General features: G+C 68.0%; 56 protein-coding genes (2 of these 56 cut by a window edge). 22 read left to right on the top strand and 34 right to left on the bottom strand.

The annotated features are described in order from the left end of the window. Positions 1 to 466, top strand: the 3' portion of a protein-coding gene (locus LSI54_RS01035; RefSeq protein WP_241463759.1) for an HD domain-containing protein. It extends 173 nt beyond the left edge of the window; 466 of the gene's 639 nt are visible here — the last part of the coding sequence; its start codon lies off the left edge, out of view; it ends in the stop codon at positions 464 to 466. A gap of 133 nt (positions 467 to 599) precedes the next feature. Here LSI54_RS01035 and LSI54_RS01030 read toward each other — a convergent pair whose 3' ends face one another. The 4 genes from LSI54_RS01030 to LSI54_RS01015 form a co-directional block, all read right to left on the bottom strand. After that, positions 600 to 1,391 (bottom strand): ABC transporter ATP-binding protein, encoded by a 792-nt coding sequence (locus tag LSI54_RS01030; protein ID WP_241463758.1) that lies wholly within the window; start codon positions 1,389 to 1,391, stop codon positions 600 to 602. A gap of 1 nt (position 1,392) precedes the next feature. Further along, positions 1,393 to 2,343, bottom strand: a complete 951-nt coding sequence (locus tag LSI54_RS01025; RefSeq protein WP_241463757.1) for an ABC transporter permease — start codon at positions 2,341 to 2,343, stop codon at positions 1,393 to 1,395. Positions 2,344 to 2,520: 177 nt separating this feature from the next. Further along, a complete protein-coding gene (locus LSI54_RS01020; protein ID WP_241463756.1) occupies positions 2,521 to 3,615 on the bottom strand; it encodes an ABC transporter substrate-binding protein in 1,095 nt (364 codons plus the stop codon). A gap of 159 nt (positions 3,616 to 3,774) precedes the next feature. Beyond that, the gene (locus LSI54_RS01015) at positions 3,775 to 5,139 is read right to left on the bottom strand and encodes an MFS transporter (RefSeq protein ID WP_241463754.1); all 1,365 of its coding nucleotides are present in this window, start codon (positions 5,137 to 5,139) and stop codon (positions 3,775 to 3,777) included. Positions 5,140 to 5,410: 271 nt separating this feature from the next. On the opposite strand from LSI54_RS01015, the gene LSI54_RS01010 reads away from it, so the two are divergent. From LSI54_RS01010 to LSI54_RS00965, 10 genes are all read left to right on the top strand, one after another. Continuing rightward, positions 5,411 to 6,454 (top strand): acyltransferase family protein, encoded by a 1,044-nt coding sequence (locus tag LSI54_RS01010; protein WP_241477555.1) that lies wholly within the window; start codon positions 5,411 to 5,413, stop codon positions 6,452 to 6,454. A 22-nt stretch (positions 6,455 to 6,476) separates the two neighbouring features. Beyond that, positions 6,477 to 9,257, top strand: coding sequence for a DNA polymerase III subunit gamma and tau (locus LSI54_RS01005; protein WP_241477554.1), 2,781 nt, complete (start codon positions 6,477 to 6,479; stop codon positions 9,255 to 9,257). Between the two features lie 48 nt (positions 9,258 to 9,305). Continuing rightward, the gene (gene recR, locus LSI54_RS01000) at positions 9,306 to 9,902 is read left to right on the top strand and encodes a recombination mediator RecR (RefSeq protein WP_241470215.1); all 597 of its coding nucleotides are present in this window, start codon (positions 9,306 to 9,308) and stop codon (positions 9,900 to 9,902) included. 333 nt (positions 9,903 to 10,235) lie between these two features. Next, positions 10,236 to 11,138 carry a transporter substrate-binding domain-containing protein gene (locus LSI54_RS00995; RefSeq protein WP_241477553.1) on the top strand — a complete coding sequence of 301 codons (903 nt, stop codon included), beginning with the start codon at positions 10,236 to 10,238 and terminating at the stop codon, positions 11,136 to 11,138. 112 nt (positions 11,139 to 11,250) lie between these two features. Further along, complete coding sequence (locus tag LSI54_RS00990) at positions 11,251 to 12,009, top strand: amino acid ABC transporter permease (RefSeq protein WP_241463749.1); 759 nt, start codon at positions 11,251 to 11,253, stop codon at positions 12,007 to 12,009. Between the two features lie 8 nt (positions 12,010 to 12,017). Next, a complete protein-coding gene (gene ehuD, locus LSI54_RS00985) occupies positions 12,018 to 12,710 on the top strand; it encodes an ectoine/hydroxyectoine ABC transporter permease subunit EhuD (RefSeq protein WP_241470217.1) in 693 nt (230 codons plus the stop codon). Next, the gene (locus LSI54_RS00980; protein WP_241463747.1) at positions 12,694 to 13,488 is read left to right on the top strand and encodes an amino acid ABC transporter ATP-binding protein; all 795 of its coding nucleotides are present in this window, start codon (positions 12,694 to 12,696) and stop codon (positions 13,486 to 13,488) included. Before ehuD ends, LSI54_RS00980 begins: the two co-directional genes overlap by 17 nt. 56 nt (positions 13,489 to 13,544) lie before the next feature. Then, on the top strand, positions 13,545 to 14,828 hold the full coding sequence (locus LSI54_RS00975; RefSeq protein WP_241470218.1) for an aspartate kinase: 1,284 nt from the start codon (positions 13,545 to 13,547) through the stop codon (positions 14,826 to 14,828). 8 nt (positions 14,829 to 14,836) lie between these two features. Further along, complete coding sequence (locus LSI54_RS00970; protein ID WP_241477552.1) at positions 14,837 to 15,403, top strand: GNAT family N-acetyltransferase; 567 nt, start codon at positions 14,837 to 14,839, stop codon at positions 15,401 to 15,403. A 150-nt stretch (positions 15,404 to 15,553) separates the two neighbouring features. Then, entirely contained in the window at positions 15,554 to 16,417 is an 864-nt protein-coding gene (locus LSI54_RS00965) for a 3-methyladenine DNA glycosylase (RefSeq protein ID WP_241475743.1), read from the top strand. An 80-nt stretch (positions 16,418 to 16,497) separates the two neighbouring features. Here LSI54_RS00965 and LSI54_RS00960 read toward each other — a convergent pair whose 3' ends face one another. The 3 genes from LSI54_RS00960 to LSI54_RS00950 all read right to left on the bottom strand — a co-directional run bounded on the left by LSI54_RS00960 (position 16,498) and on the right by LSI54_RS00950 (position 18,618). Then, positions 16,498 to 17,154, bottom strand: coding sequence for an NADPH-dependent F420 reductase (locus tag LSI54_RS00960; protein ID WP_241463742.1), 657 nt, complete (start codon positions 17,152 to 17,154; stop codon positions 16,498 to 16,500). Positions 17,155 to 17,296: 142 nt separating this feature from the next. After that, entirely contained in the window at positions 17,297 to 18,046 is a 750-nt protein-coding gene (locus LSI54_RS00955) for an SDR family oxidoreductase (RefSeq protein WP_241477551.1), read from the bottom strand. Positions 18,047 to 18,120: 74 nt separating this feature from the next. Then, positions 18,121 to 18,618 carry a YchJ family protein gene (locus LSI54_RS00950; RefSeq protein WP_241477550.1) on the bottom strand — a complete coding sequence of 166 codons (498 nt, stop codon included), beginning with the start codon at positions 18,616 to 18,618 and terminating at the stop codon, positions 18,121 to 18,123. Positions 18,619 to 18,806: 188 nt separating this feature from the next. Between LSI54_RS00950 and purS the strand changes: the two genes are divergently transcribed. From purS to purL, 3 genes are read left to right on the top strand one after another with little or no spacing between them, the layout of a single operon-like run. After that, on the top strand, positions 18,807 to 19,067 hold the full coding sequence (purS, locus tag LSI54_RS00945) for a phosphoribosylformylglycinamidine synthase subunit PurS (RefSeq protein ID WP_241477549.1): 261 nt from the start codon (positions 18,807 to 18,809) through the stop codon (positions 19,065 to 19,067). Further along, positions 19,064 to 19,843: a phosphoribosylformylglycinamidine synthase subunit PurQ gene (purQ, locus tag LSI54_RS00940; RefSeq protein ID WP_241470223.1), complete on the top strand. Its 780-nt coding sequence runs from the start codon at positions 19,064 to 19,066 to the stop codon at positions 19,841 to 19,843. Before purS ends, purQ begins: the two co-directional genes overlap by 4 nt. 11 nt (positions 19,844 to 19,854) lie before the next feature. Further along, positions 19,855 to 22,215 (top strand): phosphoribosylformylglycinamidine synthase subunit PurL, encoded by a 2,361-nt coding sequence (gene purL, locus LSI54_RS00935; protein ID WP_241477548.1) that lies wholly within the window; start codon positions 19,855 to 19,857, stop codon positions 22,213 to 22,215. Between the two features lie 83 nt (positions 22,216 to 22,298). Here the strand turns inward: purL and LSI54_RS00930 are convergent, their stop codons facing one another. From LSI54_RS00930 to LSI54_RS00915, 4 genes are all read right to left on the bottom strand, one after another. After that, on the bottom strand, positions 22,299 to 23,252 hold the full coding sequence (locus LSI54_RS00930; RefSeq protein WP_241470225.1) for an L-lactate dehydrogenase: 954 nt from the start codon (positions 23,250 to 23,252) through the stop codon (positions 22,299 to 22,301). A 272-nt stretch (positions 23,253 to 23,524) separates the two neighbouring features. Beyond that, positions 23,525 to 24,304: an amino acid ABC transporter ATP-binding protein gene (locus LSI54_RS00925; protein WP_274617463.1), complete on the bottom strand. Its 780-nt coding sequence runs from the start codon at positions 24,302 to 24,304 to the stop codon at positions 23,525 to 23,527. Next, complete coding sequence (locus LSI54_RS00920) at positions 24,291 to 24,956, bottom strand: amino acid ABC transporter permease (RefSeq protein ID WP_241464419.1); 666 nt, start codon at positions 24,954 to 24,956, stop codon at positions 24,291 to 24,293. The genes LSI54_RS00925 and LSI54_RS00920 overlap by 14 nt, the downstream gene beginning before the upstream one ends. Positions 24,957 to 25,002: 46 nt before the next feature. Then, positions 25,003 to 25,830, bottom strand: coding sequence for an amino acid ABC transporter substrate-binding protein (locus LSI54_RS00915; protein WP_241470226.1), 828 nt, complete (start codon positions 25,828 to 25,830; stop codon positions 25,003 to 25,005). A 145-nt stretch (positions 25,831 to 25,975) separates the two neighbouring features. Between LSI54_RS00915 and LSI54_RS00910 the strand changes: the two genes are divergently transcribed. Next, positions 25,976 to 26,446: a pyrimidine dimer DNA glycosylase/endonuclease V gene (locus LSI54_RS00910; protein ID WP_241470227.1), complete on the top strand. Its 471-nt coding sequence runs from the start codon at positions 25,976 to 25,978 to the stop codon at positions 26,444 to 26,446. 40 nt (positions 26,447 to 26,486) lie between these two features. Here the strand turns inward: LSI54_RS00910 and LSI54_RS00905 are convergent, their stop codons facing one another. The 12 genes from LSI54_RS00905 to rpmB form a co-directional block, all read right to left on the bottom strand. Further along, complete coding sequence (locus tag LSI54_RS00905; RefSeq protein WP_241477547.1) at positions 26,487 to 27,326, bottom strand: MetQ/NlpA family ABC transporter substrate-binding protein; 840 nt, start codon at positions 27,324 to 27,326, stop codon at positions 26,487 to 26,489. 143 nt (positions 27,327 to 27,469) lie between these two features. Further along, complete coding sequence (locus tag LSI54_RS00900) at positions 27,470 to 28,147, bottom strand: methionine ABC transporter permease (RefSeq protein ID WP_241470229.1); 678 nt, start codon at positions 28,145 to 28,147, stop codon at positions 27,470 to 27,472. Continuing rightward, complete coding sequence (locus LSI54_RS00895) at positions 28,144 to 28,953, bottom strand: methionine ABC transporter ATP-binding protein (protein ID WP_241470230.1); 810 nt, start codon at positions 28,951 to 28,953, stop codon at positions 28,144 to 28,146. The genes LSI54_RS00900 and LSI54_RS00895 overlap by 4 nt, the downstream gene beginning before the upstream one ends. A 26-nt stretch (positions 28,954 to 28,979) precedes the next feature. Further along, entirely contained in the window at positions 28,980 to 29,456 is a 477-nt protein-coding gene (locus LSI54_RS00890; protein ID WP_241470231.1) for a flavodoxin domain-containing protein, read from the bottom strand. A 94-nt stretch (positions 29,457 to 29,550) separates the two neighbouring features. Beyond that, complete coding sequence (locus LSI54_RS00885) at positions 29,551 to 31,566, bottom strand: NHL domain-containing thioredoxin family protein (protein WP_241477546.1); 2,016 nt, start codon at positions 31,564 to 31,566, stop codon at positions 29,551 to 29,553. A 27-nt stretch (positions 31,567 to 31,593) separates the two neighbouring features. Continuing rightward, positions 31,594 to 32,511, bottom strand: a complete 918-nt coding sequence (locus tag LSI54_RS00880) for a hypothetical protein (RefSeq protein WP_241477545.1) — start codon at positions 32,509 to 32,511, stop codon at positions 31,594 to 31,596. After that, entirely contained in the window at positions 32,508 to 34,649 is a 2,142-nt protein-coding gene (locus LSI54_RS00875; RefSeq protein ID WP_241475751.1) for a cytochrome c oxidase assembly protein, read from the bottom strand. The genes LSI54_RS00880 and LSI54_RS00875 overlap by 4 nt, the downstream gene beginning before the upstream one ends. After that, positions 34,646 to 34,903, bottom strand: a complete 258-nt coding sequence (locus LSI54_RS00870; protein WP_241463725.1) for a hypothetical protein — start codon at positions 34,901 to 34,903, stop codon at positions 34,646 to 34,648. The genes LSI54_RS00875 and LSI54_RS00870 overlap by 4 nt, the downstream gene beginning before the upstream one ends. A gap of 190 nt (positions 34,904 to 35,093) precedes the next feature. Then, complete coding sequence (locus tag LSI54_RS00865; RefSeq protein WP_241463724.1) at positions 35,094 to 35,378, bottom strand: HU family DNA-binding protein; 285 nt, start codon at positions 35,376 to 35,378, stop codon at positions 35,094 to 35,096. Between the two features lie 465 nt (positions 35,379 to 35,843). Further along, positions 35,844 to 36,149, bottom strand: a complete 306-nt coding sequence (gene rpsN, locus LSI54_RS00860) for a 30S ribosomal protein S14 (protein ID WP_036474463.1) — start codon at positions 36,147 to 36,149, stop codon at positions 35,844 to 35,846. A 2-nt stretch (positions 36,150 to 36,151) separates the two neighbouring features. Next, a complete protein-coding gene (gene rpmG, locus LSI54_RS00855) occupies positions 36,152 to 36,319 on the bottom strand; it encodes a 50S ribosomal protein L33 (RefSeq protein ID WP_022872124.1) in 168 nt (55 codons plus the stop codon). Beyond that, a complete protein-coding gene (rpmB, locus tag LSI54_RS00850) occupies positions 36,319 to 36,555 on the bottom strand; it encodes a 50S ribosomal protein L28 (RefSeq protein ID WP_036474464.1) in 237 nt (78 codons plus the stop codon). Before rpmB ends, rpmG begins: the two co-directional genes overlap by 1 nt. A gap of 363 nt (positions 36,556 to 36,918) precedes the next feature. Between rpmB and LSI54_RS00845 the strand changes: the two genes are divergently transcribed. Next, positions 36,919 to 37,851, top strand: a complete 933-nt coding sequence (locus tag LSI54_RS00845) for a DMT family transporter (RefSeq protein WP_241470234.1) — start codon at positions 36,919 to 36,921, stop codon at positions 37,849 to 37,851. Here the strand turns inward: LSI54_RS00845 and LSI54_RS00840 are convergent. Both LSI54_RS00840 and LSI54_RS00835 read right to left on the bottom strand, forming a co-directional pair. Beyond that, positions 37,784 to 39,247 (bottom strand): amidase, encoded by a 1,464-nt coding sequence (locus LSI54_RS00840; RefSeq protein WP_241463722.1) that lies wholly within the window; start codon positions 39,245 to 39,247, stop codon positions 37,784 to 37,786. The two genes, LSI54_RS00845 and LSI54_RS00840, sit on opposite strands and share 68 nt — an antisense overlap. 85 nt (positions 39,248 to 39,332) lie before the next feature. Continuing rightward, the gene (locus LSI54_RS00835; protein WP_241477544.1) at positions 39,333 to 40,373 is read right to left on the bottom strand and encodes a D-2-hydroxyacid dehydrogenase; all 1,041 of its coding nucleotides are present in this window, start codon (positions 40,371 to 40,373) and stop codon (positions 39,333 to 39,335) included. 127 nt (positions 40,374 to 40,500) lie between these two features. Between LSI54_RS00835 and LSI54_RS00830 the strand changes: the two genes are divergently transcribed. From LSI54_RS00830 to LSI54_RS00820, 3 genes are all read left to right on the top strand, one after another. After that, positions 40,501 to 41,169, top strand: coding sequence for a GntR family transcriptional regulator (locus LSI54_RS00830; protein ID WP_241477543.1), 669 nt, complete (start codon positions 40,501 to 40,503; stop codon positions 41,167 to 41,169). A gap of 52 nt (positions 41,170 to 41,221) precedes the next feature. After that, the gene (locus tag LSI54_RS00825) at positions 41,222 to 42,223 is read left to right on the top strand and encodes an aldo/keto reductase family protein (RefSeq protein ID WP_241477542.1); all 1,002 of its coding nucleotides are present in this window, start codon (positions 41,222 to 41,224) and stop codon (positions 42,221 to 42,223) included. 157 nt (positions 42,224 to 42,380) lie between these two features. Beyond that, complete coding sequence (locus LSI54_RS00820; RefSeq protein WP_241477541.1) at positions 42,381 to 43,658, top strand: hypothetical protein; 1,278 nt, start codon at positions 42,381 to 42,383, stop codon at positions 43,656 to 43,658. 6 nt (positions 43,659 to 43,664) lie between these two features. Here the strand turns inward: LSI54_RS00820 and LSI54_RS00815 are convergent, their stop codons facing one another. Together LSI54_RS00815 and LSI54_RS00810 are read right to left on the bottom strand one after the other, a co-directional pair. Next, positions 43,665 to 44,219 (bottom strand): acyl-CoA thioesterase, encoded by a 555-nt coding sequence (locus tag LSI54_RS00815; RefSeq protein ID WP_241477540.1) that lies wholly within the window; start codon positions 44,217 to 44,219, stop codon positions 43,665 to 43,667. A 56-nt stretch (positions 44,220 to 44,275) separates the two neighbouring features. After that, positions 44,276 to 45,088 (bottom strand): winged helix-turn-helix transcriptional regulator, encoded by an 813-nt coding sequence (locus LSI54_RS00810; RefSeq protein WP_241477539.1) that lies wholly within the window; start codon positions 45,086 to 45,088, stop codon positions 44,276 to 44,278. A gap of 245 nt (positions 45,089 to 45,333) precedes the next feature. On the opposite strand from LSI54_RS00810, the gene ald reads away from it, so the two are divergent. After that, entirely contained in the window at positions 45,334 to 46,446 is a 1,113-nt protein-coding gene (gene ald, locus LSI54_RS00805; protein WP_241470239.1) for an alanine dehydrogenase, read from the top strand. Positions 46,447 to 46,510: 64 nt separating this feature from the next. Here the strand turns inward: ald and LSI54_RS00800 are convergent, their stop codons facing one another. Both LSI54_RS00800 and LSI54_RS00795 read right to left on the bottom strand, forming a co-directional pair. Further along, positions 46,511 to 47,626 carry an enoyl-CoA hydratase/isomerase family protein gene (locus LSI54_RS00800; protein WP_241477538.1) on the bottom strand — a complete coding sequence of 372 codons (1,116 nt, stop codon included), beginning with the start codon at positions 47,624 to 47,626 and terminating at the stop codon, positions 46,511 to 46,513. 109 nt (positions 47,627 to 47,735) lie between these two features. Then, on the bottom strand, positions 47,736 to 48,581 hold the full coding sequence (locus LSI54_RS00795) for an HpcH/HpaI aldolase/citrate lyase family protein (protein WP_241463714.1): 846 nt from the start codon (positions 48,579 to 48,581) through the stop codon (positions 47,736 to 47,738). A gap of 430 nt (positions 48,582 to 49,011) precedes the next feature. Here LSI54_RS00795 and LSI54_RS00790 point away from each other — a divergent pair, with 430 nt between their 5' ends. Next, complete coding sequence (locus LSI54_RS00790) at positions 49,012 to 49,722, top strand: GerMN domain-containing protein (RefSeq protein WP_241477537.1); 711 nt, start codon at positions 49,012 to 49,014, stop codon at positions 49,720 to 49,722. A 56-nt stretch (positions 49,723 to 49,778) separates the two neighbouring features. Here the strand turns inward: LSI54_RS00790 and LSI54_RS00785 are convergent, their stop codons facing one another. The 4 genes from LSI54_RS00785 to hisC all read right to left on the bottom strand — a co-directional run bounded on the left by LSI54_RS00785 (position 49,779) and on the right by hisC (position 54,630). Beyond that, positions 49,779 to 51,314 carry a dihydrolipoamide acetyltransferase family protein gene (locus LSI54_RS00785; RefSeq protein ID WP_241477536.1) on the bottom strand — a complete coding sequence of 512 codons (1,536 nt, stop codon included), beginning with the start codon at positions 51,312 to 51,314 and terminating at the stop codon, positions 49,779 to 49,781. A 2-nt stretch (positions 51,315 to 51,316) separates the two neighbouring features. Next, entirely contained in the window at positions 51,317 to 52,303 is a 987-nt protein-coding gene (locus LSI54_RS00780; protein WP_241464418.1) for an alpha-ketoacid dehydrogenase subunit beta, read from the bottom strand. 5 nt (positions 52,304 to 52,308) lie between these two features. Further along, positions 52,309 to 53,445: a thiamine pyrophosphate-dependent dehydrogenase E1 component subunit alpha gene (locus tag LSI54_RS00775; RefSeq protein WP_241470243.1), complete on the bottom strand. Its 1,137-nt coding sequence runs from the start codon at positions 53,443 to 53,445 to the stop codon at positions 52,309 to 52,311. 78 nt (positions 53,446 to 53,523) lie between these two features. Continuing rightward, complete coding sequence (gene hisC / locus LSI54_RS00770) at positions 53,524 to 54,630, bottom strand: histidinol-phosphate transaminase (RefSeq protein ID WP_241477535.1); 1,107 nt, start codon at positions 54,628 to 54,630, stop codon at positions 53,524 to 53,526. A 1-nt stretch (position 54,631) separates the two neighbouring features. Between hisC and LSI54_RS00765 the strand changes: the two genes are divergently transcribed. After that, entirely contained in the window at positions 54,632 to 55,021 is a 390-nt protein-coding gene (locus LSI54_RS00765; RefSeq protein WP_241463709.1) for a phage holin family protein, read from the top strand. On the opposite strand, the gene LSI54_RS00760 is transcribed toward LSI54_RS00765, so the two are convergent. Then, positions 54,977 to 55,217, bottom strand: partial view of a hypothetical protein gene (locus tag LSI54_RS00760; protein WP_241477534.1) — the 3' end only. 1,259 nt of this gene lie beyond the right edge of the window; 241 of the gene's 1,500 nt are visible here — the last part of the coding sequence; its start codon lies beyond the right edge, outside the window; it ends in the stop codon at positions 54,977 to 54,979. The genes LSI54_RS00765 and LSI54_RS00760 overlap by 45 nt on opposite strands.

Raw genomic sequence — 55,217 nt, 5'->3', positions numbered from 1 at the left:
CTACATCGGCGCGATGTTCCACGATCTGGGGCTCACCGAGACCTACCGGCGGACCGACCAGCGATTCGAGATCGACGCCGCCGATGAGGCCCGCCGCTTCCTGCTCAGCCATGGCATCGCCGCGGAGGACGCGCAGAAGGTGTGGAACGGCATCGCGCTGCACACCACCCCGGAGATCCCGCTTCACATGGATCCGGAGGTCGCGCTGGTGACCCGTGGGGTCGAGCTCGACGTGCTGGGCCTGGGCTATGACGCGATCACCGATGAGCAGCGGGCCGCCGTCGTCGAGGCCCATCCCCGGCCGGACTTCAAGAATCAGATCCTCGCGGCGTTCACCGAGGGGCTCAAGGACCGCCCGGAGACCACCTTCGGCAACGTGAAGGCCGATGTGCTCGCCCATTTCATGCCCGGCTTCGAGCGCGGGGACTTCGTCGAGGTCATCCGCAGCTCGCCCTGGGCCGAGTGAGCGCCGGCTGATCCCAAGAAGGGGCCCGGAACGAGCACCGGGCTGAGGCTGAGCATCATCTGCCCGGCCTCAGCCCAGTGTCAGTCCCTGGTCGACCCAGTGTGCGCCTGGTCGATCCGGTGTGCGCGCCGCCCTACTGCAGCAGCGTCTTGTCGTCGACCACAGCACCCTTGAGCTTGCCGAACTCGGCGAGGAGGTCCTGCGGGGTCATCTGGGCCTTCTGCTCGGCGCCGACGTCGAGGATGATCCGGCCTTCGTGCATCATGATCAGCCGGTTGCCGACCTCGAGCGCCTGCACCATGTTGTGCGTGACCATCAGCGTGGTCAGACCTTTGTCCTCCACCACACTCCTGGTCAGCCGGGTGACGAGCTCCGCGCGCTGCGGGTCCAGGGCCGCGGTGTGCTCATCGAGCAGCAGCACGCGAGGGTCGGAGTACGTGGCCATGAGCAGGCTCAGCGCCTGGCGCTGTCCGCCGGAGAGCAGCCCGACCTTGGTCTTCAGCCGTCCTTCCAGGCCCAGCTCGAGCTGCTTCAGCGCCTCGGCGAAGCGATCGCGCTTCGACTTGGTCACCCCGCGGGAGAGCCCGCGCGGACGCCCGCGGCGGTCCGCCAGGGAGAGGTTCTCCTCGATGCTGAGGTTAGGGGCGGTGCCTGCCATCGGGTCCTGGAAGACCCGGCCGACCTGCGCGGCCCGCTGGTGCTCCTTGAGCCTGCTGACGTCGGTGCCGTCGAGGGAGACCACGCCGGTGTCCTGGTGGATGCGTCCGGCCACGGTGTTGAGCAGGGTGGACTTGCCCGCGCCGTTGGAGCCGATGACGGTGACGAAGTCACCCTCCTTGAGCTCCAGGTTCACGTCCACCAGCGCGCGGCGCTCGTTGACGGTGTTGGGGAAGAACGTCTTGGAGACTGAGGCGATGTTCAACATGTCAGGCTCCCTTCTCTGCCGAAGTCTTGGACAGGTGCGCATCTGAGGTGGTCAGCGGGGCGGCGGCGTCGGCCAGCGGCGAGGGGCCCTTGCGGCGCAGGCTCAGCTTCGAGAAGCCCTTCCACTGGGGCAGCAGCAGGGCCGCGACGACGAGCACCGCGGACATCAGCTTCATGTCGTTGGGGTTGAGTCCGACGTTGAGCGCGAGCTGGATCGCCAGGCGGTAGACCACGGCGCCGAGGATCACGGCGAGGGTGGCCTGGATGACGCTGCGGCTGCCGAAGATGGCCTGGCCGACGATCACCGAGGCCAGTCCGACCAGGATCAGACCGATGCCCATGCCGATGTCGGCGAATCCCTGGTGCTGGGCGACGACGGCGCCGGCGATGCCGACCAGCCCGTTGGAGAGCATGAGTCCGATGATCTTCTGCCGGTCGGTGCTGACCGCGAAGGAGCTGATCATCTGCTCGTTGTCACCGGTGGCGCGCAGGGCCAGCCCGTTGTCCGTCTGCAGGTACCAGTCCATGATCAGCTTGAAGATCAGCGCGACGGCGGCGAGCACGGCCACCGAGGTCCAGCCCACGCCGGTGAATCCGCGCATCATGGAGATGACGGTGTCCTGGCCCAGCAGGGGCACGTTCGCCCCGTCCATGATGCGCAGGTTGATCGAGTACAGCCCGATCATCGTGAGGATGCCTGCCAGCAGCCCGTTGATGTTGCCCTTGGTGTGCAGCAGGCCGGTGATCATCCCGGCGAGGCTGCCGACCACGAAGGCCGCGGCGGTGGCCAGGAACGGGTCCACCTCGTTGGTGATCAGGATCGCCGCCGTCGCCGCACCGGAGGTGAAGGACCCGTCGACGGTCAGGTCGGGGAAGTTAAGAATCCTGAAGGTCAGGTACACGCCCAGGGCCATGATCGCGTAGATCAGCCCGAGCTCGAATGCTGTGATCATGTGTCCTCATTTGTCGTCGCAGCCGGATCAACGGCCGTCGGCGGGTCCACGTCCACTCAGGCGACGGGCGCCGGTGCAGCCTGGTGCGGCTGTTCCGGCGCCCGGCCTGGTGGTCATCTGTCAGTCATAGCCGCCTGAGGCGGCCGTAGGGGGTCGAGTCGAGTCACCCGTGCGGGTCTACTCGTCCTCTTCCTCTTCTGTGTCCTCGTCTTCTGCGTCCTCGTCACCCTCGGCCTCGTCGGCCTCAGCGGGGTCCTCGGCTTCGACGTCCTCGCCGACGACGACGTCGGCGCGGTCAAGCAGCTCCTGGTCCAGCTCGACGCCCATGGCCTCGGCTGCCTCAGGGTTGACGATGAGCTCCAGAGTCTCCTGAGTCTCCACCGCCATGGTTGCCGGGTCCTCACCGTCTTCGAGGATCCGCAGCGCCATCTCGCCGGCCTGGCGGCCGAGGGCGGCGTAGTTGATGCCGTAGGTGGCCACCGAGCCGCGGATGACCGAGTCACCCTCGGAGGCGATCACCGGGATGCTGTTCTGCTGTCCGTACTGCAGCACGGACTCCAGCGCCGAGACGACAGCGTTGTCGGTCGGGACCCAGATCGCGTCGACGTTGAGCGACTCCACACCCTGCTGGACCTCGGAGGAGTTCGAGACGGTCGCCTCCTGGATCTCCAGGCCGAGCTCGTCGGCGGCCTCCTGGGCGAGCTCCACCTGCACGGCGGAGTTCGTCTCGCCGGAGGAGTAGACGATCCCCACGGTCTCGACGTCGGGTGCGATCTCCTGGAGCAGCTCGAACTGCTCCATCACCGGGTTCAGGTCTGAGGCGCCGGTGATGTTGCCGCCGGGCTCTTCCCAGGAATCCACCAGGCCGGCTTCTTCGGGGTCGGTGACCGCGGAGAACACGATCGGCTTGTCGGTGATCGCCTGGGCCGCGGCCTGAGAGGTCGGGGTGGCGATCGCATGGATCAGGTCCATGTCCGAAGTGGCGAAGGTGCCGGCGATGTTGCTGGCGGTGGCCTGCTCGCCCTGGGCGTTCTGCTCATCCCATTCCACCTCGGCGCCGGCGTCCTCGAAGGCCGCCTTGAAGCCGTCGCGCGCCTCGTCGAGGGACGGGTGGGCGACGATCTGGGTGATGCCGATCGAGTAGCTGCCGGCTTCTTCGCCGGCCTCGCCCTCGGTGTCTTCGCCCTCGGTGTCCCCGCCGCAGGCGGTGAGCATCAGTGCCGTGGCGGCAACCGCCGCGGAGAGCCTCATGGTTGTGCTGCGTGATCGCATAGTTGCTCCTCATCTTGGTGCGTCATTCACCGGTGGGGTTCACCGGTGTGATGCTGTGCGTGATTCAGGTGCTGCTGGTGCTGCTGGTGCTGCGAGTGATCACCGCGTCTCCGCGGTGTGGAACAGAGATTATCCGCTCCAGGTTGATAAGTCAGCAGGTCAGCGCGATCCCGGCATGACCGAGAATTCCTCGCGCTCGCTGTCGTCGTTGAGATTGATCCCCTGGAGCTTCTTCGGAACCATCGAGACGGCGATGAAGGAGATGATCGCCAGGATCGCGATGTAGAGGCCGATCAGCCAGGACTGTCCGGTGGTGTTCAGGATCGTCTGCGCGATGGTGGCCGCGAAGGCGCCGCCGATGATCGAGCCCAGGGCGTAGCCGATCGACACCCCGGAGAAGCGGATGTTGACCGGGAACATCTCGGCGTAGAGCGCCGACTGCGGGCCGTAGGACGGGCCGAGACCGATGGTCAGGATGAAGATCGCCAGGGCGAAGAGCGGCAGCGATGCGGTGTCGAGCAGGAACCACATCGGGATCGCCCAGACGATGATGATGCCGTAGCCGATCTGGAAGGTCTTGACGCGTCCGATGCGGTCGGAGATCCAACCGCCGAAGAGCGTGAAGATGAACCAGCCGACGCCGCCGATCAGCGAGGCGATCAGGGTGTCGTTGCGATCCATGCCCAGCGTGTTCACGCCGTACGCGGCGAAGAAGGCGATCACCAGATAGCCCGCGGCGTTGTTCGCGGCGAAGATCAGCGCGGCAAGGAAGGTGTACTTCTTGTGCGTGGTCACCAGCTCCTTGAGCGGGGCCGAGGATTCCTTCTTGCGCTCCTTCATCTCAAGGAAGACCGGGGACTCGTCGACCTTCAGCCGGATGAGGAAGCCCACGATGATCAGCACGAAGGAGAAGAGGAACGGCACGCGCCAGCCCCACTCGAGGAACTGCTCCTCGGTGGTCATGGCGTTGAGCGCGAACATGAATCCGGTGGCCAGCAGCATGCCCAGCGGGACGCCGATCTGCGGGTATGCGCCGAAGAGTCCGCGCTTGTGCCGGGGGGCGTGTTCGACGGCGAGCAGTGCCGCGCCGCCCCATTCGCCGCCGGCCGAGAGGCCCTGCAGCACGCGAAGCACGATGAGCAGGACCGGCGCCAGGATGCCCCAGCTCGCATAGGTGGGCAGCAGGCCGATGAGCACGGTGGCTCCACCCATGCCCATCAACGTGATGACCAGGACCACCTTGCGGCCGTACCGATCACCGACCATGCCGGCAAGGATCGCGCCGAGCGGGCGGAAGAGGAAGGAGATGCCGACCGAGGCCCAGGCGACGATCTGCGCCAGCGCGGCGTTGTCCTCGCCGAGCGGCTCGAAGTACAGCACCGCCAGCACGAAGCCAGCGGCCTGCGCATAGATGAAGAAGTCGTACCACTCGATGGTGGTGCCGACGAGGGTTCCCGCAAGGACCTTCTTCTCTTCACGAGTCAGGTCATGCCCCTCGCTGCTGAGATAGGTGGTCTGGCTCATATCTGCTCCAAAGGCTGAACACGTCAGGTGACGCACGAGTGATTCCTGGGTTATGCCTGTGACTCAGGTCACTGGCATGAGCGCTAATGTACCAGAATTAATGACCGAACGGTTGGTCAGTGGGGTGATCAGTGCGAACGTCGTCCGTTACAGTGAAATCACCGTCTCCTCGCGCCAGGGTGCGGCGATGCAGCACCCGGCCCCTCACGAGAGATCCGTTCCCAGGACCATGTCCCAGCCACTGACTGACACCTCCCCTCGCATGCGGTGGATGGATCTGCTGCGCGGCGTCGCCGTGCTGCTGGTGGTGGTGCTCCACGGATCCGACATTCCTCGGGCCAACGGGCTCGGCGTGGATCAGTGGATCCAGCTGAACCTCTACCTCGAGCCGTTCCGGATGCCGCTGCTGATGTTCCTCTCTGGAACCCTGCTGCCGCGCTCGCTGACAAAATCCTCAGCCGCCTACCTCTGGGGGAAGTTCGCCGGCATCATCTGGCCGCTGATGATCTGGCTGGTCGGATTCGGCGTGCTGATCTACCGCGGCGGGCCCGGCAGGCTGCAGTACTGGCTGACGGGTGACTATCTCTGGTTCCTGATGGCGCTGACGCTCTGCTACATCTTCGGGATGCTGCTCAAGCCGCTGGTGTCCCGGCCGCAGCTGCTGAGTGGACTGGCCGTCGTCGTGTTCGTGGTCATGGTCGTCACCCGGCATTTCACCGAGGTGGACAACTCGCTGGTCACCCGCACGCTCTATTACGGGGCCTTCTTCTTCCTCGGTGCGGCCTGCGCGCGGATCCTGCAGCGCTGGGCCACCGCACCATGGCTGCTGATCGCGGCGCTCGGCGTGGTGATGGCCCTGCTGGCCCATCACGGGCTGGAGAGCCGGGAGTTCCGGGCGGGCAGCCTCTATGCGGCCCCCACCGCCGTGATCGGCATCGCGGTCATCCTATGGGTGGCGCCGCGAATACCCGCCGGCACGGTCAACAGCTTTCTGCAATGGGTCGGACGCAACTCCATCGTGGTCTACGTCTGTCACTTCCCGATCATCATCCTGATCCACCGCGGACTCAGCGAGGTCGGCGTGGATCCGGTGCTCCATGTCGCGATCAGCACGGTGGGCGGGCTGCTGCTGAGCCTGGTCGTGGTGTGGCTGCGGCCATGGACCAGCTGGCTCTACATCGTCCCGGGCAATCAGCGAGTGACCGCCCGCCTCGCCGCTCGGAAGCGCGATCCCGACGCTGGCGCGGGGCGCGCTGGGGGCGGCGTGCCGGACCTCGGCTCAGATCAGGACTCCGACCGCATGCGCATGTCCTAGCAAGCAGATAAGGTTTCACACTGTGAGCACCGCCCTGTATCGCCGCTATCGTCCCGACTCCTTCGCCGAGGTGATCGGGCAGGAGCACGTCACCGAACCATTGATGACGGCCCTGGGCAAGGACGCGGTCTCCCACGCCTACCTCTTCTCCGGTCCGCGCGGCTGTGGCAAGACCACCTCCGCCCGCATCCTGGCCCGCTGCCTGAACTGTGCACAGGGCCCGACCGGGACCCCCTGCGGGACCTGCGACTCCTGTCTGGACCTCGCCACGGGCGGCTCTGGCTCCCTGGACGTCATCGAGATCGACGCCGCCAGCCATGGCGGCGTCGATGACGCCCGTGATCTGCGCGAACGCGCGACCTTCGCACCGGTGCGCGACCGCTACAAGATCTTCATCATCGATGAGGCCCATATGGTCACCGCCGCGGGCTTCAATGCGCTGCTGAAGATCGTCGAAGAGCCCCCGGAGCACATCAAGTTCATCTTCGCGACCACCGAGCCGGACAAGGTCATCGGGACCATCCGCTCGCGCACCCACCACTACCCGTTCCGACTGGTCCCGCCCGAGCCGCTGATGGAGTACCTGCACCGGCTCTGCGACCAGGAAGGTGTCACCGTCGCCCCCGGCGTGCTGCCCCTGGTGATCCGCGCCGGCGGCGGCTCGGTGCGCGACACCCTCTCCGTGCTGGACCAGCTGATCGCCGGTTCCGCCGAGCGCACCCTGGACTATGACCGGGCGACGGCGCTGCTGGGCTTCACCCACGCCACCATGCTCGACGAGGTCGTGCAGTCCGTGGCGGCGCTCGACGGTGCCACCGCCTTCTCGGTGGTGGATCGAGTCGTCCAGTCCGGACAGGACCCCCGACGATTCGTCGAGGACCTGCTGGAACGGCTGCGCGATCTGATCGTGGTGAAGTCGGTGCCGGAGAACCCCGGCGCGATCCTGCGCGGGGTCCCCGAGGACCAGATCCGTTCGATGCAGACCCAGGCCGGCCAGCTCGGCTCCGCGGAACTCTCCCGGGCGGCCGACATCAGCGCCCAGGCGCTCACCGACATGGTCGGCGCCACCTCCCCGCGGCTGCACCTCGAACTGCTGATGGCTCGACTGCTGCTGCCCCATGCCGAGCAGGGCCACGCCTCGGTAGCCGCACGGCTCGAACGCGTCGAACGTCGGCTCGACTTCGCCGCCGGAGCCGGCGTGACGCCCGACGCCGAGGTGGACACAGCCGGTGACGACGCCGGCGACGCCCCGCGTCAGAGCGGCAGCGCCAGCTCGACCGCAGCCAGCTCGACGCCGGACGCAAGCTCAGCGCCGGAAGCCGGCTCAAGGTCGAAAGATCGTGCTGAGCCCCAGGCCCCGGCCGATCCGAAGTGGACCGCCCCCGCGCAGAGCGCAGCGGCCTCCGATCCTCGCCCCGCAGCCGCACCCCCCGGGCGGCAGGCGGGCCCGCCTGCCGGAGACACGCGTCAGTCGGACACGCCTCAGCCGGAAGTGCCTCGGCCAGAAGCATCTCAGCCGCATGATCGCCAGCCTGCGGCCTCGCCGGCCGCGACACCGACCCCCTCGGGTGCTGGCGAACCTGCTGCGGCGTCGCCGCCCGCATCAGCTGCGGGAGGGTCCACGGACGAGATGATGCGCCGGGCGTGGCCCGACATCGTGGATTCGCTGAAGTCCCAGTCGCGCATGCTGTGGATGCTGGTCAAGGGCAATGTGAGCGTCGGCGGCTTCGACGGGCAGGCCCTGAGCCTCGATTTCGCCAATGAGGGCGCACGGACCACGTTCGCCAACCGCAACGGCGAGCAGGCGATGAACGCCGCGATCGAAGACGTGCTGGGCATGAAGGTCCGCTTCAAGCTCGTCACCGGAGGCACATCCTCGGCAGGCGGTGGTGGGGGCCCAAAAGCTGACCGCCGGCTGAGCCCGGCGGCCGCTCCACAAGAGGCCCAGCCTGGGGATGACACCCCTGCCTGGGTCCAGGAGGAGCCGCCCGAGCCCTACGACCCCGGGTTCGCCGAGGCCCCGCCGGAACAGCCGGCAGACCAGCCCTCTGAGCACCCCGCCGAATCCAACGCCTCCGCCGATCTCAACACAGCCGCCGGGTCCAGCGACCCCGATGCGGCCGATCTTGACCCGACCGACCCCGATTCCAACGATCCCGAGGAATCGGCCGCGGCCGACTCCCGCGCAGCTGCGTCTTCCGCGGTCTCCCCCGAAGCGGCTGCGCACCTGAGCAGCGACGCGTCGGCGCTGAAGCCCGACGCCGGAGACGCCTATCGGCCCCTCGCCGAGAAGTCACCGGTCCCGGCCTTCGCCCGCCGCGCGGGAACCGGCCCACGCTGGAGCGCCCCGGCTGACGTGCTCGCAGCGGGGGACGCCTCCCCTGGCACAGTCTCTTCGCGCGCCGATCCGCAGGACAGCGCAGCAGCACAGGACAGCGCGCCAGCGCAGCACACCGCCGCAGGGAGCACCGCCGGCCCGCCCGGCGGGGGTGCGCCCAGTCGCGCGGCGGAGATCCGCCGTCGGCTGGCCCAGCGCGGCGGGGGCGGATCACCGTCGGCTCCGCCGTCCGAACCCCCTGCTGACCACCCCTCACAGCCGGCTCCACCCCCGGACCCGGCCTGGGACTCAGGCCCGCCGAGCGACTACGACCAGAGCGCGCCGCCGTCGTGGGCTCAGGCTGAGCCGGAGGATGTGGCCAGTGAGGATGATGTCCCGCTGGAGCACTCCGGCGTCTTCGGACGCAAGGCCTTCGAGAAGCACCTGGGAGCCACCCTGTTGGAGGAACGCCGACTCAACGAGTGAGCCCGGTTAGACTGAATCTCCACCCCTGAAGGAAGGCTCGTCCACACCGTGTATGAAGGCGCAGTCCAAGATCTGATCGACGAACTCGGGCGACTTCCCGGCATCGGTCCGAAGTCGGCGCAACGCGTGGCCTTCCACATCCTCGAGGCCGACGGCGAGGACATGAAGCGCCTGGCCGATGCGATCACCACGGTCAAGGAGAAGGTCAAGTTCTGCGCGATCTGCTTCAACGTCTCCGAGGAGACCACCTGCCGGATCTGCCAGGACAGCCGACGCGATCCCAGCCTGCTCTGCGTGGTCGAAGAGTCCAAGGACGTCATGGCGATCGAACGCACCCGGTCCTTCCGCGGGAAGTATCACGTGCTGGGCGGCTCCATCAATCCGATCGCCGGGATCGGCCCCGACCAGCTGCACATCCGCGAGCTGCTCAGCAGGCTCTCCGACGACACCATCACCGAGGTCATCGTGGCCACCGACCCGAACCTCGAAGGCGAGGCGACCGCCACGTATCTCTACCGGATGCTCGGCTCCATCGGCATCAAGCTCACCCGTCTGGCCTCGGGGCTTCCGGTTGGCGGAGACCTGGAATACGCCGATGACGTCACCCTCGGGCGGGCCTTCGAAGGCCGCACCGTGATGTCCTGACCTGGGTCCGACACCCCGTATCCAGATAGTTATGCAAGCGTGATCAGGTAATACCCAGGTTTCTTCGCCGTCGTATTTCCGTTCGTTTTCGTCTGCCCTGTTGTCCTAGTCACGTCTGGGAAGCGCGGGTCATCAGCGGATCACCGTGAGGGATTCTTCCGACCATTCCACGGTCCGCTGGAAGCCGCCGAGCGTTGTCGTCTGGCAAGAAATCAGTTTCCAAATCCTCTTTACCGGTCTAGCGTATTGGGACAGGGCGGTTCTGTGCTGTTTTGCAGCATGGTGCCGGACTGACTCGCACCAGACGCACACCAGAGGATGAGGTAAGCACTGATGAGGAACAAGACTTCCATGGCAGTCCGCGCAGGCGCCGTGAGCGCCGCCGCACTGCTGGTTCTGACCGCCTGTGGGGGCGGCGATGATGAGGCCGAGAACGGCGAAGCCGAAGGCGGCGGCGAGGACGTCATCACCGTCGCCATCGCCGGCGAAGAGCCCTATTCGTATCTCAATGACGACGCGGAGCCCGAAGGCGCGACGATCGCCCTGGCCGAGGAGATCTTCGGCGAGATGGGCTACACGATCGAGGCCGAGGTCACCGACTGGGACAGCCTCATACCGGGCCTCAACGCGGATCGCTACGAGGCCGTCTCCGCGGGCATGTCCATTCTTCCCGAGCGTTGTGAAGAGGCTGCCTTCGCCGAGCCCGAGATCATGTACACCACCGCACTGCTGGTGGAAGAGGGCAACCCCTACGGCGTGGAAGATCTCAACGACGTCGCCGAGGCGATTGAATCCGGCGAGGACATCACGCTGGCCACCCTGTCCTCCGGCGTCGAAGCCGGCTACGTCGACGCCCTGGGCATCGACGCTGAAGGCGTGGGCACCGCGGACGACGGCGTGGACATGGTCACCGGTGGTCGCGCGGACGTGTTCGCCCTGACCGCGATCTCGCTGAGCGAGATGGCCGGTGAGATGGACGGCGTCGAGGTCACCGAGGGCTTCGTCCACGACATGGACGGCGTCATGCAGTACGGCGCCGGCTCCACCGTCTTCCCACAGGGCTCGGAGCTTCTCGAGGAATACAACGAGCACCTCGCAGAGCTCAAGGAGAGCGGCGAGCTGCTGGAGATCATCGGCGAATACGGCTTCACCGAGGCAGAGATCCCGCCCGCCGACCTGACCGCCGAGGCACTCTGCGAAGGCGACCTGGAAGCACTCCAGGACATCGAAGACTGAGCTGAGAGTCTCATACACCCCACGGTGGTCGGCCCGGCCACAGGGCCGACCACCGCTTCGGTGACACCACTTCGGTGACACGACCTCCAGCAGAGAGGAACCACCTCCTACCGTGGACTGGTTAGAACAACAGCAGCAGAACTTCGAGTCGCTGCAGAACTTCGGGCCCCGACTCTGGGATGGATTCCTGCTCACCGTGCAGCTCACCCTTCTCGGTGCAGCCCTTGCCTTCGTCATCGCCGTGATCCTCGGCCTGATGGGCGGCAGCCCCAAATGGTGGCTGCGCACCCCCGCCCGCATCATCATCGAGTTCTTCCGCGGCACCTCGCTGCTGGTGCAGCTGTTCTGGGTGTACTACGTGCTGCCCCTCTTCGGGCTGACCCTGGAGAGCCCCTTCACCGTCGGTGTGATCGCGCTCGGCGTGAACTACGGCGCCTACGGCGCCGAAGCGGTCCGCGCCTCGATGACCTCCGTGGCGAGCGGGCAGTGGGAGGCCACCGTGGCGCTCTCCATGTCCTGGACCCATAAGATCCGCCGGGTCATCTTCCCGCAGGCCTGGGCGCTGATGATCCCTTCACTGGCCAACCTGCTGGTGCACCTGCTGAAAGGTTCGGCCATCGTCTACATCGTCGGCCTCAATGACTTCAACTTCGAGCTGGATCAGCTGCGCCGCGTGACCAGCGCCTGGTTCTCCTACGCCTTCGTCGGTCTCATCGGATACTTCGCCTTCGCACTGGCGCTCACCCAGGGGATGCGGCTGCTTGAGATTCGCGCCAAGCATCGACTCGGCCAGGGGCTCAGCATGCGGGAGATCCTCTCTCCCGCACCCAAGGTGCCCACCTCCGGCATCCAGCCGGGAGGTGCCTCATGATCCCCGTCATGCCATTCACCGCAGACCCGGCCCCCGCCACAGGGGCCACCGGCAACGTCTGGAACTGGGACTTCGCCATCGAGATCTTTCCGGCGATCCTGCGCGCATTCATCGAGGTCACCCTCCTGGTGACCGTGGTGGGCACGGTGATCGCGGCGCTTCTGGGCCTGGTCATCGCCATCCTGCTGCGCGTGCTCCCCCGCCCGCTCGCCTTCGTCCTGCGCTGGGCGGCCAACTTCATCCGGATGACCCCGCTGGTGGTCCAGCTGCTGGTCCTCTACTACGGCTTCACCTGGATGGATCCGCTGACCATAGGCTTCATCGTGTTCGGCATCCACTACGCGACCTACATGTCGGAGGTCTACCGGGCCGGCATCGATTCGGTGCCGAAGGGTCAGTGGGAGGCCACCAAGGCGCTCTCGATGAGCGCCGGGCGGACATGGCGCCGCGTGGTCATCCCGCAGGCGCTGCGCTCCACCATCCCCTCGCTGGGCAACTACGCGATCTCGATGTTCAAGGACACTCCGTTCCTCTTCGTGATCTCGGTGGCCGAGATGGTCCGGGTCGCGCAGACCATCGGCGCCCAGACCTTCCGCTACACCGAGGCGATCACCATCGCCGGCCTGATCTTCCTCGCCGCCAGCTACCCCACTGCACTGCTGATCAACCGTCTGGAGAAGCGACTTGCCTACGCCAACTGACCCCGAGGTCCCGGTCATCGAGTTCGTCGATGTTCAGAAGAGCTTCGGGGACAACATCGTGCTCAAAGACCTGAACTTCTCGGTCCGGCGCGGAGAACGGGTGACCCTGATCGGTCCCTCCGGTTCGGGAAAGACCACCATCCTGCGCCTGGTGATGACACTCGAGGAGCTCACGGGCGGGTACATCTTCGTCGACGGCGAGCCGCTGACCCACCGGGAGAAGGACGGCAAGCGCGTCGCCGTCTCCTCCAAGGAGCAGAAGAAGCTGCGCACCCGGATCGGGATGGTGTTCCAGCAGTTCAACCTGTTCCCCAACATGACCGTGCTGGAGAACATCATCGAGGCGCCCATCTACGTGCTGGGCCAGTCCAAGGCCGAGGCCACCGCGAAGGCACATTCGCTGCTGGAACAGGTCGGCCTGCCCGACAAGGCCGACCAGCACCCGCTGAGCCTCTCGGGTGGACAGCAGCAGCGCGTCGCCATCGCCCGGGCGCTGGCCATGGACCCGGAGATCCTGCTGCTCGACGAGGTCACCTCCGCACTGGACCCCGAGGTCGTCGGGGACGTGCTCAACATCCTGCGCAACGTCGCGGACACCACCAATGTGACCATGCTGATCGTGACGCATGAGATGAGCTTCGCCCGCGACGTCTCCCATAAGGTGATGATGTTCGACGGCGGCCGCGTCATCGAAGAGGGGGCGCCGGAGAAGATCTTCTCGGACCCCAGCCACCAGCGCACCCAGCAGTTCCTCAGCGCTGTGCTCGGCGACGCCTGATCAGATTTAGAATTGACCTACCTTCCCAAACATCCCCAGGAGTGAGACAACCTGTCATGAGCCTGATCGTTCAGAAGTACGGCGGATCATCCGTTGCAGACGCCGAAAGCATCAAACGAGTGGCGAAGCGGATCGTCGAGACCAAGCGCGCCGGGCACCAGGTCGTGGTGGTCGTGTCCGCGATGGGTGACACCACCGATGACCTGCTCGACCTCGCAGGCCAGCTCACCTCGTCACCGCCGTCCCGCGAGATGGACATCCTGCTCTCCTCCGGTGAGCGCATGTCCATGGCGCTGCTGGCGATGGCGATCCACGAGCTGGGCGAGTCCGCCCAGTCCTTCACCGGCTCCCAGGCCGGCATGATCACCGACGCCATCCACGGCAAGGCCCGCATCATCGAGGTCTCCCCGCTGCGCGTGCAGGAATCCCTCGACGCCGGCCACGTCGGCATCGTCGCAGGGTTCCAGGGGATGAGCCGGGAGTCCCGAGACATCACCACGATGGGACGCGGCGGCTCCGACACCACCGCCGTCGCCCTGGCGGCCGCGCTGAAGGCCGACGCCTGCGAGATCTACACCGACGTCGACGGGGTCTTCACCGCAGATCCGCGCGTGGTCAAGACCGCCCGGAAGATCGATGAGATCTCCAGCGACGAGATGCTGGAGATGGCGGCCGCCGGCACCAAGGTGCTGCATCTGCGCTCGGTGGAGTACGCCCGCCGGTTCGGCGTGAAGCTCCACGTCCGCTCCTCGTTCAGCCAGCTCGAAGGCACCTGGGTCATCCCCGACCCCAAAGACACCGTCAAGATTCAGGAAGGCGAACCCTTGGAACAGCCGATCATCTCCGGCGTCTCTCACGACGCATCCGAAGGAAAACTCACCATCACCGGCGTCCCGGACGTCCCGGGCAAGGCGGCGGAGATCTTCAACCTCATCGCCGAGGGCGCGATCAACATCGACATGATCGTCCAGGACGTCTCCATGGCGACCAAGACCACCAACATCTCCTTCACCCTCCCCGGTGAGGACGGCGAGCGCGCCCAGGAGATGCTCAACGCGCACAAGGCCATCATCGGCTTCGAGTCCCTGGACTTCGTGCCCCAGGTCGGCAAGGTCTCGCTGATCGGCGGCGGGATGCGCAACCACCCCGGCGTCTCGGCCCGGTTCTTCACCGCCCTGCGCGACGCCGGGATCAACATCGGCCTGATCTCCACCTCCGAGATCCGCGTCTCGGTGATCACCGACGTCGAGCTGCTGGACCGTGCGGTGGCGGCGATCCACACCGCCTTCGGCCTGGACTCCGACGAAGAGGCGACGGTCTACGCCGGCACCGGCCGCTGAGCCCGACCATGGGCACCGTGGTGCGCCCCGCCGTCGGGCGCTTCGATGACTTCGGTGAGGTCGTCGGGGTGAGGAAGCCCGGCGGTCTGGGGTGCTGGTGCATGTCCTACCGGGACTCCCGGATCTCGGGTCCGGACCGGCCGGCCTTCATGGAGGAGCTCTGCCGCACCGAGCCCGGCCCGGGAGTCATCGCGTTCGTGGATGACACCCCGGCCGGATGGTGCTCGGTGGCGCCGCGCAGCACCTACCGGCGGCTGATGAACTCGCGGACGATCCCGTTCCTCGACGACCGAGACCCCTGGTCGGTGGTCTGCTTCGTGGTCCGCGCCGGATTCCGACGGCGCGGGCTGATGCATAATCTCCTCGACGGTGCCGTGGGGCACGCCGCCGCTCACGGGGCTGCAGTTCTCGAGGGGTATCCGATGGAGCTCGAAGAGGGCACGCGGGTCGATGTGATCAGCGGCTATGTCGGCACCACGGAGCTCTTCCAGGCCCACGGGTTCGAGGTCGCCGGGCCCACCACCGCACACAGCGGACACCGGCCGCGCTGGATCATGCGCCGAGAGCTGGGCTGAGCGGGGTCTGCCCCCGATATCGGCGCCACCAGCACACAGGCGGCAGGTGTACCCTTTACGGGTTCCCTGCCGCCTGCGCACTTGGTACGAGTGATATACCCGATGGTAACCGAAACACCAGCTCCGCTCGGGGCAACACACGGTCTGACCGTGATTCCTGAACAGGAGCACCGCCAGCGAGCTGCCGCCCACCAGGCCGTGGTCAACCGCCTCACCGAGGACTTCCTGGCACGCCGTCATGCCGGCACCAAGCACCCGGTGGAGGACTTCCTCTTCACCTACTACTCCCACTCCCCCGGCAAGCTCTCCCGCTGGCACCCGGGTGCGGGATTCGCGCTCGAGGACTCGCCGGAGACTGAGCGGACCGAATGGAAGCACTACCGCAGCACTCCCGCCGGGGTGACCCTCGACGTCGAGGGCTTCCGCACAGATCGGGCCTCCATGATCGGTTTCGCGCGGCGCCTGTTGAGCACGACGGCGGCCGCGCCGGCCCAGCTGGGATGCTTCGGGCTGCACGAGTGGGCCATGGTGTATAGGTCGGTGGAACATGGCCAGCGCCACGACCAGGTCCCGCTGCGGCTCGGCGCCGCCGGCACCGACGAGGTGGTGGAGGCCGCGAACATCCGGTGCACCCATTTCGACGCCTACCGCTTCTACACGCCCTCGGCGCGGCCGCTCAATGCGCTCGAGCCGACCCGGGAATCGCAGACCCGGATGGAGCAGCCGGGCTGCCTGCACGCCAATATGGACCTCTATAAATGGGCCTATAAGCTCATTCCCGCGGTCAGCAGCGACCTGCTCCTCGAGTGCTTCGATCTGGCCTCACGGATCCGCCGGCTGGATATGCGCGCCTCCCCCTACGACTTGAGCGACTGGGGCTACGAGCCGGTGCCGATCGAGACTCCCGCGGGGCGATCGGCCTACGCCCGGGCGCAGAAGGGCTTCGCGGAGGAGTCCCAGGTGCTGCGTGGGAAGCTGCTCGCGGTGCTGGAGGAGATTGAGCCGCCTGGCTGACCCTGTGGATCCGGTCTGACCTGTTCCGGTCTGATCAGGCGGATGCAATAACGCCTGATCAGACCGCTGAGCAGCCTGCCTCAGGCGTTGGCGAGCACCCGGCTGCATTCGCTGAGCAGCTCCTGCATCCGCGCGGCGTCGTGGCGGCCGTTGAAGATCTCGGTGCCGTTCTCGAAGGCCCTGCCGGCCGCGAGCGGTCCCGCGTCCACGGCGTCGTAGCCGAGGGAGTCCACGAAGTCCTGGACCAGGGCCTTGGCTGCGGTGTCATCGGCGGCGACGGCGAGCGCCCGGCGCTGCGGGTCCCCGGCCGGGTAGGAATCGATCTCCAGATCGCCGTAGCCGATGTGGTTCAGCGTCTTGACGACCCGCGCACCGCCGAGGAACTCCGCGACGACCTCGCTGGTGCTGGTGCCGTTCTCGAACTCGTCCATGAAGCCGTCCACCGGCGCCCAGTAGTTCATGGTGTCGATCACCACCTGGTCTCGCAGCACCGAGGTGTCGATGCTGCGGTACTTGTGCAGCGGCACGGCCAGCACGATGATGTCGGCGCCGCTCAGCTGCTCGCGGTCCACGGCGGCGGCGCCGGGGACGATCACCTCGGTGAGCAGCGCGATGTCTGCAGCGGGCTTGGCGGTCGCGATCTTCACGGCATGACCGGCCCGCACGGCCTGACGGGCGACGGCGGTGCCGACCCGGCCAGCACCGAGCACTCCGATGGTCAGTGGCGTCTGCGTCATGGTGATCCCGTCCCTCGGCCAGCGGTGGACCGATTCTTCAAAAACTGTAAGATTTCGCCTGGCATAACGTGAGCGGCTGCGGTTTTGTTCCACCCGCCGGGTGACTGGCTCCCCACCGCTGAGCCCCCGGCGGCAGGACGGCTCACCTCTGCGAGAGCCACTGCTCGGCCGTCGTGGTGGTGATGACCGTGGGTGAGGGCGGGATCAGCGCCCCGCTGCCCAGCGCGGTCCCTCCCAGCGGGATCCGCACCACCCGGCGGGCCACATGATCCTGCTCGTTGATCGCCCTGGCCAGCTCCGCCATGTCGACCTGCTCTGGACCGCAGACCTCGGTGACCTCGGCAGGCTGCTGGGTCAGGGCCTGCTCCACCAGCTGTTCCGCGGCCTCTGCGACCGCGATCGGACGCGAGAGCAGGCCGGGGACGAACGCCGTGCCCGCCAGCCGCGTCTGTCTCAGGAGCTGTTCGGCCAGTTCGAACCACTGGGTCGTGCCCACGATGCTCAGCGGAAGCCCGCTTCCGCGGTAGACCCTCTCCTGGGCTGCCTTGCCGCGGTAATACCCGAGCCAGCGGTTGACGCGAGGGTCGCCCGCATTGACGATCGAGAGGCAGACGACGCGGGCCCGCGTCCCCTCCAGGGCGGCCACCACGTTCCGCGCAGCGGGCTCGAAGAACCCTGCCGCGGCCCGCGCCGTGAAGCTCTGGTGATTCAGACAGTCCACGACGACCTCAGCCCCCACCAGCGCGCGCCGCAGCGCTGCAAGATCGCCGATGTCTACACCGAGATGCCGGCTGACGCCCACGGTCTCCACCCCACGGCTCGGCAGACGCCGCATCACCAGCGATCCGGCCAGCCCTGAGGCTCCCAGCACTGCCACTCGTGTCGCTGCCATGCCACGGTCCTCTGCCCGCTGGATCTCTTGACGTTCGCCCACTGTAGACGCTCCCGCGGATGCACGTCAGGGGTTCAGCTCACGTCACCGTCGACGTAGAGCCACTGGCCGGACTCGCGGCGGAACCGGCTCAGCTCGCGCAGCCTCCCCCCGGCGCCCTGATGATCGTGGTCCAGGTAGGTGGCCACGAACTCCACCGTCCCGGTGTCGTGGAACGGGCCGCCCGCCGTCGTGCCCAGGATGCTCAACCGGGTCCAGTCCGGGCCTGGCGCGGTGAGGTCGCTCAGCGCGGGCCGGGTCTCGGCGGCCCAGGTGCGGTGCAGATAGCCGCCGAAGCGTCCTGGATCGCGGTGAAGCAGCGCGTTCGCGCTGAAGCGGGACCGCATCAATGCTTCCGCCGTCGGAGCCGGTGCGCCCAGGTGGAAGCGCTCGCAGCAGGCGGTGTAGGCGTCGCCGGATCCGCAGGGACAGCGCGGGTCGCCATGCCGCTGCTCGGTGTCCGACGGGCCGGCGCCGGGCTGGTCGGTGTCCGGCTGCTCGGCGCCGGGCTGGGCGGATGCGTTCTCGGTCATCGCTCCAGCATCTCATCAGGCTCACCCGTCATCCCTGGCGCGGGCACCCGGTAGACTGATCCGGCAAGCTCGCGGAGCGTGCCGCCGTCGTCCCCAGCCGTGCTGATCTGGACCCGCGCGGTGCGTGAGACGGCACCTCGTAGCGGTCCCGCGGGCTCATCCACTCGCACCATCGCACAGGAGACCCTATGCCGCGCATCATCGTCGAGGTCATGCCCAAGCCAGAGATTCTCGATCCCCAGGGCAAGGTCATCGCCTCCGCGCTGCCGCACCTGGGATTCACCGACTTCTCCGGCGTACGCCAGGGCAAGCGCTTCGAGCTCACCTTCGAGGGTGTTGTCACCGAGCAGGTCTTGGAGAGCGCCCGAACCGCCGCGGCAGAGATGCTCTCGAACCCCGTGATCGAAGACGTCATCAGCGTGCGCGTCGATGATGAGGGCGCTGCATGAGCACGGAGACTCCTCTGATCGGGGACTTCCATGCGGCCCCCGCCGCGAACCCGCTGAGCGGGGCGCGCATCGGCGTCGTCACCTTCCCCGGCACCCTCGATGACCGCGACGCCGCGCGCGCCGTCCGCCTCGGCGGCGGCACCGCCGTCCCGCTCTGGCACGCCGATGAGTCGCTGCAGAATGTGGACGCCATCGTGCTCCCCGGCGGCTTCTCCTACGGGGACTACCTGCGCGCCGGCGCCATCGCCCGCTTCGCCCCGATGATGAACAAGATCATCGAGGCAGCCACCGCCAGCTCAGGCTCCCGACTCCCGGTGCTGGGCATCTGCAACGGATTCCAGATGCTCACCGAATCCCACCTGCTGCCGGGTTCGATGGTGAAGAACGATCACCTGAAGTTCCTCTGCCGTGACCAGGTGCTGCGTGTGGAGAACACCTCCACCCCGTGGACCTCACAGTTCACCCCCGAGGAGCTCATCGCGATCCCGCTGAAGAACCAGGACGGCCAGTACCTCGCCGACCCGGCCACCCTGGAGGCGCTCGAGGCCGAGGGCCGCGTGGTCTTCCGCTACGTGGGCGAGAACCCCAACGGTTCACGCAACCGCATCGCCGGCGTGACCAACGAGACTCACAACGTGGTGGGCCTGATGCCGCACCCCGAGCACGCCGTGGAAGCCGGCTACGGTCCCGATGACGCCACCGGGATGCGCAGCGGCACCGACGGACTGACCATCTTCACCTCCGTGATCGCATCTCTTGCCGGAGGTGCCCAGTGAGCGAGCCGACTGTGACAGACAAAGAATTCAACATCGACACCGTGGAGCACGCCTCCACCACCCCCGACACCGACCTGCCCTGGGCCGAGCTCGGCCTGAAGTCCGACGAGTATGACCGGATCGTCGAGATCCTGGGGCGGCGGCCGACGGCGGCCGAGCTGGCCATGTACTCGGTGATGTGGTCCGAGCACTGCTCGTACAAGTCCTCCAAGGTCCACCTGCGCCAGTTCGGCGAAAAGGTCACCGAGGAGATGAAGAAGGACCTGATGGTCGGCATCGGCGAGAACGCCGGCGTCACCGACCTCGGCGACGGCTGGGCCGTCACCTTCAAGATCGAGTCGCACAACCACCCCAGCTTCGTGGAGCCCTACCAGGGCGCTGCCACCGGTGTGGGCGGAATCGTGCGCGACATCATCTCCATGGGCGCCCGCCCGGTGGCGGTGATGGATCCGCTGCGCTTCGGCGACATCGATCACCCTGACACCTTGCGGGTGCTGCCCGGCGTGGTCTCCGGCATCGGCGGCTACGGCAACTCCCTGGGCCTGCCCAACATCGGCGGCGAAGTCGTCTTCGACTCCGTCTACCAGGACAACCCGCTGGTCAACGCGCTGGCCGTGGGCGTGATGCGCCATGAGGACCTCCGCCTGGCCAACGCCTCGGGCGTGGGCAACAGGGTGGTCCTCTTCGGTGCCCGCACCGGCGGCGACGGGATCGGCGGAGCCTCGGTGCTGGCCTCGGAGTCCTTCGACGACTCCAAGCCCTCCAAGCGTCCCGCGGTGCAGGTCGGTGACCCCTTCGCCGAGAAGGTGCTCATCGAGTGCTGCCTCGAGCTCTTCCACGCCGAACTGGTCGAGGGCATCCAGGACCTCGGTGCCGCCGGCATCTCCTGCGCCACCTCCGAGCTCGCCTCCAACGGCGAGGGCGGCATGCACGTGGAGCTCACCGACGTGCTGCTGCGCGATCCCTCGCTGACCCCGGGAGAGATCCTGATGTCAGAGTCCCAGGAACGCATGATGGCAGTGGTCACCCCGGCCAACGCAGCCGAGTTCGAGCGCGTCATGGCCAAGTGGGAGGTCGAATACTCCTGGCTGGGCGAGGTCACCGACACCGGCCGGCTGATCATCGAATGGGACGGCGAGACCATCGTCGACGTCGACCCGCGCACCGTCGCCCATGACGGCCCGGTCTACGAGCGGCCCTACCACCGACCGGACTGGCAGGACGCCCTGCAGGCCGACACCTTCCGCTCATCAGCCGCAGGCGAGAACCTGCCGCAGACCGCGCAGGAGCTCGGCGGCGCCGTCGTGGACCTGATGACCAGCCCGAACATGGCGGACGTCTCCTGGATCACCGATCAGTACGACCGCTTCGTCGGCGGCAACACCGCGCTCTCCCAGCCCGATGACTCCGGTGTGATCCGGGTGGACGAGGAGACCGGGCTCGGCGTCGCCCTCTCCACGGACGCCAACGCGCGCTACACCTATCTGGACCCCTACACCGGGGCGCAGCTGGCGCTGGCCGAGTCCTACCGCAACGTGGCCACCACCGGGGCCATCCCGATGGCGGTCTCGGACTGCCTGAACTTCGGCTCCCCGGAGGACCCGGAGGTCATGTGGCAGTTCGCCGAGGCCGTGCGCGGCCTCGCCGACGGCTGCCAGGAGCTCGGCGTGCCGGTCACCGGGGGAAACGTCTCGCTGTATAACCAGACCGCCGGCCGGGCCATCCACCCCACCCCGGTGGTGGGCGTGCTGGGCAAGTTCGACGACGTCAGCCGGCGCACCCCCTCGGGCTTCGAGCGCTGGGCCGACGGCCAGGCGATCTACCTGCTCGGGACCACCCACGATGAGCTCGACGGCTCCGAGTTCGCCCGCGGACGCGACCACCTGGGCGGGCTGCCGCCGAAGGTGGACCTTGGCGCGGAGAAGATGCTCGGCGAGATCCTGATCAACGCTTCCCGCGACGGCATGATCGACGCCGCCCACGACCTCTCCGAGGGCGGGCTCGCCGCCGGACTGGCCGAGATGGGCCTGCGCTTCGGCGTGGGCGCCCGGGTGGCCGTGGACGGGATCTGCGAGCGCGACGGCGTGGACCCGTTCACCGCGCTCTTCAGCGAGTCCCAGGCCCGCGCCCTGGTCGCGCTGCCCCGGTCGGAGGAGCTGCGCTTCACCGATATGACCACGGCGCGGGGCTTCGCGGCGCTGCGCATCGGCGTGGTGGATGCGAGCTCCGGGGACCTCGAGGTCGCCGGACCCTATGCGGGCGACAGCTTCACGCTGGGCCTGGAGGAGCTGCGCGAGGCATGGAGCGCGGTCATCCCCTCGCGCTTCGCCACCCTGGGTGAGGCCACCGAAGCGGTCCGCCAGGAGAAGTAGAGCACGGCCGCTGGAGCAGACCAGCGCCGGCCGAGACGAAGAGACCACCCTGGCGGATGCCAGGGTGGTCTCTTCGTCTCGGGTCAGATCCCCAGCGAGGCCTGCACCTGGGCCAGCGCCTGCGCGGAGTCACGCAGCGCCTGGGCCTCGTTCGCCGCGAAGGGGGTGGTCGTCACCGGCTGCACACCGCTGGCGGAGACCACGGTCGGGATGGACAGCGCCACCCCGCTGATGTCGAGGAATCCGTCGAGGACGCTGCTGACCGGAAGGATCGCGTTCTCATCGTTGAGCACCGCCTCCACGATCCGTGCCGCGGAGAGCCCGATCGCGTAGTTCGTGGCGCCCTTGCCGGCGATCACCTTGTAGGCGGCGTTGCGCACCTCATCGGAGAGGGTCTCGAGCTCCTCGGTGTCGAAGACCCGCAGCCCGTCACGCTCCCAGTCCAGCAGCGGGGTCACCCCGATGCTGGCCGCGGACCAGAGCGGGAACTCGGTGTCGCCGTGCTCCCCCACGATGTGGGCGTGCACGCTGGACTGCGCGACACCGGCGCGCTGGGCCAGCTTCCAGCGCAGTCGCGCGGTGTCCAGCACGGTCCCGGAGGAGAACACCCGACTGCTGGGCAGCCCGGTGATCTGCTGGGCGGCCACGGTCAGCACGTCGCAGGGATTGGTGACCAGCAGATACACCGCATCCGGAGCGCGCTCCAGCAGCTTCGGGAGCATGCTGCGCAGGATGTCCACATTGGTGCCGGCCAGGTCGAGTCTGGTCTGTCCGGGGTGCTGTTTGGCCCCGGCCGTGATGACGACGACGTCGGCGCCCTCCACGTGCCTGAGGTCCGCGCCGCCGTCGATGTCCGTGGCGCCGGTGAACTGGCTGCCGTGGGCAAGGTCGAGGACCTCTGCTTCGACCCGGGCGGCGTCGATGTCATAGAGGCGCACATGCCGTGCGGAGCCGCGGATCATGGCCGCATAGGCGGTGGATGTGCCGACGCTTCCCGCTCCGACGATGGCCAGGGTGGAGTTCTCGATGACGCTCATGGGCTCAGCCTGTCACAGCAGCGGACGCTCGAACAGAGGCTGTTCCCGGGACCGCGGATTCAGCTGAGCGTCAGTGCCGGCAGAGACAGCACGGGTGTCCTGCGGGGTCGGCGTAGACGTTGAAGCGCTGCGCGCCGTTGGCCATCCGCAGCGCCTCGGCCCACAGCGCGACGACCTCGGTCAGCGCCCGGGCCTGATGACCGGTCAGGGGCGGCTCGGGGCAGGGGCGGCTCGGACCAGGCCAGGGCGGCCCAGCTCCGTTCCCGCGCGGCTCAGAACGGGTTGAGCAGCCGGTGCACGAACCGCCGGGTGCGCTCCTGCGTCGGCGCGCGCAGCACGTCCTCGGCGGGGCCCTGCTCGACGACGACTCCGCCGTCCATGAAGACGACCGTGTCGGCCACCTCGCGGGCGAAGGCGAGCTCGTGGGTCACCAGGACCATGGTCCAGCCCTCCTCGGCGAGCTCCTTGATCACGGTGAGCACGTCGCCCACAAGTTCGGGATCCAGCGCAGAGGTGGGCTCGTCGAAGAGCAGCAGCGCGGGCTGCTGGGCCAGTGCCCGGACGATGCCCACCCGCTGCTGCTGTCCACCGGAGAGCTGGTGCGGATAGTCATCGCGCTTCTCGGCGAGACCGACCCGGGCCAGCAGCCGCTCGGCCTCCGCGATGGCCTCGGCCTTGGGGCGCTTCTGGACCTGGATCGGGCCCTCGGTGACGTTCTGCAGCACGGTCCTGTGCGGGAAGAGGTTGTAGCCCTGGAAGACCATCGCCGAGCGGGTCCGCAGCGACTCCTTCTCTCGGCGGGTGGTCTTCGCGGTGAAGGTCACCGCCGGGCCGCCGGAGAATTCCACGGTGCCGGCGTCGGGCTTCTCCAGGCCGTTGAGGCAGCGCAGCACGGTGGTCTTGCCGGAGCCGGAGGGCCCGACGAGGGCGAGCACCTGACCGGGCTGCACCTGCAGGTCGATGGAGCGCAGCACCTCGTTCTCACCGAAGGACTTGTTCAGTCCGGAGACGCGGAGCAGCGGGTCCCTCTGTGCGGGGTCAGTGGGCGACATAGCGATCCAATCTGCGCTCCAGGCGGTCCTGCACGGTGGAGAGCACGAGGCAGAAGACCCAGTAGATCATTGCGGCCTCCACGTAGAGCAGCATGAACTCCTGGCTGAAGGCGGCCACCTGCTGGGCCTGCCGGAACATCTCGGTGACCAGGATCAGCGAGGCCAGTGAGGTGTCCTTGACCAGGGAGATGAAGGTGTTCGAGAGCGGCGGCACCGAGACCCGGGCCGCCTGCGGCAGGATCAGCCGGCGCAGCGCCTGGTTGCGGGACATCCCGATCGTGTACCCGGCCTCCCACTGACCCTTGGGCACCGAGAGGATCGCCGCGCGGATGACCTCGGCGGCGTATCCGCCGACGTTCATCGAGAACGCGATCACCGCGCTGGGCCAGGGGTCGATGGTGACCCCGATCGAGGGCAGGCCGAAGAAGATCACGAACAGCTGCACCAGCAGCGGGGTGCCGCGGATCACCGAGATGTAGGCCCTCGCGATCCCCGAAAGCAGCCGATTCCCACTGATCCGCATCAGCGCGAGCACCAGGGCGAGCGCGAGCCCGACGGTGAAGCTGGCAAGGGTCAGCGGGATGGTCCCGGTCAGGCCCCCGCGCAGCAGCGGCCAGAACGAGTCGATCGCCAATTCCCAGTTGATGTCCATCAGTTCCATCAGTTCCGAGCCGCCCACGGGCGCAGCGCGTCACCGATCATTCGGTGACGTCGGCGCCGAAGTACTTCTCGGAGATCTCGGTGAGCGTGCCGTCCTCGGCCAAGGCTGCCAGCGCCTCGTCCACTGCCTCGACCAGGGATTCGCTGCCCTGCCGGAAGGTCAGTGCCGCCTGCGACTGATCCTCGGTCTCGGCGGCGATCTTGATGTTCTCGTTGCCCTCGGTCTCCTGGTAGTCCAGGTAGGTGAGCTTGTCGTTGATGGTCGCGTCGACGCGTCCCTGCTCGAGCAGGGTCACCGACTGTGCCCAGCCCTCCACGGCCTCGACGTTCGCGCCGGATTCGGTGGCCAGGTCGTTCCAGTTGGAGGTCAGCGACTGCGCAGTCGTGGCGCCGTCGAGATCCTCGAAGCTGGAGATCTCCTCGTTCTCCGCCAGGGTGACGATCACGCCGTTGGACACGGTGTAGGGCGCGGAGAACAGGTAGCTCTCCTCGCGCTCCTCGGTGATCGAGACCTGGTTGGCGATCACGTCGAAGCGCTCGGACTCCAAGCCGGCGAACATCGCGTCCCACTGGGTCTCCTCGAAGTCCGCCTCCACGCCGAGCTCCTCGGCGACGGCGGTGACGATCTCGACGTCGTAGCCGGTCAGCTCTCCGGCGCCGCCCTCATGGAAGCTGAAAGGACGGTAGGTCCCCTCGGTGCCCACGGTGAGCACCCCGGTCTCCTGCACCTCTTCGAGGGTGAGTCCCGCGGCCGACTCCTCGGCCGGTGCACCGTCCTCCTGCGCCTCGTCGCCTCCGCCGCAGGAGGCCAGCGTCAGGGCCGCAGCGGCAGAGATGGCGAGGGTGGAGAGCAGGCGTGTGGTCATAGGTGGTGCCCCTAGGGTGAAGCGTCGGAGAGTGCCGGCGCGCAATGGTCCGGTCATGGACAGGCACAGAACGGTAGCATCCGCGATGCCCGGGTCAGCGTGCTCTGTTACGCCAGACGTCGCGCAACCCGGTTAGCCTGGAGGGATGCGTATCTGGAGCCTGGACCCCGGCTATCTGGACCGGCAGGGGCTCGTCGCCTGCTGGCGGGAGACGCTGCTCGCCCAGGCGGTGCTGCAGGGCCGGACGAAGGGGTACATGAGTCACCCGCAGCTGGTGCGCTTTCGCGCGCAGGCTGACCCGCTGATCGCGATCGGCGCGTATCTGCAGGGCGTGCTGAGCGAGGCGAGCGCGCGCGGCTACCGCTTCGACGCGACCAAGATCAGCAGCACCGGTGAGCAGGAGCTGATGCCGGTGACGACGGGCCAGCTGCTGCTGGAATGGGATCACCTGGGCGCGAAGCTGCGAACCCGTTCCCCGCAGAAGGCGCAGCAGAACCTGCAGGCGCTGCGTGCCCTGCGTGCCTCGACCGGGGAGACGGCCGTCCCCGCCGCGCACCCGATGATGCGGGTCATCCCGGGCGGGATCGAGCCCTGGGAGCGCGCGGAGCCGGGCTGAGCCCCGAGCCTGAGCCCGGGGCCCGCCCGGCGGATCAGCCTCAGAAGGCCGGCATCAGCGTCTCGTCGTGCTCCTCGATGAGGAACTCGCGGACCTCGTCGCTGGTCATGGCGCGCTCGAGGGCCTCGATCTTCTCGGAGTCGAGGTCTCCCTCGCGGGCCACCAGCGAGATCGCGAAGCGCTCGTCGATGTTCTCCTCCACCGCGATGGCGTCCTGAGGGGTCAGCCCGAGGCTGGCGATGTAGGTCGGGTAGTTGAAGACCGCGGCGATGCCGTCCTCCTCATAGGCCGAGGTCAGGTTCAACAGGTCCACCTGGACCCACTCGAGGTCCTTCGGGTTCTCCTCGATGTCGTCGAGCGTGCCTTCGAAGCCGACGCCCTCGGCCAGGGTGATCAGCCCCTGGTCGGCGAGGATCGCCAGCGCGCGGCCCTCGTTGGACTCATCGTTGGGCAGCGCGACCTGGGCGCCGTCGGGGATCTCCTCCATGGAGTCGTAGTCCCGGGAGTAGAAGCCCACGCGGGCGTTGTAGATCGGCTGGACGACGGCGAGCTCGGCGTCGTGCTCAGCGTTGTAGGCCTCCATATACGGCTGGTGCTGCGCGAAGTTCGCGTCGACCTCGCCGTCGGCGAGCAGCCGGTTGTACTGGACGTTGTCGCTGACCTCGACGAGCTCGATGGTGTAGCCATCCTCCTCGGCGACCTCGGCGGCGGCTTCGACCACGTCGGTCATCGGCGTGGTGTGCGAGGCGACCTGGATCAGCGTGTCATCACCTTCCGCGTCGCCCGGCTCCGAGGAGCAGGCCGCGGTGGCGAAGAGTGCAAGGACGACGGCGGCCCCGCTGAGTGCGCGGACGGGACGGTTCTGCAGTTGGGCAGTCAAGATGCTCCTCGTTCGGATGGGCGGACCCGTGCCGGGCCCGATGGTTTCAACGACGCCTGCGCGCCGGTTATGCCAGGCACGCCGGTGCGGCGGAGTCAGTGGTGCGGCGGAATCAATGGTGCGGCGGAATCAAGCGTGCGGCGTCAGCGTGACCGGTGGTCCAGCGCCATGGAGAGTCTGGTGCCGAAGGTCTGGATCAGCATCACCAGCACCACGATCACCGCGATGGTCACGTACATGATGTCGTACTCATACCGCTGGTAGCCGTAGCGGATGGCGAAGTCACCGACGCCGCCGCCGCCCACGACGCCCATGATCGTGGAGTAGGAGATCATCGAGATGGTGACCGTGGTCATCGAGAGCACGAGCCCGGAGCGTGCCTCCGGGTAGAGGAACCGGGTGACCAGCTGAAGCGTGTCGGCGCCGAGGGAGTCGGCGAGCTCCACGGTGTCGCGGGGGATGTCCACCAGGGTCTGCTCCACCCAGCGGGCGTAGAGCGCGACGGCGACGAAGGAGAGCGGGACCGCCGCGGCGGTGGTCCCGAAGGAGGTGCCCACCGCCCAGCGGGTGAACGGGATCAGCGCGACCACGAAGAGCAGGAACGGCACCGAGCGGACCACGTTGACGAAGCCGTTGAGCCCGGTGTAGACCCAGCCCCGCTCCTTGGGCCCGCCACGGCGGGCCAGATACATCCCGGTGCCCATGGGCAGCCCGACCAGCACCGCGGCGAGCAGCGACCAGCCCAGCATCGCGCCGGTCTCCACGATCGAGGTGATGATCTCGCCCCGGTATTCGCTCAGGCGTCGCGCCAGCTCGTTCACTCCTGCTCCCCCTGGAGGTATCGGCGGGCGCGCTCGGAATAGCTGTCGAACTTCTCGCGTGCCTGCAGGTGGGCGATCTCGGCGATGCCGGTCAGCCGGCCGGACTCCAGGATCGCGGCGCGGTCGCAGGCGCCGCGGATGACTTCGAGCTCATGGCTGACCAGCAGGATGGAGGTCCCCATCTCGGCGCGCACGCGCAGCAGGGTGGCCATGACCTCGTCGGTGTGCTGGCTGTCCAGCGAGGAGGTGGGCTCGTCGCAGAGCAGGATGTCGGGCTCGTTGACCAGCGCGCGCGCGATCGCCACCCGCTGCTTCTCTCCGCCGCTGAGCTGGGCGGGATGTTTCAGGGAGTGGGCTCCCATGTTCACGAAGTCGAGCATCTCGCGGGCCCGGTCCTCGGATCGGGAGACTTCGGAGCCGGATCTCGCTGATCCTGGTCCGCGCCTTCCGAGGCCGCCGCGGCGCCGGTGCAGGTTCAGCGGCAGCGCCACATTGGCCACGACGGTCTTGTTCGCGAGCAGGTTGAACTGCTGGAAGACCATGCCGATCCGGCGGCGCTGGGCGCGTCGCTCGCGTGGGCGCAGCGCGGCGAGGTTGACCCCGTTGACGGTGACGTCTCCCGAGCTGGGCATCTCCAGCGCGTTGACCATCCGCAGCAGGGTGGACTTGCCCGAGCCTGACTCGCCCACCACGCCGAAGATCTCGGACTCTCCGACGCTGAGGCTGACCTCGTGCAGCGCGTGGATCGTCTCGCCTCGGCGAACGGGTCGGGTGTAGCTCTTGGTGACCCGATCGAATTCGATCATCGGTGAAGCAGGATCAAGGGCTTGGATCAGCTCAGACCGTAGGCGATGAGTGAGCCGGCCCAGTCCTCGATCCCGGGCCAGTCGCGGAAGTCCGCGTTCTCGGGTGCCTTGACCACCTTGAGCTGAAGCTTCTCGAAGAAGCTGAGCTTCTCGGCGTCGATGGCGCCGCGGAAGTAGGTGGCCTCGCGGTGCGGGTAGCTGCGCAGCGTCTCGGCCAGCTCGGGCTTGAGGCTGGGTCCGCCGCCGGAGGCGAAGAGGAACAGCGGCTTGCCGCCGAGCTCGGTCCGGTGAGCGTCGAGGAACATCATCGCCGGGCCCCACAGCTTCTCCCGGTAGACGGGGATGCCCAGGACCACGTTGTCGGTCTCGAAGAGCCACCGGCCAGCCTCGGAGACGTCCTTGACGTGGGCAGAGACGCCCCGGTTCTTCAGCGTGGAGGCGATGTGCTCGCCGATCTCCGCGGTGGACCCGTGCTTGCTCGCGACAACGACCATCGTGGTCATAGTTCATCCGCCCTCTCGCAGAAACTTATGTTCTTGGCTGAGCCTATCAACGCAGGTCCCGCTGCGGGAGCGCCGGGATCACCGAGATGCGCGATCACCGGACTCCGCGCAGGTCCAGGGTCAGCTCGCTCTGCGCGCCGACTTCAAGCGTGACCGGGATGCCCCAGTCCTGCTGGTAGAGGTGGCAGGCGGCGTGCATCGGGATCTCTTCTCCGGGTGCGCCGTCGCAGGCGGCGGCCCGGGCGGTGATGTGCAGGACTCCCTCGCTGACCTCTGGGTTCAGCTGCAGCGTCCGGCGCAGCCCCTCGGAGTTCCCGGCGCCGGTGAGCAGCAGGTTCTCCGGGGATGAAGAGACCTTCAGCTGGGTCGGATCGCCCCAGCGGTCATCGAGCTTCTGACCCGTGGGGGCCGTGAAGCCGATGGCGAGGGAGAACTCTCCCGGTGCCACCGCGGTGGATGGGCGCTGGCTCTGTGTGGCGCCCTCGTCCACGGTGAGGTATTCCTTGGGCACCGCGATGCGGACCAGCTCGTGCGCGTTGGTCTCCACCACGAGCAGGCTCGTGCCATCGGCGTCGAGCAGCACGTCGGAGGGTTCCTTCAGCCCGCGCGCCACGGTCGAGACGCTGGCCGCCACGGTGGTGCCGTCGGCGGCGAGGTGCTCACCGCGGTAGCGGCGGATCGCACCGTTATAGGTGTCAGCCATCAGCACCGAGCCGTCCGGAAGCGCGGTCACCCCCAGCGGGTGCTGCAGCCTGGCCTGCCCGGGTGCTCCGTCGCGGAACCCGAAGTCGAAGAGGCCCTCGCCGATGAGCGTCTCCACCACCGGGGACGGCGCTTCCGTGCCGCCTGCTCCGGCCGCCGTGGCGTCCTCGGCGCTGGCGGCACCGGTGCGGATCACGCGCAGCGCGGAGGTCTCGGAGTCAGCGATCCAGATGTCGCCTGCGGCGTCCTCGGTGAGTCCCGAGGTCTGCGCGAACCAGGCGGTCTCGGCGGAGCCGTCGAGGAGACCTTCGAGGCCGGTGCCGGCGAAGATCGACAGCTCCCCGGTGGCGGGGTCGAAGGTGAAGATCTGGTGGGTGCCGGCCATGGCGATGACCACCAGGTCCAGGGTGTTGGACCAGAGCACGTCCCAGGGGGAGGACAGCGAGACGTTCAGCGGATCGGTGCCCAGGCTGCCGGACTCCACCGCGCCGGCCCGGGCGCGCTCGGCGTCGAGGAGGCGCTGTACGCCGTTGCCGGCCACGGTGGTGACCTCTCCGGTCTCGGCGTTGATGCCGCGGAGCCGGTGGTTGACCGTGTCGGCGACCACGATGTCGTAGCCGACCTGCTGCGCCAGCTCGGCCGGGAGCACGGTCAGGCCCTGGGGCTCGTTGAACCGGGCGGCTGCGGGGTCGCCGTCGTGGTGGCCCTTCTGAAGGTCCTCTCCCCCGCCCCAGGAACGGACCACGGTAGCCAAGTCCGCGTCGAGCTCCACGATCCGGTGGTGGCCGGTGTCAGAGACCATGAAGTGACCCTGTGCGGCGTCGGATCCGCCGAGCTCGCGGCCGACCGGGACGGCTTTGCCGGGGAAGCGCAGCGTGCGCGAGACCGGCTCGGGTGGGACATAGGGGCCGTCGCCGCGGTGCAGCGTGCCCTTGGCCTCATGCTCGGTGACGAGCTCCTCGACCAGCGAGGTCAGTCCGGCCACGTGGCCCTCGCCGGCGAGGTTCGCGGCGATGTAGCCCTGCGGGTCGATGACCACCAGGGTCGGCCAGGCGCGGGCCGAGTAGGCCTGCCAGGTCACCAGGTTCGGGTCGTCCAGGACCGGGTGGGCGATCTCGTAGCGCTCGACGGCGGCGGCGAGCGCGTCGGGGTCAGCCTCGTGCTCGAACTTCGGGGAGTGCACGCCGACGGTGACCAGGACGTCGCTGAAGCGCTGCTCCAGCGGGCGCAGCTCGTCGAGCACATGCAGGCAGTTGATGCAGCAGAAGGTCCAGAAGTCCAGGATGACGATCTTCCCGCGCAGGTCCTCCAGTGAGACGTCCTTGCCCCCGGTGTTCAGCCAGCCTCGTCCGAGAAGCTCGGATGCGCGCACCCGCTCGGTGCGGCGAATCGTCTCAGTCTCAGTCATGCGGGATCTCCCTTGAGTCGTGCCTGGCTATTCTGCGGTCTCCAGCGCGGCGGATGCTTCGGCGGCGATGGCCTCGGCGATGGAGGTGAACTCCGCCGAGCCTGCCGCCTCACCGCCGGTGAAGGAGACCATGATGATGTCATCGTCCACCTGCGTGAACAGGATCTGCGCGAAAGTTGTTCCTTCACCGCCGCTGCGCTCCCAGGAATAGGCCGCGGTGTTCTCCGCCTGCTCGGAGGAGACCCCGTCCTGGTCCTGCAGCGTCGGCTCCTCGATGCGCAGCTCGTAGTCGATCCCGTCCAGGGTGAACTCGGTGTCCCGGCAGGAGTCCAGCAGCGCCGCGACATTCTCCAGGTGCTCGGCGACACGCTCCTGGTCGGCCTCGCCGTCCAAGGTGGCCAGCTCGATGGAGCCGGCCCCGGAGAAGCTGTCTGCGAAGTAGTCGGCGCGCACGGTCTCCTCGCCGAGCAGCAGCGGTGAGAAGTCAACGGCGGCCAGCGGCTGCGCGCAGGCCTCAGGGCTCACCTGCGCCTCGGGGTCCTCCCCGGCCAGGGAGTTCTCCTCGAGCAGCTCGCGGTAGGAGCCGGCCACCTCGTCGGAGACGAACCCCATCTCGGTGAAGCCGAAGCTCGCCGCGCGTCCGGCGCCCTCCTGGGCGGCGGTGATCAGCCGGTCGGGGGCGCTCAGGCCTGCGGCACTCGCGCCGTCGCCCTGCGCCTCGCCGTCGCCCTGCGCCTCGCCGTCGCCCTGCGCCTCGCCGTCGCCCTGCGCCTCGCCGTCGCCGTCACCGTCACCGTCAGTCTCACCGTCGGCGGCAGCCTCATTCCCGTCGACCCCGGAGTGGTCGGCATCATCGGGGGCTTCGTCGGGAGCTGACCCGCAGGCGCTGAGCAGCAGCGCCGCGGCGAGGGCGGCTCCGAACACCGGAAGGGGCGCTGGCTTCATCGTGGTCCGTCCCGTTCGGCCATCTCGGCGAACATGTCGTTGTAGTCGTTGAGCTCCGCGTTCTGGGTGCGGTCGGCCTCGCGGTCCAGTCGCCTGGTCTCGCGCTTGTCCTCCCGGGACCAGATGACCCCGGCCACGAAGGACATCAGGATCGCCGGGATCTCGCCCAGCGCCCACATCAGTTCACCGCCGCTGCGCTGATCCTCCAGTGCGGTGAACCCCCAGTCGTAGCCCATGTTGCCGAACCAGGAAGCCTGGATCAGCTGGTCCGAGCTGGTCATCGCCACCGCCAGAAAGGCGTGGAAGACCATGGTGGCCAGCAGGATGATCAGACGCATCGGGTGCGCCGGCCGGGCGGGCAGCGGGTCCTGACCGATCAGCACCAGCGCGAAGATGTACCCGGTGGCCAGGAAGTGGAAGATCATCAGCTCGTGGCCCACATGGTATTCCAGCACCAGTCCGAAGATCGGGGTGTAGTAGAAGATCAGCAGCGAGCCGGCGAAGTTCACCGCCGCGACGATCGGGTTGGTGATGATCCGCGAGAAGCGCGAGTGCACGATCCAGAGGATCCACTCCCGCGGGCCGCGGGTCCCGTCGGTGCGCACCGGCAGCGCGCGCAGCGCCAGGGTCACCGGAGAGCCCATCACCAGGAAGATCGGGGCGACCATCGTCAGCGTCATGTGCTGGATCATGTGTCCGGAGAACAGCACCATCCCGTAGACCGCCGGCCCGCCGGAGGTGACCCAGAGCAGCACCAGCAGCCCGAAGAGCCAGCTGGCCGTGCGCAGCACCGACCAGGAGTCCCCGCGCCGGCGCATCCGCACCATCGCCAGCACGTACCAGGCGGCGAGGAAGACGACGATGGCGACCCACAGCCAGTCCGGGCGCCAGAGGGTCAGCCAGAGGCTGCCGGTGGGCTCGGGGGGCAGGTCGTAGCCGGTGAGCAGCCGGGCCGGGGTGGCGTCGGGGGGAAGCTCCTCGGGCACCGGAGGGGCGGTGCGTCCCAGGATCGTGCTGACCCCGATCACCGCGGCCATGATTGCGACCTCCACGAGGATCAGCTGGAAGAGCAGCCCCGCGGGACGCGCACCGCTGCCCAGCCGCGGGATGATCCAGGACCGGTGCATCCACCCGATGACCGCCAGGGCCAGGGTGGCCAGCAGCTTGGCGGAGAGCATCAGCCCATAGCTGGTGGAGGTGAGCTGCCCCAGCGACTCGATGCGCAGGCTCGCGTTGATGATCCCGGAGGCCGCCACCGTGAGCAGCGCCAGCCCGGCCAGGGTCGAGTAGCGCCGCAGCAGCGTCTCGGTCATCCCAGGTGCCGGTTTCGCGCTGGCTGGCGCGGCGCTGGTCGACGTCGCGGCCGAGCGCTCGCGCGTCTCCGCGGCCTCCCGGCTCAGGGCGGGGCCCAGCAGTGCCAGGACCACCAGCCCGCCGACCCAGATGACGACGCCGAGCAGATGCAGTCCCAGCGAGTTGACCGCCGCGTAGTGGTCATCACCGGAGGCGGAGTGCCCGACCAGCGCCATCGGGAGGATCGCGGTGAGTCCGAGCACCGCGATGAAGAACAGTCCTGCCGGGGCGCGCACGGCGGTGACCAGGGTGGCGAATACCGCGGCGATCAGCACCACTGCGGCCCAGGCCTGGCCGGTGGCGATGGACTGCACGTAGCCGAAGAATCCGGCGGCGAAGGAGTCCGAGGCGGAGAGCTCGAGCCCGGAGAGCGAGGAGAAGGTCAGCACCAGCACGGCCACCGCTGCCACGGTCCAGACCACCCCGGCCAGGCTGGCGATCTGCAGGGTCCGGGCGAACAGCGGATGCTCGGCGGCTGGGTCGTCGGTCGGCAGCTTCCTGCGTCGCCGCGGACCGGCCTGCGGCGGCACCGCCACGGCGGCAAGGATCACCGCGGCGATCGCGGTGGCCATGGCGAGGTGGTGGACGAACCGGGCGACCGGCAGTCCCCATCGGGTCAGCGCACCGGGGTCCGAGAGCTCGCTGGGGTCGTTGGTGCCGGTGAGCACGCCGGTGATGATCAGCGCCAGCAGCCCGGTGCAGAGCGCGGCGGCGGTCAGCGGCAGCGGTGCGGTCCAGAGCCGGGCCGGCGCCTGCCGGGCAGGCAAGGTCACAGAGCTGCTCACGCGTCGTCGTTCCTGGGCGGGTCCTGCCGGGGATCCCGCTGCGGGCCCTGCCGGGGGTTCTTCCGGGGGTCATCGCCGTCGACGTCCTCCTGGGACCGCTGCCGCCAGCGCGCGGACTCCTGCATCTTGCGTCGGGCCAGCACGATGACCAGGACCAGCACGAGCAGGCTGCCGATGCCGAAGACCAGCGGAGCCCAGTCGGGCAGGTCGGGGGCGGCAGGTGCTGCCGCGGTGAATGCGAGTGAGGCTGTCATGGCGGGGCTGCACCTTCCTTGGGTCTTTGGGGACTTCGGCGTCCAACGATTCTACGCCGTGTAGAAGAGTCGGTGTGGACGAGCCTGCGCAGACGACGTCGGCCCCTCGCCCGTTTCTCGGGGCGAGGGGCCGACGTCGTCTGCTGGGCCGGGGCGACTCTGCTTCACAGAGTGCCGCGGCTCATCGGGCTCATTTGCCGGTGGCAGCAGCCTTCAGCTTGGAACCTGCGGAGAGCTTCACGGAGTAGCCCTCCGGGATCTGGATGGTCTCACCGGTCTGCGGGTTGCGTCCGGTGCGGGCGGCGCGCTTGGTGCGCTCCACTGCCAGCCAACCGGGAATGCTGACCTTCTCGCCCTTGGAAACCTGCTCGGTGAAGACCTCGAAGACCGAATCCAGAACGCCGTTGACGGCGGCCTGGGAGTTTCCGGACTTCTCTGCGACTGCTGCGACGAGCTCGCTGCGGTTCAGTGCCATGTGTTTGTCCTCCTGGACGTATTCGGTGGCAGTCCCCGGCATGACCTGCGCAATGCGCGCGACTGACGCGCTCTTCTGCGTCGCCGGACCGGTCATGCCGCGTGGGGCTTTCAGAACGGCAACTTACCACGCAGGCCCGGCCGAACCAGCATGGAACCGCGTGATCCTGGGCCAGAACGACGCATTTACCGCTCCGCGAACACACCGCACGGCGGCCGGGGAGGGTGATATGAACAAAAAGCTCACGAACAAAAAGCCACCCGTGGGAGGACTGATGCTGTTCCTCCAGGGGGTGAGGAACAGGAGCCTCCGCACGGGTGGCGGTCTTTGTGGAGCTCGTTCGCCGAGGCGAGCGGGCTCTGGGTCCAATCTACAGCAGAATGTGTATTGGACAACCACTGAAGGGGCGGGCCGCCCAAAGGCGACCCACCCCTTCAGAGATGGTTCTGCTTCAGCCGCGGCTGATCACCAGGAAGACTTGGTGATACCGGGCAGCTCACCCTTGTGAGCCATATCCCGGAAGCGGATGCGCGAGATGCCGAACTTCTGGAAGGTGCCGCGGGGGCGACCATCGATGGAGTCGCGGTTGCGCACGCGGATCGGGGAAGCATCGCGGGGAAGCTTCTGCAGACCCACGCGAGCTGCTTCGCGGTCCTCGTCCGACGCGTTGGGATCAACGAGGGTCTTCTTCAGCTGCAGACGCTTCTCGGCGTAGCGCTCAACGATGACCTTGCGCTGTTCGTTCTTTGCGATCTTGGATTTCTTAGCCATGATCAGCGCTCCTCTCGGAAGTCGACATGCTTGCGAACGACCGGGTCGTACTTCTTGAGCACGATGCGGTCGGGGTTGTTGCGGCGGTTCTTACGGGTCACATAGGTGAACCCGGTGCCTGCCGTCGACTTCAGCTTGATGATGGGACGTACGTCCTTGTCCTTGGCCATTAGAGCTTCTCACCCTTCTCGATCAGCTCGGCGACGACAACGTCGATGCCGCGGACGTCGATGGTCTTGATGCCCTTGACGGACAAGGTCAGCGTCACATTGCGTCCCAATGAAGGAACCCAGTAGCGCTTCTTCTGGATGTTCGGGTCGAACCGGCGCTTGGTGCGCCGATGCGAGTGGGAGATCGAGTTGCCGAACTGCGGCCCCACTCCGGTCACCTGGCAACGTGCTGCCATGATCACTCCTCTTGCGTAAGTACGTGAATGTATACGGGCGGTCCCCGATTCTGGGTCCCGCCACCAGCTATGACACCGTTACTTGCGAGGACGGACCAGGCTGGGTGAGATCCAACCGAAGTGTCTTCTCATTCGTCCAGCGAGACGCTGAACGGACGGTGGTGCTTGATGTGGTGCTCTGGAATCCAGGCTTCACAACTGCCATGCTGCTTTCCGGCGCTGATACCCATGACAGCCCCCGCTCCAAGAGGACACGCATGTGCACAGCGCAGCACGGCTTGCGACTGTCTATGTTAGCCCGGGCTCGGCCATTCGGCAAAGCGGGTGAGAATCGGGCTCGAGCGGCGGCGGTACAGTCATGGCGTGACTCAGAACGCCACCCGCACCCGCACAGCACTGCCGGTGGCGGCCATCATCGCCACGGTGCTCATGTGGGCCTCATCCTTCGTCCTCATCCGATGGTCGGCCGGGGAGCTCTCCCCCGGGCCGCTCGCGCTGCTGCGGCTGCTCGCCGGAGCGGTGACGCTGAGCGCGCTGCTGCTCTGGGTCCGCCGTGGGAGGCTGCACCGGCCCACCCGAGCCGCGCTCGGACTCACCGCGCTCTTCGGGGTCATCTGGTTCGCGCTCTACACCGTGGTGTTCAACCTCGCCGGGCACTACCTCGACGCCGGGACCATCGCGATGGTGGTCAATCTCGCCCCGCTGATGGTCGGGGTCGGCGCGGTGCTGTTCTTCAAGGAGTCCTTCTCCACCCGGCTCTTCATGGGGATGGTGGTCTCGCTCTGCGGCATCGGACTGATCACCGTGGCCGGATCCACCGGCCAGCTGGCCCTGATCGGGCTGGGCATCGCGCTGATCGCGGCGTTCCTCTACGCCGCCGGCATGCTGATCCAGAAGCTGGCACTGCGCCACACCGACCCGTTGACCGCCACCTGGTTGGCCTGCGCCGCGGGCACCATCGCGTTGCTGCCCTTCCTCGGCGCGACCTGGGAAGAGCTGCAGACCACCTCGACACCGGTGATCATCGGCGCCATCTACATGGGCATCGGACCCACCGCGCTGGGCTTCTGGTTCTGGGGCTACGCGATGAACCACTTCCCCACCGGCAAGGTCGCCGCCAGCACGCTGGCGGTGCCCGCCGTCGTCGTGGTGATGTCCTGGCTCACTCTCGGAGAGATCCCGCCGCTGCTGGGGATCATCGGCGGCGCGGTGACGCTGACCGGTGTGGCTATCGCACAGCTCCGTCGACCCGGGCGACCGGCGCGGCCTGTCGGGCCGGCGCCACCGTCGCACTGAACTTCTCACCGCTGGCCAGCTCATAGGCCCGGGCCGCGCGCAGCACCGAGCGGTCCCGCGTCCTGGCGGCGACGATCTGCAGCCCCACCGGCAGCCCGGCGCTGGTCAGCCCGCAGGGCACCGAGATGGCGGGCTGCTGGGTCATGTTGAACGGGATGGTGTACGGGGTCCAGCTGGTCCACAGGTCCGAGGGCCAACCGACGGGAGCCTGCCGGTTCGCGTCGAAGGCAGGGATCGGCATGGTGGGAGTGACCAGCAGATCGTATTTCTGGTGGAACGCCCCCATGCGCACCCCCAGGTTCATGCGCACCCCGGTGGCGCTGAGATAGTCCAGCGCCGAGGCATCGGCGTACTTCTCGATGCCCGCGCGCAGGCCTGGATCCACATGCTCCAGCGCGCCGGGGCCATAGGCCTCGAGCACCTTCGCCGCACCGGTGAACCAGAGCACGTGGAACGCCTCCATCAGATCCTCCAGATCGGGGTCCACCTGCTCCACCTGGGCGCCCAGCGAGACCAGCACCTGGACCGCCTCATCGACCCGCGCCTCGACCTCGGGATCATTGCTCCCGAGGCCAAGGGTGGGCGAGTAGCCGATCCGCACTCCGGCGAGCGAGCCCCCGTCGACCTCGAGCTCGGCGAGCTCTGCCGAGAAGGGGCGCGTCTGTGAGGGCAGCGCGGACCAGTCGCGGGCGTCGAAGCCGGCGATCACATCGAGCAGCAGCGCGGTGTCGGTGACGGTGCGCGCCATCGGCCCGGCATGGGCGAGGGTCCCGAAGGGGCTTGCGGGGTACATCGGCACGGTGCCGTAGGTGGCCTTGATCGCCACGGTGCCGGTGAAGGCCGCCGGAATCCTGACCGAGCCGCCACCGTCGGTGCCCACCGCCCAGGGGCCCATCCCGGCCCCGACCGCCGCGGCCGCGCCGCCGGAGGATCCGCCCGCGGTCAGCGCGGGGTTCCAGGGGTTGGTGGTGGCGCCGAACCGCAGCGAGTCGGTGGTGCCCTTCCAGGCGAACTCCGGCGTCGCGGTCTTGCCCAGCAGCACCGCCCCGGTCTCGCGCAGCCGTGCCACGCAGGGTGCGTCGAAATCCCAGGGGCCGGCCTCATCGATCAGCCTGCTGCCGCGCAGGGTCGGCCACCCCACGGTCGGGAAGATGTCCTTGATCGAGGTGGGCACCCCGTCTCCGGGGCCCAGCGTCTCACCGGAGCTCCAGCGCCGTGCCGAGCCCCGGGCGGACTCGAGGGCGGACTCCCGGTCCACCAGCACGAAGGCGTTCAGCGCCCCGTTGTGCGCCTCGATCCGCTCCAGGGCGGCCTCTGTGGCGTCCACCGGGGTGAAGTCGCCGGTGCGGTAGCCCGCGAGAAGTTCGACGGCGGTCAGGTCAGCAAGGTGCGTCATGCGCCCCTCCTCAAGCTCTGGAGTCCGAGGACTCGTCTGGTGCAGCAGGTCGGGTGGGTGAAGCGTCGGCTGGGTCAGATTCAGTTCAATGTCGCGGGACGTATCCCTTGGCGGTGTCCACGATGTTCTTCAGCTCCGCCCCGTCGAGCCAGCGCTGCGCGTTGTCCACGAACTGCTCCGCGAGCGCCTTGCGCCAGCCGATCACGTCTCCGGACATGTGGGCGGAGATCGTCACCGACTCCATCGTCCAGAGCGGCGAGTCCACCGGCAGCGGCTCCTGAGCGAAGACGTCGAGGGTGGCGTGGGCGAGGCGGCCCGCTTCCAGCGCCTCGACCAGCGCGGGCTCGTCCACGGATTCTCCGCGACCGATGTTGATCAGGTGCGCACCGCTGCGCATGGCCGCCAGGGACTGGGCGCCGATCAGCCCGGTGGTCTGCGCGGTGAGCGGGGCGGCGTTGATGATGTGATCGAAGCCGCCGATGTGCTGGGGCAGCTGCGCGCTGTCCACCACCGTGCCGAAGTCTGGATCCTGCTCGCGGGCGGTGCGTCCGGCTCCGGTGACCGTGATCCCGACCGCGCGCAGCAGCCGCGCCGTCTCCCGGCCGATCGCCCCGGTGCCGATGACCAGCGCGGAGGTTCCCTGCACCTGCAGCGTCTCGCGGTGCACCCACTGGCGCTGCTGCTGGTGGCGCAGGCTTGCCGCGAAGTCCTTGGCATGGGCGAAGATGGCTGCCAGCACGTATTCCGCGATCGGCCGGTCGAAGATTCCCTGCGCGTTGGTCACCGTGACCTCGGAGCTGCGCAGCTCCTCGAACATCAGCGCGTCCACTCCGGCCGCGGCGACATGGATCCATCTCAGCGCGTCCGCCTGCGGCCAGGCCTGTCGCACCGCCGGGGAGAAGAAGTCCCAGAGGAAGAGCGCCTGCGCGCCCTCGAGTGCGGCGCCGAGCCCGGCGGCGTCGGTGTACCTGACCTCGGCCAGGCGCTCGATCGGCTCCAGCCCTGCGGGTCGCTGGAGCTCGGCTGAATTCTGAGCTGAAACTTGTGATGCGTCCTGTGATTCGTCCTCCGGTGCCGCCTCTGCAGTGGGACACAGCACCGTGATGATCGGTCTCGCTGGGGTCATGTTCACCTGCTCATTCCTGGCCCGTCGTATCGGCCCTGCCCGGCCCATGTCTGGTCTGCCGACCTTTCATCTTCAGTGCGGCTATGCTATGAATACCTGTGAAGATTGTCAACAATCCGGAGATATCATGAGTTCCGCGTCAGGCTTTCAGCCCGTCCCCCGTGAGTCCACCTCCTCGCTGATCACCCGCCAGCTGCGCGAGGGAATCATGAGAGGCGCCCTGCCCGCAGGAACCCAGCTCTCCGAGGTGGCCCTGGCGGCCGAGTTCGGCGTCAGTCGGGGCCCGCTGCGCGAGGCCATGCAGCGCCTGGTCCAGGAAGGCCTGGTCCGCAGCGAGCTCAATCGCGGACTCTTCGTCAAGGAGCTGGACGAGGCCGAGATCCGTGATCTCTACCTGACCCGCACCGCGATCGAGACCGCCGCGGCCCGCGCGGTGGCCCACAGCGAGGCGGTGATACCGGGCACCGAGCGCCTGCGCGCCCGAGCTGCCGCGATGGCCGCCGCCGCAGCAGCCGGGGACCTCGAGGCGCTCGCGGACGCAGACTTCGCCTTTCACGAGGAGCTGGTGAGTCTGGCCGGAAGCCCCCGGCTGCACCGGGTCCACGAGACCCTGATGGTGGAGACCAGGATGTGCATGACGGCGCTGCAGGGGACCTACTTCGATCCCGAGGACCAGGTCGCGGAGCATTCACGCATCGTCGAGGCCATCGCCTCCGGCGACGATGCCGCGCTGGTGCGGGAGATTGAGGAACACATGCAGGAAGCCCTGGACCGCCTGGTCAGAGCCTTTCGGTGAACTCCTCACGCACCCCATGGTCCTGCGCGGCCGACGGGGATAAGGTCGAAGAATGGAATTCAGATATCTCGGACATTCAGGCCTGAAAATCTCAGAGATCACCTACGGCAACTGGTTGACCCACGGCTCACAGGTCGAGAACGACGTCGCGACCGAGTGCGTCCACGCAGCGCTCGACGCCGGGATCACGACCTTCGACACCGCGGACGTCTATGCCAACACCGTGGCCGAACAGGTCCTCGGCGACGCACTGGCCGGGCAGCGCCGTGAGTCCCTGGAGATCTTCACCAAGGTCTATTTCCCGACCGGCCCCAAGGGGCACAATGACACCGGACTCTCCCGCAAACACATCATGGAGTCGATCAACGGTTCGCTGACCCGACTCGGCACCGAATACGTCGACCTCTACCAGGCGCACCGCTATGACTACGAGACTCCGCTCGAGGAGACCATGCAGGCCTTCGCCGACGTGGTCCGCTCCGGCAAGGCGCTCTACATCGGGGTCTCCGAGTGGACCGCGGACCAGCTGCGTGCGGGACACGCGCTGGCCAAGGACCTCGGCGTGCAGCTGATCAGCAACCAGCCGCAGTACAACATGCTCTGGCGGGTCATCGAGCCCGAGGTGGTGCCGGCGTCGGAGGATCTCGGCATCTCCCAGATCGTCTGGTCACCCATCGCCCAGGGCGTGCTGACCGGAAAGTATCTGCCGGGCCGGGCCGCTCCGGAGGGTTCCCGCGCCTCGGACAAGGAGGCAGGAAAGTTCATCGAGCGGTACATGGACCAGGAGATCCTCACCGCGGTGCAGAACCTGAAGCCGATCGCCGCGGACCACGGCCTGGATCTCGCGCAGCTCGCCGTGGCGTGGGTGCTGCAGAACCCGAACGTCGCCTCCGCGCTGGTCGGTGCGTCCCGTCCGGAGCAGATCTCCGGGAACGTCGCCGCCGCCGGAGTCATCCTTGACGACGCCGCGATGCACGCCATCGACGCGGTGCTCGGGGATCTGGCCGAGCAGGATCCCAGCCTGACGAAGTCCCCGGAGACGCGCATCAGCTGACCCCAGAGACCCCTCGTCTCCCCCGGCTGGATGCGGAGCGCGCCCGGTGATGCAGCGCATCGGGCGCGCTCCGCAGTCGTCTCGGAATCCGGCCACCTTTACCGTTTCGTTATGAAAATGGTGGCCCGGAACGTACACTGGCCGCTGGACTGAAGACATGGACAGCCGCCTGAACATGGGCGCAGCTGACCACCGGCGCGGGGAGCAGGACTGGATGAAGCGAGGAGCACGGCGGGCCGTCCCGCTCAGCGGCGCAGCCCTGGTGAGCATCGCCCTGCTCGTGGGCGCAGCCCCCACCGCAGCCGTCGCGTCCCCCGATGCCCCGTCGACTTCCGCCGCTCCCACCACGGGCACCGGTGACACGGTTGACCAGCAGGTCGATGGAGACGCTTCGGAGTCGAACGATGACGTCGCGGACCCGGGTCCTGCACCTTCGCCGGAGCCCGCCCCGGAGCCGCTCGATCCCAGCGAGGATCCCGGCGAGGATCCCCTCGAGTCCCCGGAGGACCCCACCCTGCCGGCGGATCCCATGGACACGCCGGAGCCAGAGCCGGTCGATCCTGGACCGACTGACCCCGCGCCCACCGATCCTGAGCCCACCGATCCTGAGCCCACCGCTCCTGGACCCACCGATCCTGGACCTACCGAGCCCGAGTCCACAGACCCCGAGCTCCCCCAGCCCGAGCCCACCGACGAGGAGTCCCCACCGGTCTTCCCGACCGATCCGGAGGAGGAGATCTCGGCGCCCGCGGAGGGCGAGCACTACCTTCGCTGCGGCTCCGCCTTCACCGCCCCGGGACAGACCGAGACCCTGCGCCTGCAGATGAGCAGCGGACTGACCGACCTCACCGTCGGCTCGAGCCTGACCGGCGCCACCATCTGGATCGACGGCGGGGTCGTCTACTATCAGGCCCCCTCACCGCTGCCGCCTGGTTCTGCACAGGATGATTTCGCGGTTCGTGGAATCTCCCCGAGCGGGGAGCGGGTCGCAGACCGATGCAACATCGGTCTGCAGTCCACATCGGAGGGTGCCGACGACGCGGTGCAGCCGACCCCACCCCAGGAGCCCGACGCGGGCGAGGACATCCCGGCGCCTGTCACACCGGAGACTCCCGAGGCGGCCGAGACCCCGAGCGCCGCGAGCACCCCCGCAGAAGCCTCCGAGACCTTCAGCGGCCCACCGATTCCTGGAATGCCCGGCTATTCGCTCCCCGGGCGGGATGCCTCCGGCACCAGCCCCTCCGCGTCGGCCGCACAGCCGACCGAAGCCTCGGAGCAGGCCGCGCCTTCGGAGCTGGCCGAGGACTCGGAGCTGGCGGCGACCGGACTGAACACCCTCCAGGCCTTCAACGCGGTCGTCTTGGCGCTGGTGGCGATCCTCGCTGGCGCCGCCGCGATGGTCGTGGCCGCTCGCCGGTCCGACTCCCCCGGCTGAGCCGCCTCACCAGGTGTTGGGAGCCGTCTTCCGGGCGGCCGGCAGCGCCGAATCGCGCCGCCAGGTCTGGAGCTCCTCACTGACAGAGAGGTCCTCCGGCACCTCGTGGCCGAGGTCGCGGATCGCGCCGAGGATCTCGACGTTGGGCACGGGGCCCGCGCTGGAGAGCAGCCGGCCGGCGACGTGGGCCCGAACGTAGATCTCACCGTCGACCACGGCTCGCTGCTCGAAGTAGAAGCACTTCTCATCGAAGCCGATCATGCGGGTGTGAATCTCGAACCGAGTCATGAACGTCACCGAGCGTCGGAAGGTGATCTGCTCGGACTGGACCACCGGTGACCATCCGCGCTTACGCATCTGTGCCCAGAGTCCGGAGCGTGCCATGAGGTCGAACCGACCGAGATCGAAGAGTGAGAAGTACTGGCCGTTGTTGATGTGGCGGGCGATGTCGACGTCGGTGGGCAGCGCGCGCATCGTGACCACCGAGGATTCCCAGGGAGTCATGGTGGGTCGACGGCGGACCTGGAACAGCACCAGCAGGGTGCGGAATATCACATGCATGGGCACAGTGTGCCACAAGCTACCAGTCAGTAATAAGTTGACCTGGGGCTCGACCCTCAGGGCGAGCCCGCCGAGGATGCCGACGACGGGCTGGAGGGTCCATGATCCGCCGGGCGCAGCACGTATCCGGCCCCTCTGACGGTGTGGATCATCCGGGGCATGTCGGCCTCGATCTTCTTGCGCACATAAGAGATGTAGAGCTCCACGATGTTGGCCTGTCCGGCGAACTCGTACTCCCATACCTGCTGCAGGATCTCGGCCTTGGGCAGGACCGTCCTGGCATGGCGCATCAGCAGGCGCAGCAGACGAAACTCCGTGTCGGAGAGGTCTATGTCTCGGCCGCCTCGGCGCACCGTGCGTGCCGCGGTGTCCAGCTCGAGATCACCGACCAGCAGACGTTCACCCTCGGTCCGCTCCGGGAGCCGCGCCGTGATGAGGTGCAGCCGGCGCAGCGCCTCCTGAACGGAGATCGGACCCGCCATGTGGTCATCCTGCGGGTGCACGGTCTCGAGCAGCCGTTCCAGCTCGACGTCCGCGTCGAACCAGTGCAGCACCGCAGACGGCTCGGTGCTCGCGCGCAGACCCTCCATGACCCGCTCCAGGTCACCCACTCGCCGGCTGGAGCGCGCGTCCACCACGAAGAGCTCCGGGGCGTCCACCTGCAGCGCCTGCCGGGCGGTCTCCGCGCTGGAGGCCAGCAGCACCTTCACATCGATCCCACGCAGCCGCTGACTCAGCTCCGAGGCCGCCGGGGAGGGTCCGCCGAGGATGAGCACCGGCGAGGAGATCATCAGCGCGGGCCCGAGCACCGGGTGCACGGAGGCCATCGGGAACTCATGCGGTGGCCCGGCACTGTTCTCTCCCGCCATCGCACCTCCCCGGTCTGTCTGCTGAACTGCCTGATCAGGACGTGGCAGATATCCCGGAACTCTACAGACTGTCAAGCTCTGATCCTAGGGCGAAGCCCCAGAGTCAACAACAGATCGGCCCCTCAGTCCTTCAGAACGAGCTGAGGTTTCATGAAAGACTGGCCGCGGTGACTGACATCACCCCTTGTCCGTCACCGGTTCACCCCTGCCGACCCGCCGCACCTGGCATTTACCGAGGAGAACACATGATCATCGGAGTCCCCGCCGAAGTGAAGAACAACGAGTACCGCGTGGCCCTGACACCGGCCGGAACGGTGGACCTCACCGCCCGCGGACACCGGGTGCTGATCGAGAGCGGCGCCGGCACCGGATCCGGCTTCGCCGATCAGGACTATCGTGCGGCAGGGGCTGAGATCCTCGGCGGCGCCGATGAGGTCTGGGAGCACGCCGAGATGATCCTGAAGGTCAAGGAGCCCCAGGCCGAGGAGTTCCCGCGGATGCGCGCAGGTCAGGTGCTCTTCACCTATCTCCACCTCGCGGCGGAGCCCGACTGCGCCCGCGCGCTGCAGGAGCGCGGCGTCACCGCGATCGCCTACGAGACGGTCACCGGCACCCATGGGCTGCCGCTGCTGGCCCCGATGAGCGAGGTCGCCGGACGGCTGGCTCCCCAGGTCGGCGCCTATCACCTGATGCACTCCCAGGGCGGTCCCGGCATCCTCATCGGCGGCGTTCCAGGGGCGCGGCCCGCAAAGGTCGTGGTCATCGGCGGCGGCAAGGCCGGCGAGCAGGCGGCCCTGACCGCGCAGGGCATGGGCGCCGATGTCACCGTGCTGGACCTGAACATCGAACGGCTCCGGGAGCTCTCCGCGCTCTCCGGTCGCGGTCTGACCACGCTCGCCTCGAACACGCTGACCCTCACCGAAGAGGTGGCCGCCGCGGATCTGGTGATCGGGTCGGTGCTGGTCCCCGGAGCGACCGCGCCGAAGCTGGTGACCCGCGAGATGGCCGCGGCGATGCGCCCAGGGTCGGTGCTGGTGGACATCGCCATCGACCAGGGAGGCTGCTTCGAGGGCTCCCGTCCCACCACCCATGCCGATCCCACCTTCACCATCGGGGAGCAGATCTACTACTGCGTGGCGAACATGCCCGGCGCGGTGCCGCACACCTCCACCGCAGCGTTGACGAACTCCACGCTGCGCTACATCTTCGCCCTGGCGGACAAGGGCTGGAAGCAGGCGCTGCGTGAGGACCCGCATCTGGCCAACGGGCTGAACGTGCACGCCGGTGCCGTCACCAACGCTCCGGTGGCCGAGGCCCTGGGGGCGCAGTATCGCGCCACGGCCGACGTGCTGGCCTGATCGGCTGCCTGGTCCCTTCGACGGTCCCACCCTTCGACGATCCGGGTCGCCGGCCTGCCTCAGCTCACAGGCTCTGGCGGTCGGCGAGCCGGTGCCCCGGGACAGGGGTGAAGTAGGTCTGCACCAGCTCGAGGTCCACGGCTTCGAGCGTGCCGGGGCTCCACTGCGGGGCCCGGTCCTTGTCGATGATCTGCGCGCGGATGCCTTCTCTGAAGTCTGCTGAGCGAAGCATGTGCACCGCAACGGTGAACTCCGCCTCCAGCGCCTGGGGCAGCGTGAGCTCCTGGGCGGCCAGGATGGCCCGGTGCGCGACCTTCAGCGAGACCGGAGACTTCTTCCGGAGGGACTCGGCGGCCGCCGCGGCGGCCTCCTCGGTGAGCGCCAGCTCGTCCAGGCGCTGAAGCGCCGCCTCCACATTCGGCGCGGCGTAGGCCTGGTCGATCCAGCTGCGCGAACGCGCCAACGTCGAGGCTTCCGGGGTGCGCGTGAAGCGCGGGAGCGCATCCGCCACGAGTTCGGTGCTCAGTGCCTGGGTCAGTTCAGCGAGGACGTCACTCGGGACCTCGACGTCGGCCAGGCCCAGGGTGATCGCATCGGCGGCGTCGAGGTGAGCGCCGGTGAGGCCTGCGTGCAGCCCCAGCCGACCCGGGGCGTGCCCCAGCAGCCAGGTGCCTCCGACATCAGGAGCGAATCCGATGGTGGTCTCGGGCATGCCGGCTCGGGTGCGCTCGGTGACGATCCGGTGGGATCCGTGGGCGGAGACCCCGATGCCGCCGCCGAGGACCAGGCCGTCCATCAGTGCGACATAGGGCTTGGGATACTCGGCGATCGTGCGGTTGAGCGCATATTCATTCGCCAGGAACGTCTCGCTGGTGAATTCGGCCTCGTAGCCTGGGGCGCCGGCGGGGAGGACGGCGCCGCCGTCGAGCCCCTGAAGCTGGACCATCTCCTGGTACAGGCTGGAGACGTCGCCGCCGGCACAGAGCCCGCGGTCTCCGGCGCCGCGGATGAGCACCTGGCTCACCCGATCATCGACGGCCCAGTCCTGCAGCTGCACCAGGATGCACTCACACATCAGCTGGGTCAGCGCATTGACCGCATGGGGTCGATTCAGCGTGATGATGCCGAGGTGTCCGCGCAGCTCAAAGGCCACATCGCCGGTATATGTCTCCCTGCCCATGTGACAGAGGTTACACGGGGCCCTGCGGCTGACCCAACAGCGGCGCCGGGGAAGCCCTCCGGCGCCGGATCAGGCGCTGGAGAGGCAGGTCAGGCGTTCCAGAGGCAGGTCAGGCGTTCCAGAGACCGTAGGAGTCCGCCAGGGAGGCGATCTTCTGCGCCCGCGCCAGGCGCGGGAGGTAGGAGCCATCGCCGATGGAGCCGCCGGCCTCGTGCGCCTCGATCAGCTCGCGGGCCCAGTTCAGCTCATCCTCCGACGGCGCCAGGCCGGTGTTGATGTGCTCGACCTGGGCGCGGTTCAGCGAGAGCTTGCCGGTCATGCCCATGCTGGCAGTGACCTGGCAGGCTTCGGCCGTCTGCTGCGGGTCCGCATCCGGCGCCGTCGGGCCGTCGATGGCCCCGGGGAGACCACCCACGCGAGAGGCGATGACCAGGCGTGCCCTTGCATAGGCCAGCGCCATCGGATCGGCGGAGACGCCAACATCCTTGCGGAAGTCATTGGTGCCGAAGGCCAGCCGGAAGGTGCCCGGGGCCGACGCGATCTGGGTGGCGTTCTCCACGCCGAGCGCGGACTCCACAAGTGCGATGACCGGGGTTCCGGCGCGCAGGCGCATCGCGGTGTAGGTGACCTGCTCGGGATGCTCGGTCTCAGCCAGCATCACTCCGCGCAGCCCGTCTGCCCGCGAGAGCGCCGCCAGGTCGTCTTCCCAGTGCTCGGAGGTGGTGGGGCTGACCCGGACCCAGGCGGTCATCCCGCCGTTGAGCGCGCGCAGCACCGCCTCTCGGGCGGCGACCTTTCCGTCATCGGGGACCGACGCCTCCAGGTCGAAGATCACAGAATCGGCCTCGCTGGCCAGTCCGGGAGCGAAGTCCTGCTCCTTGGCGGCGTTGATCAGCAGCCACGAGCGGGAGAGTTTGGCGGGAAGCGCGGCCGCGCGACGGTTCCGGATGGGCATGCCTCCAGCCTACCGGAGAAGCCCGGTCCGGCAGGCGGCAGGTGCTCTGGGTCACCGGCGAACGATTGAACCAGAGGTGTTGACATCGAACCGCCTGGGCTTCAGACTGAAGTTCGGTTGAACTTCAAGTTTGAAATACCTTGCTTGGACGTCAATTCCGGACGCGGTCTCAGGATGCCCCCGTTTCTCCTGGCCGTCGTCGCCCTGTGGGGAGGAACTGCTGGCTGGGTGCATGACAAGCGCCCCCGTCTGCACCCGGTTTCCTCATCCCATTCCGCGGGCAGAAGGCCGCCCCCCGGCACAGCGCCTTCTGCCCGCGAGGGCCCCGGAGCCCTCGTCCCCCGACTCTGCGGTCACCGCCGAGCATTCCCGGCGCTCCTCAGACGGCCGCGGATTCGGTCTGCGCGGGAGCAGCTCCTATTCTGGTGCCATGACTCCGACCCACCAGCCCCGCGCTCGCGTGCTCGTCAGTGCGGGCTCCATCGGGCTCGCAGTGCTGCTCGCCGGCTGCGGCTCCTCGGATCCGGAGCCGGAGGAGCAGGAGGTGCCGAGCAACACGATCCCGCAGCCCGAGGTCGAAGCCGACGACACGGTGCGGCTTCCGCTGGCCATGGTGAGCCCTGACGGGCAGGCCCAGGCGGCTCCGCTGAGCGGGGAGGGAACCCTGGAGGACGAGCAGGCGCCAGGCAGCCCGGTGGAGGAGACTCCCGACGGCGAGCAGGCCCAGGAGATCGAGATCGCCCGGACTGCCGCCTTCGGCTGTGACGACACCGTCTCGGTGATCCGGTCCGTGCCGACGGTGACCGAGGACCCAGCTGTGGCCGCCCTGGAGTTTCTGATCGACGACGAGCTCTTCTCCCATGGCTCGCCGGCATTCTCCAACCCGCTCGCCGCCTCCGAAGAGCTCAGCGTGGTCTCGGTGGAGGTTGAACAGGACATGGTGCGCGTCGCCCTGAGCGGCGAACCGGTCACCACGGGGGAATGCGAGTCCTGGCAGATCCTGACCCAGATCGAGACCACCGCCCGTGTCGCGACCGGGGCCACCGACAGCGAGGTCACCGTGGACGGCCAGCCGCTGGCCGAGCTGCTCGGGCTCCCGGCGGACCGGGAGCCGCTGCGGATCAACGAGATCGAGCGCTGAGCGCCCGACCGATCTGCAGGGCCGACCCGTCCTGCGGGCCCCGCCCGACTGCGCCGCTAGTCGATCAGCAGGCCCGGCTGCTCCATGACCGCCGCGACGTCGGAGATGAACCGCCCGGCGAGATCCCCGTCGATCAGCCGATGATCGAAGGACCCGCCGATCACCATGACATCGCGCGGCACGATCTGTCCCTCCACGACCCAGGGCTTCTTCCGCACTGCGCCCAGCGCCACGATCGAGGCCTGCCCCGGAGGCAGGATCGGAGTTCCGCTGTCGAGTCCCAGGGTGCCGATGTTGGTGATCGAGACGGTGCCGCCCTGCATCTCCCCCGGCGTGGTCCTGCCCTCGCGCGCGTCGATGGCCAGCTGGGTCAGCGCCGCGGCCAGACCACGCGTGTTGAAGGCATGGGCCTCATGGATGACCGGAACCACCAGTCCGCGCGGGGTCGCGGCCGCGACCCCGAGGTTCAGGTAGTTCTTCAAGGTGTAGTGCGTGTCATGCCATGTGGCGTTGACCTGCGGATTGCGCCGCACCGCCCAGATGATGGCCTTGGCGGCGAAGAGCATCGGTGAGACGCTCAGCCCCGCATAGGAGGGGTCCTTCTTCAACGCCTGACGCAGCTCCATGGTGCGCGTGACGTCGACCTCCTTGAACACCGAGACATGCGGCACGGTGGTCGCCGAGGCAGTCACGTTGCGCGCAGTCGCCTTGCGCACTCCACGGACCTGGATGTTCTCCTCGCGCGGCCCGTCGAAGAGCAGGCCCTCCTCGGCCGGAGTGGTCTTGCGGCGCCCCGGAGCCGGAGCCCCGGGTGCCGGCATCTGGCCGGAGGCGCGCTGTTCGCGCTTCTGCTGAGCCTGTCGCTCCACATCATCGCGCGTGATCTGTCCGTTGCGGCCAGAGCCTACGAGCTCCCAGACGGCCACACCGAGGCGCTTGGCCAGGGCCCGCACCGGAGGGCTGGCCCGCGCGACGATGTCGGCGATGTCGGTGTAGGTGCCGGACGCCGAGGCGGGGGCGGCGATCTCAAGGCCCTCCAGGTCGACCAGGTCCGGTGCCGTGGAACGGGTCCGGACGCGCCTCGAGGCGGAGTCCGCCTTGGGACCTGAGCCGACCAGGGCCTCATTCTGCGTGGGGGTCTTCTGCTCGTCTCGCGCAGAGCCGACCCGCTGGGAGTTCCCACGTTCGAGATCACCCCGTTCGGAGCCTTCACGCTTCTGGGCTGCGGCCTTCTTCGCGCGCGCCGAGCGCGAGCGGCCTGGCTTCTCCTCGGCGGCGGGCGGCTCGGGACTCTCCTGCTCAGCGGGCTCAGAGGCGGCCTCCGGCGCCGAACCTGGATCGGGCGCCTCCTCCCCCTCGGCGGCGATCCGGATCAGCGGAGCCCCGACCTCGAGGGTCTCTCCCTCGGCGGCGAGGAGCTCGGTGACGATACCGGCGTAGGGCACCGGCAGCTCGACCAGTGACTTGGCGGTCTCGATCTCGACCACGATGTCGTTGACCTCGACCGTCGCCCCCACGGTGGTCCGCCAGGTGACGATCTCGGCCTCGGTCAGTCCTTCGCCGACGTCGGGAAGGTTGAAGGTCTCAGCCATGCTCAGGCACTCCTCTGGTAGCTGAAGCTGCGGTCCACGGCTTCCAGCATCCGATCGATGTCCGGAAGGTACCGATGCTCCTGGGCCGACGGTGGATACGGCATGTGGAACCCACCCACACGCAGCACCGGGGAGAGCAGCCGATGGTGGGCCCGTTCGGCCACGCGTGCGGCGATCTCTCCGCCGATGCCGCCGAAGGTCGGCGCCTCGTGCGCAACGATCAGCCGCTGGGTCTTGGCGGCGGAGCGGGCGATGGTCTCGTCGTCGAGCGGGCTGATCGAGCGGATGTCCACCACTTCGATGCTGCGGTTCTCCGCCCGGGCGGCCTCAGCCGCGGCCAGCGCCACCGGCACCAGCGGACCGTAGGTGGCGATGGTGGCGTCGGTGCCCGCACGGAGCACCTGGGCCCGGAATGCGTCCGGCGCCGGGTTCTCGAGGTCGACCTTCCCTTTGAGCCAGTACCGGCGCTTCGGCTCGAGGATGATCACCGGATCATCGCTGACGATGGCCTGGCGCGTCATCCAGTAGGCGTCCTGCGGGTTCGACGGCGCGAGGATGCGCAGCCCCGCGGTGTGCGCGAAGAGCGCCTCGGGAGATTCGGAGTGGTGCTCGATCGACCCGATGTGCCCGCCATAGGGCAGTCGGATCGTCACCGGCACCTTGATGTTCCCGTCGGTGCGGTTGTGCATCTTGGCCAGCTGGGTGGTGATCTGGTTGAACGCGGGGAAGACGAATCCGTCGAACTGGATCTCGGCCACCGGACGGTAGCCGCGCATGGCCATGCCGATGCAGGTTCCGACGATGCCGGACTCGGCCAGCGGAGAGTCGATCACGCGGTGGGTGCCGAACTCGGCCTGCAGCCCCTCGGTGACGCGGAAGACTCCACCGAGCGCCCCGATGTCCTCACCGATCAGCAGCGTCTTCTGGTCTGCGGCGAGTTCGTCGCGCAGCGCCGCGGTGATCGCCTTGGCCATGACCATCTCTTTGATCGCGCTCATCGTGCGGTGCCCGCCTCCGTCTGATCTTCCGCGAATCCTGCTTCGTAGTCCTTCAGCCAGGCCTTCTCGGTCTCCACCTGGCGGTGCGGCTCCGAATACACGGTGTCGAAGACCCGTTCCAGGTCGATGGGCTCCATGGCCAGCACGGACCTGCGCATATCGGCGGCGAGGTCCTTGTACTCGGCGTCCACCTCGGCGAAGAAGCTCTCATCGGCGTGGTCCGCGGAGCTCAGCCAGGAGCGGTAGCGCCGGATCGGGTCGCGGCCCTCCCAGAGCTCCACCTCTTCGGAGCTGCGGTACTTGGTGGGATCATCTGCGGTGGTGTGGGCACCCATCCGGTAGGTGACCGATTCGATCAGCTTGGGCCCCTTGCCGGCACGGATCTCGTCGGAGAGCTTGGTGGCCACCGCGTAGCTGGCGAGCACGTCGTTGCCGTCCACCCGCACGCCTTCGAACCCGTAGCCCTGCGCCCGGTTGACCAGGGGGCCGCGGGACTGGGTGCGGGTGGGCACCGAGATCGCCCAGTGGTTGTTCTGGATGAAGTAGAGCAGCGGCAGCTCGTAGGAGGAGGCGAAGACCATGGACTCGTGGACATCGCCCTGGCTGGTGGCGCCGTCGCCGATGCAGGCCACGACGATCTCGTCCTCGGCGCGGTCACGGGGCACGCTGCCCATCCGCAGGTCCTGGTTGATCCCCATGGCCCAGCCGGCGGCGTGCAGGGTCTGCGCGGCGAGCACCAGGGTGTATACGTGGAAGTTGTGGTCGCGCGGGTCCCATCCGGTGTGCCGGGTGGCCCGGAACATGGTCAGCAGCTCCTCGGGGGAGATTCCCCGGTAGAGCGCCATGGCATGTTCGCGGTAGGTGGGAAACACCATGTCGGAGGACTTGATCGCCGCGATGGTGCCCACCTGGGCGGCCTCCTGGCCCAGCGCCGGCGCCCAGAGCGCGAGCTGGCCCTGGCGCTGCAGCGAGGTGGCCTCGGCGTCGAGCCGGCGCTCCATGGCCATGTAGCGGTAGAGCTCGCGCAGCTTCTCCGCGCTCAGCTCGGCGATGAACGGGCTGTAGACCTCGTTCTCAGCGAGCTTCCCATCCGGGGTGAGCAGCTGTACGGGCTGCACCTCTTGTGGCTGCACAGTGTGATCCTCTCCGGTGGCACCGCTGATGGCCGCCCTGCAGGTGAGGACGGCCACCGTTCATTGTGTCAGCTCGACTCAGGCTTCGAATCTGTAGGTCCGGCACAACTCGATGAATCGATCATTGGCTTCGACCTCACCGATGGTGACCCGTACGCCCTCGCCGGGGAATCCGCGGACGGCCAGCGCCTGGAGTCCGGCCGCCTCGGCGAAGGCGGCGGTCTTCTCACCCAGCGGGAGCCAGACGAAGTTGCCCTGGGCCTCGGGGATCTTCCAGCCGGCCTCGGCCAGGGCCGAGGTGACCCGGTCCCGCTCGGCGACGAGGGAGTCCACCCGCTCGTGGACCTGCTCCAGGTGTTCCAGCGAGGCCAGTGCCGCGACCTCGGCCAGAGTGGAGACGCTGAAGGGCGCCGCGACGACGCGCAGGTGGCGGGTGATCTCCTGGCCGGCGATGGAGTAGCCCACGCGCAGCGCGGCCAGACCGTGTGCCTTGGAGAAGGTCCGCAGCACCACCACATTGGGGTGGCTGCGGTACAGGGCGAGCGCGTCCACCGGGTCCTCGGTGCGGACGAACTCCTGGTAGGCCTCGTCGATCACGACGACGACGTCGCTGGGCACCTTGGCCAGGAAGGCTTCGACCTCGCTGTGCCGCAGGGCGGGGCCGGTGGGATTGTTCGGGGTGCACAGCAGGAGCACCTTGGTCTGCTCGGTGATCGCGGCGAGCATCGCCTCGAGGTCGTGGCGACCGTCTGCTGCCACTGGAACGGTGACGTCCTTGGCGCCGGCGGTGCGCACCACGATCGGGTAGGCCTCGAAGGAGCGCCACGCGTAGATGACCTCATCCTGGCTGCCGTCGCTGTTGGAGCCGGCGAAGGCGTTGATGATCTGGGTCAGCGCACCCAGGCTGCCGGTGCCGGCGACGATGTCTTCCACCGGGACGTCCAGGAGCTTCGCGAGCCCGGTGCGCAGGCTCTCGGCATTGGGGTGCGGGTAGCGGTGCAGCGTGTCCACTGCGGCCATCGCGTGAGCCACCGCGGGGACCGGCCCCAGCGGGTTCTCGTTGGAGGAGAGCTTGTACGGCGTGAGGCCTTCGGCCGCCCGTGGCGGCTTGCCTGCGGCATAGGCGGGCAGAAGGCTGACGCTTTCCCTTGGGGTGATCGACCCGGCGCGTGAGAACATAGTCATCGTGAGAATCCTACTGGCAATTATTTTGAATGCCCTGGCCCTCGCCGCGGCGGCCTTCCTCATTCCCGGAATCTACGTGGACGGCGCCGAACAGGGCACCGGGGCGACCATCCTCGCGTTCCTCTTCGTGGGAGCCGTCTTCGGTCTGGTCAACGTGGTCATCAAGCCGATCATCTCGCTGCTGTCGCTGCCGATCACCTGCCTGACGCTGGGGCTCTTCGCCGTGGTCATCAATGCGGGAATGCTGGTGCTCACCGCCTGGCTGACCTCCTGGACCCCGGTGCACTTCGTGGTGGAGGACTTCTTCTGGAGCGCGGTGTTCGGCTCCATCGTGGTGGCCCTGGTCTCAGCGCTGCTCAACCGCTTCATCCTGCGCCCGCTCGAGGCCTGAGCCGGAGGGAAGCTCCTCCATGCGTCCCGCCAGCTCCGCGATGGCCTCCTCGAGCTTCTCCACTCCCTCAGAGTCCCATTCGGTGGAATAGACCGTGGCCTCGTGGGCTCCGCGCAGCGATTCGTCGAGCTCCGCGAGCTGGGCACGCTGCCCCTCATCCAGATGATCCGTCGCCTGACCCTCGAGGATCCGGATG

Source organism: Nesterenkonia sp. AY15, assembly GCF_022565855.1.
Classification (GTDB): Bacteria; Actinomycetota; Actinomycetes; order Actinomycetales; family Micrococcaceae; genus Nesterenkonia.
The sequence above is the reverse complement of the archived record's forward strand: the minus strand, read 5'-3'. Positions and strand labels throughout refer to the sequence as shown.

What these genes read in the sequence shown, in the direction of transcription:
- LSI54_RS01030 (WP_241463758.1), bottom strand. Translation starts at nt 1,391, where the DNA reads ATGTTGAACATCGCCTCAGTCTCCAAGACGTTCTTCCCCAACACCGTC.
- LSI54_RS01025 (WP_241463757.1), bottom strand. Translation starts at nt 2,343, where the DNA reads ATGATCACAGCATTCGAGCTCGGGCTGATCTACGCGATCATGGCCCTG.
- LSI54_RS01020 (WP_241463756.1), bottom strand. Translation starts at nt 3,615, where the DNA reads ATGCGATCACGCAGCACAACCATGAGGCTCTCCGCGGCGGTTGCCGCC.
- LSI54_RS01015 (WP_241463754.1), bottom strand. Translation starts at nt 5,139, where the DNA reads ATGAGCCAGACCACCTATCTCAGCAGCGAGGGGCATGACCTGACTCGT.
- LSI54_RS01010 (WP_241477555.1), top strand. Translation starts at nt 5,411, where the DNA reads ATGGATCTGCTGCGCGGCGTCGCCGTGCTGCTGGTGGTGGTGCTCCAC.
- LSI54_RS00995 (WP_241477553.1), top strand. Translation starts at nt 10,236, where the DNA reads ATGAGGAACAAGACTTCCATGGCAGTCCGCGCAGGCGCCGTGAGCGCC.
- ehuD (WP_241470217.1), top strand. Translation starts at nt 12,018, where the DNA reads ATGCCATTCACCGCAGACCCGGCCCCCGCCACAGGGGCCACCGGCAAC.
- LSI54_RS00975 (WP_241470218.1), top strand. Translation starts at nt 13,545, where the DNA reads ATGAGCCTGATCGTTCAGAAGTACGGCGGATCATCCGTTGCAGACGCC.
- LSI54_RS00970 (WP_241477552.1), top strand. Translation starts at nt 14,837, where the DNA reads ATGGGCACCGTGGTGCGCCCCGCCGTCGGGCGCTTCGATGACTTCGGT.
- LSI54_RS00960 (WP_241463742.1), bottom strand. Translation starts at nt 17,154, where the DNA reads ATGACGCAGACGCCACTGACCATCGGAGTGCTCGGTGCTGGCCGGGTC.
- LSI54_RS00955 (WP_241477551.1), bottom strand. Translation starts at nt 18,046, where the DNA reads ATGGCAGCGACACGAGTGGCAGTGCTGGGAGCCTCAGGGCTGGCCGGA.
- LSI54_RS00950 (WP_241477550.1), bottom strand. Translation starts at nt 18,618, where the DNA reads ATGACCGAGAACGCATCCGCCCAGCCCGGCGCCGAGCAGCCGGACACC.
- purS (WP_241477549.1), top strand. Translation starts at nt 18,807, where the DNA reads ATGCCGCGCATCATCGTCGAGGTCATGCCCAAGCCAGAGATTCTCGAT.
- purQ (WP_241470223.1), top strand. Translation starts at nt 19,064, where the DNA reads ATGAGCACGGAGACTCCTCTGATCGGGGACTTCCATGCGGCCCCCGCC.
- LSI54_RS00930 (WP_241470225.1), bottom strand. Translation starts at nt 23,252, where the DNA reads ATGAGCGTCATCGAGAACTCCACCCTGGCCATCGTCGGAGCGGGAAGC.
- LSI54_RS00925 (WP_274617463.1), bottom strand. Translation starts at nt 24,304, where the DNA reads ATGTCGCCCACTGACCCCGCACAGAGGGACCCGCTGCTCCGCGTCTCC.
- LSI54_RS00920 (WP_241464419.1), bottom strand. Translation starts at nt 24,956, where the DNA reads ATGGACATCAACTGGGAATTGGCGATCGACTCGTTCTGGCCGCTGCTG.
- LSI54_RS00915 (WP_241470226.1), bottom strand. Translation starts at nt 25,830, where the DNA reads ATGACCACACGCCTGCTCTCCACCCTCGCCATCTCTGCCGCTGCGGCC.
- LSI54_RS00910 (WP_241470227.1), top strand. Translation starts at nt 25,976, where the DNA reads ATGCGTATCTGGAGCCTGGACCCCGGCTATCTGGACCGGCAGGGGCTC.
- LSI54_RS00895 (WP_241470230.1), bottom strand. Translation starts at nt 28,953, where the DNA reads ATGATCGAATTCGATCGGGTCACCAAGAGCTACACCCGACCCGTTCGC.
- LSI54_RS00890 (WP_241470231.1), bottom strand. Translation starts at nt 29,456, where the DNA reads ATGACCACGATGGTCGTTGTCGCGAGCAAGCACGGGTCCACCGCGGAG.
- LSI54_RS00885 (WP_241477546.1), bottom strand. Translation starts at nt 31,566, where the DNA reads ATGACTGAGACTGAGACGATTCGCCGCACCGAGCGGGTGCGCGCATCC.
- LSI54_RS00880 (WP_241477545.1), bottom strand. Translation starts at nt 32,511, where the DNA reads ATGAAGCCAGCGCCCCTTCCGGTGTTCGGAGCCGCCCTCGCCGCGGCG.
- LSI54_RS00870 (WP_241463725.1), bottom strand. Translation starts at nt 34,903, where the DNA reads ATGACAGCCTCACTCGCATTCACCGCGGCAGCACCTGCCGCCCCCGAC.
- LSI54_RS00865 (WP_241463724.1), bottom strand. Translation starts at nt 35,378, where the DNA reads ATGGCACTGAACCGCAGCGAGCTCGTCGCAGCAGTCGCAGAGAAGTCC.
- rpsN (WP_036474463.1), bottom strand. Translation starts at nt 36,149, where the DNA reads ATGGCTAAGAAATCCAAGATCGCAAAGAACGAACAGCGCAAGGTCATC.
- rpmG (WP_022872124.1), bottom strand. Translation starts at nt 36,319, where the DNA reads ATGGCCAAGGACAAGGACGTACGTCCCATCATCAAGCTGAAGTCGACG.
- rpmB (WP_036474464.1), bottom strand. Translation starts at nt 36,555, where the DNA reads ATGGCAGCACGTTGCCAGGTGACCGGAGTGGGGCCGCAGTTCGGCAAC.
- LSI54_RS00840 (WP_241463722.1), bottom strand. Translation starts at nt 39,247, where the DNA reads ATGACGCACCTTGCTGACCTGACCGCCGTCGAACTTCTCGCGGGCTAC.
- LSI54_RS00835 (WP_241477544.1), bottom strand. Translation starts at nt 40,373, where the DNA reads ATGACCCCAGCGAGACCGATCATCACGGTGCTGTGTCCCACTGCAGAG.
- LSI54_RS00830 (WP_241477543.1), top strand. Translation starts at nt 40,501, where the DNA reads ATGAGTTCCGCGTCAGGCTTTCAGCCCGTCCCCCGTGAGTCCACCTCC.
- LSI54_RS00825 (WP_241477542.1), top strand. Translation starts at nt 41,222, where the DNA reads ATGGAATTCAGATATCTCGGACATTCAGGCCTGAAAATCTCAGAGATC.
- LSI54_RS00820 (WP_241477541.1), top strand. Translation starts at nt 42,381, where the DNA reads ATGGACAGCCGCCTGAACATGGGCGCAGCTGACCACCGGCGCGGGGAG.
- LSI54_RS00815 (WP_241477540.1), bottom strand. Translation starts at nt 44,219, where the DNA reads ATGCATGTGATATTCCGCACCCTGCTGGTGCTGTTCCAGGTCCGCCGT.
- LSI54_RS00810 (WP_241477539.1), bottom strand. Translation starts at nt 45,088, where the DNA reads ATGGCGGGAGAGAACAGTGCCGGGCCACCGCATGAGTTCCCGATGGCC.
- ald (WP_241470239.1), top strand. Translation starts at nt 45,334, where the DNA reads ATGATCATCGGAGTCCCCGCCGAAGTGAAGAACAACGAGTACCGCGTG.
- LSI54_RS00800 (WP_241477538.1), bottom strand. Translation starts at nt 47,626, where the DNA reads ATGGGCAGGGAGACATATACCGGCGATGTGGCCTTTGAGCTGCGCGGA.
- LSI54_RS00795 (WP_241463714.1), bottom strand. Translation starts at nt 48,581, where the DNA reads ATGCCCATCCGGAACCGTCGCGCGGCCGCGCTTCCCGCCAAACTCTCC.
- LSI54_RS00790 (WP_241477537.1), top strand. Translation starts at nt 49,012, where the DNA reads ATGACTCCGACCCACCAGCCCCGCGCTCGCGTGCTCGTCAGTGCGGGC.
- LSI54_RS00785 (WP_241477536.1), bottom strand. Translation starts at nt 51,314, where the DNA reads ATGGCTGAGACCTTCAACCTTCCCGACGTCGGCGAAGGACTGACCGAG.
- hisC (WP_241477535.1), bottom strand. Translation starts at nt 54,630, where the DNA reads ATGACTATGTTCTCACGCGCCGGGTCGATCACCCCAAGGGAAAGCGTC.